Below are 56546 nucleotides of genomic sequence, written 5' to 3'. Positions count from 1 at the left end.
CGCTGACCGCCGGGTTGCCGGTCGCGATCATCCTGGTCTTCTGCTGTGTCAGCCTGATGCGCGCGCTCGGCCGCGAGTATCGCGTCGAGGGTGTGGACCCGCCCTGGCGCTGATCCACTGGGGGCGCCAAGCCCCTTGAAGGCTCGGCCGATTTAGCCCGTCGGCGTTGCGGCTCGCCTGAATAGATCGGCTACACTTCGCTCATCGTGCCCGCCTGGCCCGCAAGCAAAAAGGCTTGAGCGCTGGCGTGGGAATGAATCAGTGTCTCCCTAGCCAGAAAGGAGTTCGATGGACTGGATCTTTCCACTGATCCTGATTGGCGCCGGGTTGATCGTGGTCTCGGTGCTCACGTCGGTGTTGTCGTTCCGGCTGGGTGCGCCGCTGTTGCTCGTGTTTCTGGGGATCGGCCTGCTCGCCGGCGAGGACGGTCTCGGGCTCGAGTTCGACGATCCCAGTGCCGCCTTCCTGATCGGCAGCCTGGCGTTGGCCGTGATCCTGTTCGACTCGGGCTTCGGCACTCGGCTGCGCACCCTGCGCCGGGCAGCGGGCCCGGCCATCGTGCTGGCGACGGTCGGGGTGGCGCTGACCACGGTGCTGCTGGGGGTGGCCGCGTACTGGGTGCTGGATCTGTCCTGGGGCTATGCGCTGCTGCTGGGTGCCCTGATCAGTTCCACGGATGCCGCAGCCGTGTTTTTCCTGCTGCGTGTGGGCGGGGTGAAGATCAACCGCCGCGTGCGCTCTATCCTGGAGGTGGAGTCGGGTTCCAACGACCCGATGGCGATCTTCCTGACCGTGGTCTTCATCGAGTGGATCCTGTCCGGCACCACGACCGGTGGCCTGGCCACGCTGTTTGCCACCGAGTTCCTGTGGCAGATGGGCCTGGGCCTGCTGCTTGGCGCCGTGGGCGGTTATCTGTTGGTGGAGCTGGTCAACCGCCTGCCGCTGGACGAGGGGCTTTATCCGATCGCGGTGATGGCCGGTGCCGTCAGTCTGTTCGCGCTGACCGGCTTGCTCGGAGGCAGTGGTTTCCTGGCCGCCTACGTGGCCGGGATCGTGGCCGGCAACCGAAAGCTCCGGGGGTCGGCAAAGCTGCGCCGCCAGCAGCAGGGGCTGACCTGGCTGGCGCAGATCGGCATGTTCCTAATGCTGGGCCTGCTGGCGACGCCTTCGGAGTTTCCGTCGCTGGCGCTGCCGGCCCTGGCGCTGGGGCTGGTGCTGATCCTGGTGGCGCGCCCGCTGGCGGTCTGGCTGTGCCTGCTGCCGTTTCGCCAGGACTGGCGGAGCACGGCGTTTGTCTCCTGGGTGGGCCTGCGTGGGGCCGTGTCGATCCTGCTGGCGATCCTGCCGATGGTGGCGGGTGTCGAGGGCGGCGAGATGTTCTTCAACATCGTGTTCATGATGGTGCTGGTGTCGCTGCTGGTGCAGGGCTGGACGATTCGCCCGGTGGCCAAGTGGCTTGGGCTCGTGGTGCCGCCGGAGATCGGCCCGGTGGAACGCGTGCAGCTGGAGCTGCCCGGCAGTCCGCGCCACGAGCTGGCGGTTTACCGCGTGATCGAGGACAGCCCGGTGCTGCGCGGCGCCCGCCTGCCGCGCTGGGCGCGCCCGTCGCTAGTGGTGCGCGAGGGGCGCTCGGTGCGCTTTCAGCAGGCGGGGCACCTGACGCCGGGGGACTACGTCTACATCTTCGTGGTGCCGGAATACGTGCCGCTGCTGGATCGATTGTTCGCCAGTCCGCGTATCCCCGGGCATGACGACTCGGAATATTTCGGCGAGTTGCCGCTCAACCCCGAGAAGCGGCTGGCGGATCTGTGCGAGATGTACGGGGTGTCCTGCGAGGTGACGGATACACAGTTGACGATTGGCGAATACCTGGCGCGGGAGCTTCCGGGTGCCCCGGTCATGGGTGACCGGGTAAGTTTTGGTACCGCGGACCTGATCGTGCGCGAGGTGGATGAAGCCGGGCGGGTAACGCAGGCCGGTCTGGCGTTCATGCGCCACGGGGCCGGCGGCGACGGGCTGACCCTGCCCTGGTACGGCTGGAGGCGGGCCCTGCGCGGGCGGCGCAAACCGAATCGCTAAGAAGACCCTTGTTCCAGGGTCTTGCGCAGGTGCTCGATCTGCTCCGGCTTGATCCCGGCGATATCCTTGATCGGCAGGGTGAACGCAAAGCCGTTGCCGACCGTGCTGAGCTCCAGCTCCTCGTCCAGTCGCTTCAGCAGCCGTTCGGCCAGGCTGGCTTCCAGCACCATCAGCAGGACGTTGCGCGCCGCGGAGTCTTTCAGGTCCATGATCGGCGAGCGCCGCAGCTGGGCAATGCCCTGGCCTTCCAGCAGGGTCAGTCCGGCCGCGCCCTCGCGGCGGACGGTCTCGATGGCGCGCTCGGCCCGGTTGCGCGGGACCACGGCGGCGAGCAGTACGAATTGCATGGCGTTCCTCGCGTAGGGTTGGTCAGGGTTGGGCAAATCCGCCGACGAACTGCATGCCGGCCAGGGCCTGGGCGTCCAGCGTGAAGGCCAGGCCGTTGTACGGCTGCAGCAGGTCGAGTTCCAGGTTCAGGCGGCGCGAGATGCGCTCGGCGCGTTCCTCGTCCAGTTCCCAGATACATATCGATTCCTGGCCCTGGTAGGTCACGCCGAGAAAGGTCATGTGGTCGGGGAAGCCGAGCCCCGAGCCCTGCATCACCGTACCATCCGCGCCACCTTCCTCGGCCGCGATGGCCAGGGCCTGCTCCTCGCGGTCCTGGTCGATGATGGCCACCAGAAAAGTCTCCGCCATGCTGGTCCTTCCCGATCGGTTGTCTTGCGGCGTGGAATCGGCGCCCACCGCCGGATTCCGGTGCCTTCAGTATGGCAATCTTCCCCGGGAAGCGCACGGGCGGTCCCGGATGCAAAACCCCGGGTCCTGGCGCTTGCGCCCGTACCGGTTGTGGACTCCGTACGTCGCACCGGACTCATCGTGCCAAAGGAGGGTGCATGTACGACCCGTTTATCCAACCGGAATCGGTCGAGGCGGCCGTCCAGGCACCGCCGAGGGCGGTGGATGTCGGGCTCACCCTGGACTGGACGAGCCGTGATGCCCGTCACCGGGAGTGCCTGTTTCTGCCGTGGCTGGAGCCGGGGCGGGACCACTGGCCGGGCGGTCTGGGCACGGCCTTGGACGCGCTGGAAGCGGGCGTGATGCATGAGGCCTCCCGAGAGGCAGCCGCGGCCCTCGTCCCGCCACGGGAGGAGGGCCGCGTGGTCGATCTCCCGGCCACGGCCTTCAATTGCAGTCTGCTCAAGCATCGCCGGGTGGAGGCGCATGCCGGTCGTTTTTACCCCCGGGCGTTCATCGCTGGTCACGCCGGAATCGAGGCCGGGGATCGCGAGTTGTTCCGGGTCGGGGCGCTGGAGGGCGAGGCGCTGACGGCAGATCTGAACCATCCGCTGGCGGGATACGACCTGCAATTGCAGGCGCGGGTCGTGGCCCAACATGACCATGGGCGCGACGATGGGCAGACGGTGGACGTCGCCCGGCTGCTGACGGCCCGCGGGCCGGGGATGCAGGCGTGCTGGCGCGGGCGGCCAACCGACTTCTGGGTGGGCGGGGCGCTGGAACGCGAGGATCCGAACCCGGATGCCGTGTTCTATGCCGAACCGCGCTTGGTGCACCACCTGGACGCGACCGCGCGGGACCAGATCGCCGGGCTGTATGCCGCGTGCATCCCGCCCGGTGCACGGGTTCTGGACCTGATGGGCAGCTGGGAATCGCACCTGGACCGGGTGCAGACACCGGCCGAGGTGGTCGGGCTGGGCATGAACGCGCAGGAACTGGCGGCCAATCCGGTGCTGACGGCGGCCCAGGTGCAGGACCTCAACACGCACCCCGAGCTGCCGTATGCGTTCGGGAGCTTCGACGCCGTCGTGTGTACCGCGTCGGTCGAATATCTGATGTGTCCGGAGGCGGTGTTCCGCTCGATACGTCAGGTCCTGCGCCCGGGCGGGGTGTTCGTGGTGACCTGTTCGGATCGCTGTTTCCCGACCAAGGCGGTTGCGGTGTGGGAACGCCTGTATGACTTCGAGCGCATGGGACTGGTGCTGGATCTCTTCCTGCAGGCCGGATTTTCGGACCTTGCGACCTTCTCCCTGCGCGGGCTGCCGCGGCCGGCGGATGATCCGTATGCCGGGCGGCTGGAGCATGCGGATCCGGTGTTTGCGGTGTGGGGTTGTCGAGGGGAGTGAGCGGTGGCTCTTTGCCGGTGGCGGCGCGGGCGGGGGCTTCGCGGGCAAGCCCGCTCCCACAATGGCAGGACTCGCCGTGCGGGGGCAGCCTGTCGGAGGCAAGCCCGACCGGACGCGGTTCTCAGGCTGGGCAGACTTGGCCCCACGAAGAACGTTTTAACCGGTAAACTGCGACGTGATTCGAGATGCCCGCGCCGCGGGCCGGACCATTGGGGAACGCATGGCCGCAAGCAAGGCCAAAGCCGGGGGCAAGGGCAGCAAGACGGTAGAGCCGGCCGCACCGCCGAGCCTGAGCGGGCAACTCCTGCGCGGGCTGCGCGAGGGTGCGCTGCTGATCTTCGGCATGCTGGCGCTTTATCTGCTGGTGGCGCTGGCGAGCTATCACCCGGGTGATGCCGCCTGGTCGACCACCGGTGACGGCGAGGGCTTACGCAATCTGGGCGGCACCACCGGTGCCTGGTTTGCGGATATCGTCTTTCATCTACTCGGCTACCTGGCCTACCTGATCCCGCTGGCTGTGGGCGGCATTGGCTGGTGGCTGTTCCGGCATCGCCGCGAGGCGCAGATCGCCAGCCCCATGGAGCTCACCGTGCGCGGGCTGGCGCTGATCGTGGCGCTGATCGCCGGCTCGGCGTTGGCCGCGCTGCATTTGATGCCGGGCGGGATGCCGGTGCATGCCGGTGGCATCCTCGGCGACCTGTTCGGCGGCTGGGCGGTTGCCGGGCTGAGCCTGGTCGGCGGCACGCTGGTCCTGCTGGCGCTGTTCCTGGCGGGGGTGACCCTGTTTACCGGGCTGTCGTGGTTCCTGCTGATGGATCGTCTCGGTCAGCTGGCCGTGCGCGGCTGGGCGCGCGCCCGCGTGGCGATCGACTCGGCCCGTGACCGCCGCATCGGGGCGCGCGAGCGGGCCGAGCGCGAGACCCGGGTGGAGAAGGAGCGCAAGCGCACCGAGAAGCGGGTGCCCTCGCGGGTGGAGCCGCGCATCGAGACGCCAACGCCCAGCCCGCGGGTGCAGAAGGAAAAACAGGTCCCGCTGTTCACCGAGGGGACGGGTGCGGATCCGCACCCGCCGCTGGCGCTGCTGGACGAGCCGCCGCCGCCCCCCGATGGCTTTTCCGAGGAGGCGCTGCAGGCGCTCTCGCGTCTGGTCGAGTTGAAGCTGAAGGACTTCGGCGTCGAGGTCGAGGTGGTTGCGGTCCAGCCGGGGCCGGTCATCACCCGCTTCGAGCTGCAGCCGGCTGCCGGGGTGAAGGCCTCGCGCATCTCCGGGCTGTCCACCGATCTCGCGCGCTCGCTGTCGGTGATGGCAGTGCGCATCGTCGAGGTGATCCCGGGCAAGTCCACGGTAGGGCTGGAGATCCCCAACGAGAACCGCGAGATCGTGGCCCTCTCGGAGATCCTGCGCTCCGACCTGTTCGATTCGAACAAGTCGCCGTTGACCATGGCATTGGGCAAGGACATCGGCGGCGGGCCCGTGATGGCGGATCTGGCCAAGATGCCGCATCTGCTGGTCGCCGGGACGACCGGTTCCGGGAAATCGGTGGGCGTCAACGCGATGTTGCTGTCGCTGCTGTACAAGTCCACGCCGGAAGACGTGCGCCTGATCCTGATCGATCCGAAGATGCTGGAGCTTTCGGTGTACGAGGGCATCCCGCATCTGCTGTGCTCGGTCGTCACCGACATGAAGGATGCCTCCAACGCCCTGCGCTGGGCGGTGGCGGAGATGGAGCGGCGCTACAAGCTGATGTCGGCGATGGGCGTGCGCAATATCGGCGGCTTCAACAAGAAGGTGCGCGATGCCGAGACCGCCGGCGAGCCGCTGAAGGACCCGTTGTTCAAGCCGGAGGAGGCGATCACCGAGACCGAGGCGCCGGAGCTGGAGCCGTTGCCGTTCATCGTGGTTGTGGTCGACGAATTCGCCGACATGATCATGGTGGTGGGCAAAAAGGTGGAGGAGTTGATTGCCCGCCTGGCGCAGAAGGCTCGCGCCGCCGGCATCCACCTGATCCTGGCCACCCAGCGTCCGTCGGTGGACGTGATCACCGGGTTGATCAAGGCGAACATCCCCACCCGCATCGCCTTCCAGGTCTCCTCGCGCGTGGACTCGCGCACCATCCTCGACCAGATGGGTGCCGAGCACCTGCTGGGCCACGGCGACATGCTCTATCTGCCGCCGGGCAAGGCGATGCCCGAGCGCGTGCACGGGGCGTTCGTCAGCGACAACGAGGTGCATCAGGTGGTCGAATATCTGAAATCCACCGGCGAACCGGACTACAACGACGCGATCCTCGACGAGCCGGAGGCGGGTGCGGCCAGCATCCCGGGGCTGGAGTCGTCCGAGGGGAACGGCAGTGAGTCGGACCCGCTGTACGACCAGGCCGTGCAGGTGGTGATCGAGTCGCGCAAGGCCTCGATCTCGTTCGTCCAGCGCCGGCTCAAGATCGGCTACAACCGGGCCGCGCGCATGGTCGAAGACATGGAGGCCGCCGGCCTGGTCAGCCAGGTACAGTCGAACGGCAACCGCGAGGTCCTGGTTCCGGGGCCGAACGAATAGCCGGGAACAAGTTCCCGGTCTTCGGCGTCCGAAGGGCGTCAGGTTCACGCCGGGTTAAGTCTCGCGGCGCATCATGAATCGCATACTCATCCATCCTGGAGACTGCATGAACGCTCGTCCCCTTTCGTGTCCGGGCGCCCTCTGGCGGGCCCTGTCCCTTGGTCTGGTACTGGCCCTGACCGCCGTTCCGGCCCTGGCCGCCGACCGCGGTATGGAGGATGCCCGCGCCGCGCTGGATCGCTTTGTCGATGGTCTGGAGAGCTTCTCCGCCGAATTTACCCAGACCGTGCGCGACGACACCGGCTACGTGCTGCAGGAGTCCGACGGCCGCATGCAGTTGGGGCTGCCCAATCGCCTGCACTGGGAGGTGACCGAGCCGTTCCCGCAGACCATCGTCTCCGACGGTGAGGACCTGTGGATGTACGACCCGGACCTGTCGCAAGCCACGGTGCGCCCGCTGGGGGATGCCTTCGATGCCACGCCGATCGCCGCGATCACCCAGCCCGATCGCTTGGACGAGCACTTCCGCATGTCGCTGCGGCCGGTGCCGGGTGGCGACGCCCTGCGCCTGGTGCTGGTACCGCGCAACGAACAGGCCGACTTCACCAGCCTGGACCTGGACCTGACCGCGGATGGCGACCTCACCCGCATGGCCTTTCGCGACATCTTTGGCCAGGAGACCGTAATCCTCTTTCACGAAACCGAACGCAACGGCGATCTCGACCCGTCCGTGTTCACCTTCGCCCCTCCGGCCGGGACCGACATCTACCGGCCTTGAGTGAAACCCGGCCGCTGGTTATCTACCACAGAGCGCACAGAGGACACGGAGAAAATCAATGGGCTTTCAGGTGCGTAGGATGCGTTGAGCGCAGCGAAACGCATCGGTCGGAAGGCGGCGATATTCCGGGTGATCGATGTTGATGCGTTTCGCTTTGCTCAACGCATCCTACCCATGGGCTGCGACACCCCCTTGGGTTTTCTCCGTGTCCTCTGTGGTGCCATTCGCCCTTCTTCGTGCCTTCGTGTGCTTCATGGTGAACAAGGGTCTTCGGCCCGAGGGGTTACAATCCCTCCATGAGTGATTCCCCCGAAGGCGACCTGTTCGGCCCCGATCCGGACGTGGCCGCGCCCGAACCCGATCCCGAGCCGGCCCCGGTAACGCCGGATCCGACGGCGCCGCTGGCCGAACGCATGCGTCCGGCGTGGCTTGACGAGATGGTTGGCCAGGACCACCTGGTCGGCGCGGATGCCGCGCTGCGCCAGGCGATCGAGCAGGGCCAGACCCCGTCGATGATCCTCTGGGGGCCGCCTGGCTGCGGCAAGACAACGCTCGCGCGGCTGGTCGCGGCGGCTGGCGCCCAGCGCCTGGTCACGCTGTCCGCCGTGCTGGCGGGGGTCAAGGACGTCCGCGCGGTCGTCGAAGCCGCGAAGATGCGCCGCCGGAACGGCGTCGGGACGCTCCTGTTCATCGACGAGATCCACCGCTTCAACAAGGGGCAGCAGGATGCGCTGCTGCCGCACATCGAGGACGGCACGCTCACCTTCGTCGGCGCGACCACCGAGAACCCGTCGTTCGCGCTCAACAGCGCGCTGCTGTCGCGCGCGCGGGTCTACCGCATGGAGGCGGTCGGGGCGGAGGCTATCGAGGCCCTGATCGAGCGTGCCCTGACGGACTCCGAACGCGGACTGGGCGGGCGCGGCCTGACACTGGATCCGGAGGAGCGTCAGCGCCTGGCGCGGGCCGCGGACGGCGATGCCCGGCGTGCCCTGAACTGGCTGGAGACCGCCTCGGACCTGGCCCGCGATGGCGCCATCACCGGCGACGCCCTGCGCGCCGTAATGGGGGCGCAGTCGCTGGCCTTCGATCGCCAGGGTGATGCGTTCTACGACCAGATCTCCGCCCTGCACAAGTCGGTGCGCGGGTCCGATCCGAACGCGGCGGTGTACTGGCTCACCCGCATGCTGGATGCCGGCTGCGACCCGGACTATCTGGGCCGACGCCTGCTGCGTATGGCCTACGAGGACATTGGCCTGGCCGCGGTCGGGCTGGGGGCGCGGGTGCTGGCCGCCTGGCAGACCATGGAGCGCCTGGGCCGGCCGGAGGGCGATCTGGCGCTGGTGCAGGCGGTGATCGAACTGGCTTCCGCGCCCAAGAGCAACAGCGCCTATGCCGCGCTGAACGGCGCGCGGGCGGCCATCCGCGAAAGCGGCAGCGCGGGCGTGCCCCTGCATCTGCGCAATGCCCCGACTGAACTGATGCGCTCCGAGGGCTTCGGTGCCGGATATCGCTACGACCATGACGAACCGGACGGGTTTGCGCGCGGGCAGGTGTATCTGCCCGATGGGCTGGAGGAGGCGCGCTTCTACAGCCCGCGCCGGGATGGTACCGAGCGCGCGCTGGCGGAGCGTCTGGATCGCCTGCGCGGCAACAACGGCCAAGGCGCCGGTAATGAGGGCTGACGGGGTGACATGAGGATTCGACACCACAAGAGCTGGCTGACGGTCGCGGCGATCCTGTTCGGGGTCTCGCTGGCGTGGATCCTGTTGACCACCGAGTGGCCCAGCCTCGGCGTTCCGCTGGGCGAGCTGGAGGCCTGGCTGCTCAGCTGGGGCCCTGGGGCCTACCTGGTATTCGTGCTGGCGTTTGTCGTACTGGCCCTGTTCCCGCTGCCGAGCACCTTCTGGATTCTGCTGGGCGGGGCCTTGTTCGGCCCCTTCACCGGTGGCGCCCTTAGCCTGCTGGCGGCCACCGTGGCGGCGATCATCGCCTTCATGCTGGCCCGTACCTGGCTGCAGCCCTGGCTAGTCCCGCGCATGGGGCCGCGCAGTACCCGGCTGTGCGAGGATGTAGAGGCCGAGGGCTGGCGCGTGGTGGCCCTGACCCGGCTGGTGCCGGTGTTCCCGTTTGCGCCCACCAACTATGCCCTGGGGCTGGTGCGCCTGCCGCTGCGGGTGTTCGCGCTGACGACCGGATTGGCGCTGATCCCCAGTCTGTTTGCCTATGCCTGGCTGGGGCATGCCACCCGCGAGATGGCCAGCGGTGCTGACAGCGGGGTGCAACTGGGTCTGGCGCTGCTCGCGGTGCTGGCATTGCTGCTGTTGCTGCCGCGCCTGGTGCGACGCATCTGGCTGGGGCAGAAGATGCTGCACACGGACTCAGACCCAAGCCAGCAGTACCCCGAGGCCCAGGGCGAAGAACAGCAGGGCAGCGAGCGCGCGTAGCAGCCGCAGCGGCAGGTGACAGGCGAAACGCTGGCCCAGCCATACCACCGGGGCATTGGCCAGGACCATGCCGATGGTGGAGCCAATCACCACGAGCACCAGGCTGTCGAAGGTGGCGGCCAGCGCGGCAGTGGCCACCTGCGTCTTGTCACCCATCTCGACCAGGAAGAACAGCACCGTAGTGGTCCAGAACACGCCGTGCTTGGAGGCCGCAGGCAGTTCGTCCTCGCCATCCGGGATCAGCACCCAGGCGGCCATCACGATGAAGCCGATCCCCAGCCCCCAGCGCAACCAGTCATCCGGCACACTGGCGCCGATCCAAACCCCGGCCAGCGCGGCGAGGAAGTGGTTGGCCAGGGTCGCTACGACGATGCCCCAGATGATGGGCCAGGTTTGCTGGTAGCGGCAGATCAGGAGCAGCGCGAGGAGCTGGGTCTTGTCGCCCATCTCGGCGATGGCGACGATGACGGTGGCGACAAGCAGGGCTTCCATGACGTCCCTCCGGTCCGGGCGGCTAATGCAGACCGCGGTGAGGTCAGGGGTTTTCCTGGGCCCGCCGCCTCGAGACTCCCTAAAGGAGACGCTGATTGAATCGCGCGCTCGCGCTCGAGTCGCTTTTGCGTGCGAACAAGGCGCGGTGACTGCCGTGCAGTCATTCTGCACAAGGGAGCCGCAACGCCGTGCGCGCGCCCGTTTTCGTCAACAACGGGCGGCCGAGCCCGCTCTTTCAATCACTTGTCGGGTTGGTGCCCCCTGTTCCCCGATGCTGCGTGGCGCCGTTTGCGGGTAGAACCACTACCCGCTGCACGACGCGCCCTGTCTCGGAAAACAGGGGGCACCAACGCGAGCGCGCGATTCAATCAGCGTCTCCTTAAGCTGGCGAAAGTGTAGAAGGCGGCCCCTTTACCGGCAAGAACGGGCTGCGCCGTGGGCGGGCCTTGGGTAGGATGCGCGCGATGAAAGCCTTTGTACGCTGGGTCGATCGCGCACCGCTGTGGCTGTTTGCCCTGCTGGTGGCCACGCTGGGCCTGGCCCCCTGGATCCCCGAGCCGCATGTCGCGGAGAAGCTGCGCTGGCTGCTCGCTGGCGAGCTGACCCGGCTGTGGGACATCCTCGACCTGGTTATGCACGCCATCCCCTGGCTGCTGATGGCCTTCAAACTCTACCGGACCAGCGTTACGGCGAAAGGCATGCCCTGATCCGAGTGTTTCTCCGCGGCTTGTGGGAAATCGACGCCGGGCATGCCTACCGCTACGGTTGCAGCACGTTTCAAGCACTCAGGAGAACCCCATGCGCTTTATTGTTGCTGTCACCGCCGGTACCGACGACCCAACCCGCGCGACCCTCGGCATGATCGCCGCGAACGTCGCCAAGCAGCAGGGCCACGACGTGACCGTCTGGCTGCAGGGCGAGGCCGTGAACATCGCCAACCGCAATGTCTACGACAAGATCGTCGGCCACAACATGCCGGCAATGAAGGACATCGTCGATTCGCTGGTCGGGGAAGGCGTCCCGTTCTGGGCCTGCGAAGCCTGTGCCAAGGGCCGCGACGTCGGCGAACACAACTTCCTGCCGAACGCCGAAATGGCGGGCATGGGCCAGTACGTCCAGGCCGTCGCCGACTTCGACCGCTCCATGAGCTTCTGATCGACCTTGGTGATTCGCGGGCGGGGGTTCAAGCTTCCCGCCCGTTTTGCCTTTAGCCCTTTCGCCACTCTTTCGAACTGGCACATTGCATGCTTGTTTGTTCCGTGAGTCATCCACGGAACATGAGCATGAATCCGAGTATTCCCCCGAGCTTTCCGTTCGAAGAGGCCATTGGTGATTTTCTGGTCGCCTCGCGCAAGTGCGAGGTGGTGAGCCTGGAGCGCCTGCTGGAGGCGGTGCAGCTGGTCGGGCGCATCCGTGCGCTGGTGCACCAGCTGCAGCGCGAACGCGGCGCTTCCAGCCTCTGGATCGGCTCGGCTGGCCAGCGTTATGCCGAGGAGCTGGCGCAGTATCGAACCGAATCCGACACCACGGCGGCGGCCTTTCGCGAGCACCTTGATGGTTGGCTGCAGCCGGGGGCCTGTGCCCACGCGCGCAGCCGGTTGCTGGGGCGCATGGCGCTGGCCCTGCACGGGCTGTCCGGGCTGCCCAGCCTGCGCGAGGAGGTCAACGAGTGCACGCTTTCGCCGATGGAGGCGATGCGCGGATTCAGCGAACTGATCCGCTCGCTCCTGGCCGTGGTATTCGAGGCAGCGGATTCGGCTACCGACCCGGAGGTCTCCGGTGCGCTGGTGGCCCTTTTGAACTTCATGCAGGGCAAGGAACTCGCGGGTCAGGAGCGCGCGATCGGTGCCGCCGGCTTTGGCCAGGGCGTGTTTGACGGCGAGCTGCGTCAGGCCCTGTTGCATCGCATCGATGCCCAGGAACGTTCGTTTCGCATCTTCTCCGAGTTTGCGCCGGAGCCGGCCTGTGCGGCCTGGCGCGAACTGCAGGGCGCGGGCTTTGTGGCCGCGTTCGAGCGCCTGCGCCGCCAGGCCTGCACCCAGGCCGATGGCCAGCCGGACCCGGCCCGGGCCGAGGCGTGGTTTGCCTGCACCACCGCGCGTATCGACGCGATGAAGGAGATCGAGGACCTGCTGGAGATGCACCTGAACGAGTGCTGCTCGGCACGGATCGCGGCGGATCGCGCGGACCTGGGCGCGGTGCGCGACCGCATCGCGCAGTTGGCCGAGTCGGAACTGCGCGATAGCGTCCCGTACGCGGTGTTCTTCGGCGCGCCCGAGGGGCTGGATGGCGAAGGCGAGGGCGGCGATAACACGCTCAATGTGCCGATCGTCGGGCATTCGGTGATGGACCTGGTGCAACGCCAGGCCAGCCGCCTGCAGACGGTGGAGGACGAGCTGCACGCGGCGCGTCAGGCACTGGCCGAGCGCAAGACCATCGAGCGCGCCAAGGCACTGTTGATCCAGCACCGCGGTCTGACCGAAGACCAGGCCTACAAGCTCCTGCGCCAGACCGCGATGAATCAGAACCGGCGTCTGGCCGAGGTGGCCGAGGCGACCGTGGCGATGTCCGACCTCCTAGGCAAGGGCGCCTAGCAGGGGGCTTGGTGGGAGTGGGTTTTGTGGGAGCGGGCTCGCCCGCGAAGCCCCTGCCAAAGTTGGAGGTTGGCAAGGCCTTCGCCGCCAAGGCGGCTCCCACAGGATGGTGTGTGGCCGAGTCCGGCGCACCAACTCGGGTCATCTGCACCGGAAGCGCGCCCCAGGCTGGTGCCTCCCGCCGCATGAATCCCGGAATGAAGACCTGCAAACGTTCGATCGGATGATCGGATTCATCCGATTTTCCCGCGCCATGGCGTGATTCTTCCGCAAAGGGTCGATTAGCAACGGCTAATTGGCATGCCACCTGCAACACCCTGGGCAAGACGAGCCAATGGCGGTTCGTCGCCTGACAACAGGGAGACCCGGTGACCGGGCCTCCCATGGGACTGGACAAAGGCGTCCATCACCCGGCTGCACGAGCAGCCGGGCTGATGCGACGCCTTTTTTCGTTTTTGCACGGGAATTCTGACTAGGGGAGTGAGCCCGCAATGACTGATCACACAAACGACACGAAGAAGACCTCCGGCCTGTCGCGCCGGCGTTTCCTGGGCGGCGTGGCCGCCGGTATCGGCGCTACCGCGATGGGTATGTCGGGCGCCGCGCCCTGGGGGTATGCAAAGGCTGGCAACGGCAAGCCGGAGACCACCGAGGCGAAGCTCGGGTTTATTGCCCTGACCGACGCCGCGCCGCTGTTCATTGCGCTGGAGAAGGGCTTTTTCGCCGCGCATGGTATGCCCGATGTGCAGGTGCTGAAGCAGTCCTCATGGGGCACGGTGCGCGACAACCTGGATCTCGGTTCGCAGCGCGGCGGCATCGATGGCTCGCACATTCTCACGCCGATGCCCTACCTGATCCATCGCCGGGGTACGCCGATGACGATCCTCGCGCGGCTGAACCTGGCGGGGCAGTGCATCTCGGTTGGGGACGAGTACGCGGACCTGAAGGTCGGCACCGATACCACGGAGTTCAAGGGCGCTCTGGCCGAGAAGGCCGCCGGTGGTGATGACATCCGCGCGGCGATGACCTTCCCCGGCGGGACCCATGACCTGTGGATTCGCTACTGGATGGCCGCCGGCGGGATCGATCCGGACCGCGACATCGCCACCATCGTGGTCCCGCCGGCGCAGATGGTGGCCAACATGCGCGTCGGTTCCATGGACACTTTCTGTGTCTGCGAGCCGTGGAACATGCAGCTGATCAACCAGGGCATCGGCTACACCGCTAACACCACCGGCGAGCTCTGGCACAACCACCCGGAGAAGGCGCTGGGCATGCGTGCCGACTGGGTGGAGGCCCATCCGAACGCGGCGCGCGCCCTGACCATGGCGGTGATGGAGGCGCAGATGTACTGCGAGGACCCGGCGAACAAGGAGGAGGTCGCCGAGATCTGTTCGCGCCGGCGCTACATCCACGCCCCCTACGCCGACATCATCGATCGCATGCAGGGGAACTTCGACTACGGCACCGGCCGTGTGGTCGAGGACCATCCGGACCAGATGCGCTACTGGAAGGACCAAGCCTCCTACCCGTTCAAGAGCCACGATCTGTGGTTCCTCACCGAGGACATCCGCTGGGGCTACTTGCCGCCGGACCTGGACATGCAGGCCCTGGTGGACGAGGTGAACCGCGAGGACATCTGGCGCGAGGCGGCTGCCGAGCTGGGTATCGACTCCGCCGACATCCCCGAGTCGACCTCGCGCGGCAAGGAAGAATTCTTCGACGGCAAGGTCTTCGACCCGGAAGACCCGCAGGCCTACCTCGACAGCCTGGATATCAAGGCGATCGCGTCCTGACGCCGTAGCCCGACGACACCCGAACAAACAATTCAAGAGGATTTCGCGATGGGTGCCATTCTCGACCGCACCATGACCTTCGGCTCCGGGCGCGAGCGCCCGGCGGTCGCGGGTGCGACCCCCCAACCCGTGGCCAGGAAGGCCGCGACGACCGCGACCAAGCCGCGCAAGATCCCCGGGGCCGACCCCGGGGCCTGGGGCCGGCGCCTGCGCCACACCGCGGCGGTGGTGGTGCCGCCGGTGATTGTCACGGCGCTTTTTTTGCTCATCTGGGAGATGATGGCGTCATCCCAGGGAGCCGTGTTGCCCGCCCCGAGTCAGGTGATCACCGACACCTGGGACCTGATCGTCAATCCCTTCTATGACCACGGCGGCAACGACGTCGGCATGGCCTGGCAGTTGCTGGCCAGCCTTGAGCGCGTGGCCTACGGCTATGCGCTGGCGGTGGTCGCCGGCATCGGTCTGGGCGTGCTGGTGGGCCAGTCCACCTGGGCGATGCGCGGGCTGGACCCGCTGTTCCAGGTGCTGCGCACCGTGCCGCCGCTGGCCTGGCTGCCGATCTCGCTGGCCGCGTTCCAGGCCAGCAATCCGTCGGCGATCTTCGTGATCTTCATCACCGCGATCTGGCCGATCATCATCAACACCTCGGTCGGCATCCGGAACATCTCGCAGGACTACGTGAACGTGGCCCGCGTGCTGCGCCTGAACGGCTTCGAGTACTTCACCAAGATCATGCTCCCGGCCGCCGCGCCGTATGTCTTCTCCGGTCTGCGCATCGGGATCGGTCTCGCCTGGCTGGCGATCGTGGCCGCCGAGATGCTGATCGGCGGTGTCGGCATCGGGTTCTTCATCTGGGATGCCTGGAACGCCTCCATGCTCAGCGACATCGTGCTCGCACTCGTCTACGTCGGCCTGGTCGGGTTCTTCCTCGACCGTCTGGTTGCCATCGTCGGCAACTGGGTCACCCGCGGCACGCAGGCCGGCTGAGCCGGCCGGCATCAACAGGAGAATCATCATGACCAGCTATCTCTCCATCGAACATGTCCACAAGACCTTCGGCGTAGGACCGACCGCCAGCGAGGTACTGCGCGACGTCGACCTGCACGTGGACCGCAGCGAGTTCATCTCCATCATCGGCCACTCCGGCTGCGGCAAGTCGACGGTGCTCAACATCGTCGCCGGGCTGCTGGAGACCAGCACCGGCGCGGTGATCCTGGACGGGCGTGAAGTCAGCAAGCCGGGCCCGGATCGCAGCGTGGTGTTCCAGAACCATTCGCTGCTGCCCTGGCTGACGGTGCGCGACAACGTCGGCCTGGCGGTGGACAAGACCTTCCGCGGCAAGAAATCCCGCGCCGAACGCCGTGAGTGGGTGCTCGCGACGCTCGAAATGGTCGGCATGAGCCATGCCCTCGACAAGCGCCCGGACGAGATCTCCGGCGGCATGAAGCAGCGCGTGGGCATCGCCCGGGCGCTGGCCATGGAGCCGAAGGTGCTGCTGATGGACGAGCCGTTCGGCGCGCTGGACGCGCTGACCCGGGCCCACCTGCAGGACGAGGTGATGCGCATCCAGTCCGATCTGGGCAACACCGTGCTGATGGTCACCCACGACGTGGACGAGGCGGTGCTGCTATCCGACCGCATCGTGATGATGACCAACGGCCCGGCGGCGACCATCGGGCAGGTGCTGGACATCGATCTGGAGCGCCCGCGCGACCGTCTGGCGATGGCCGGCAACCCCGAATACAACCAATACCGGGCCGAGGTGCTGCGCTTCCTCCATGAGCGCCACAGGAACCCGGAATCGGAGGCCGCGTAATGCACAGCTCAAGCGACAAGCCGCGCCTGGTCCTGATCGGCAACGGCATGGCCGGGATGCGTACGGTCGAGGAGCTGTTGAAGCTCAAGCCCGACATGTACGACATCACCGTGTTCGGTGCCGAACCCTGGGGCAACTACAACCGCATCATGCTCTCGCCGGTGCTGGCCTCGGAGAAGACCGTCGACGAGATCATGTTGAACGACGATGCCTGGTACGCCGAGCACGGGATTACCCTGCACAAGGGCAAGCGTATCGAGCGGATCGACCGTGTCGGTCGTCGGGTGATCGCCGACGACGGCACCGAGGCGCCGTATGACCGGCTGCTGCTGGCGACCGGTTCGGATCCGGTGATGATCCCGGTGCCGGGCGCCGACCTCGACGGCGTGGTTGGCTTCCGCGATATCCACGATGTTGACGCGATGCTGGCCTCCAGCCGTGAGCACAAGCGCGCGGTGGTCATCGGCGGTGGGCTGCTGGGGCTGGAGGCCGCCAACGGCCTGATGCGTCAGGGCATGGACGTGACCGTGGTGCATCTGATGGACCACCTGATGGAACGCCAGCTGGACGCCGCGGCGTCCGGCATGCTGCGCGCCTCGCTGGAGGAACGCGGCATGCATTTTCGCATGGCGCACCAGACCCAGGCGATCCTCGGGGATGAGCGGGTCACGGGCGTGCGATTTGTCGATGGCAGCGAGATCGACACCGATCTGGTGGTGATGGCCGTCGGCATCCGCCCGAATACCGTGCTGGCCGAGTCCGCCGGGCTGCACTGCGAACGCGGCGTGGTGGTGAACGACACCATGCAGACCTATGACCCGGCGATCTACGCGGTCGGGGAGTGCGTGCAGCATCGTGGCACTACCTACGGTCTGGTCGCGCCGCTGTGGGAGCAGGCCAAGGTCTGCGCCAACCACCTCGCGGAGTACGGGATCGGGCGCTACGAGGGCTCGATCACCTCGACCAAGCTGAAGGTCACCGGGATCGACCTGTTCTCCGCCGGCGACTTCAGCGGTGACGAAACCACCGAGGATCTGGTGTTCCAGGACGCCGCGCGCGGCGTCTACAAGCGTCTGGTGCTGAAGGACAACCGCATTCAGGGGGCCGTGCTCTACGGCGATACCCTGGACGGCTCCTGGTACTTCCAGTTGATGCGCGACGGCACGCCGGTCGCCGACATCCGCGAGAACCTGCTGTTCGGCCAGGCGCATATCGGCGACTCCGGCCACGGCGACGAGGCCTCGCGGGTGGCGGCGATGCCGGACAGCGCCGAGATCTGCGGCTGCAACGGCGTGTGCAAGGGCGAGATCGTCCAGGCGATCAGCGAGCACAAGCTGTTCACGCTGGAGGACGTGCGCGCCCACACCAAGGCCTCGAACTCCTGCGGTTCCTGTACCGGGTTGGTGGAGTCGCTGCTGGCGACCGCGCTGGGCGGCGACTACTCCGACGCGCCAGCGAAGAAGCCCGTCTGCGCCTGCACCGACCACAGCCACGACGAGGTGCGCGCGGCGATCACGCGCGACGGCCTGAAGACCATGGACGCGGTATTCGCGGCCCTCGACTGGAAGACCCCGAACGGCTGTCACGTCTGCCGCCCTGCGCTCAACTACTACCTGCTGGCGGCCTGGCCGAAGGACTATCAGGACGACGCCCAGTCGCGCTTCATTAACGAGCGCGCCCACGGCAACATCCAGAAGGACGGGACCTACTCGGTGATCCCGCGCATCTGGGGCGGGGTGACCACGCCGGCCGAACTGCGCGCGATCGCCGAGGTGGCCGAGCGCTACCAGGTGCCCACGGTCAAGTTCACCGGCGGCCAGCGCATCGATCTGCTGGGTGTGGAAAAGAGCGACCTGCCGGCCATGTGGCGCGACCTCGGCCAGGCCGGGTTCGTCTCCGGCCATGCCTACGGCAAGGCCCTGCGTACGGTGAAGACCTGTGTCGGCTCCGAGTGGTGCCGCTTCGGCACCCAGGATTCCACCGGCCTCGGCATCCAGCTGGAGCGGATGAGCTGGGGATCGTGGACCCCGCACAAGTTCAAGATGGCCGTCTCCGGCTGCCCACGTAACTGCGCCGAGGCGACCATCAAGGACCTGGGCGTGGTCTGCGTGGACTCCGGCTACGAGCTGCATGTCGGCGGCAACGGCGGGGTGAAGGTCCGTGCGACCGATTTCCTCTGCAAGGTGGAGACCGAGGCCGAGGTGCTCGAGTACGCCGGGGCCTTCATGCAGCTCTACCGCGAGGAGGCGCGTTACCTGGAACGTACCGCGCCATGGATCGAACGCGTTGGCCTGACCCGAGTGAAGGAACGCCTGGTGGAGGACGCCGAGAATCGCGCCGTGCTGTATGCGCGCTTCCTCGAGTCGCAGGAGGTGGCGCAGGTGGACCCCTGGGCCGATCGGGCCGCCGGGCACGCGGCACACGAGTTCATTCCCATCCGCCCGGTGGACGGCGCGCCGGGGACCCCGCGTCCGGAGGTGTCGGCATGAGCTGGACCGCGATCTGCCATCTCGCCGACATCCCGCCGCTGGGCGCGCGGGTCGTTGCTGGCCCCAACGGCGATATCGCCGTGTTCCGCACGGCGGACGACCACGTCTTCGCGCTGCGCGACCAGTGTCCGCACAAGGGTGGGCCGCTGTCGCAGGGCATCGTGCATGGCGAACGCGTGACCTGCCCGCTGCACAACTGGGTGATCGACCTGCAATCCGGCGCGGCCACCGGTGCGGATTCGGGCTGCACACGTGCCTTCCCGATCCGCGTGACCGAGGGCCAGGTGTGGCTGGACCTGGCCGTCTCCGCCGCCGATTCGGACGCGGCGCCGGTGGTTGATTGCCGCGAGGCGGGCTGAGATGGCCACGTCTGACGCCGTGACGCGTACCACCTGCCCCTATTGTGGGGTCGGCTGTGGCGTGGAGGTGACCGCGACGCCCGATGGCGAGTTTCCGGTCGCGGTGCGTGGCGACGCCACCCATCCGGCGAACGCCGGGCGCCTGTGTTCCAAGGGAGCGGCGCTGGCCGAGACCCTGGGGGACGAGGGGCGCCTGTTGCACCCGGAGATCGAGGGCACGCGCGTCGACTGGGACACGGCGCTGGATCATGTCGCGGGTGGCTTTCGCGAGGTGATCGACCGCCACGGGCCGGACGCGGTGGCGCTGTATGTCTCGGGGCAGATCCTGACCGAAGACTACTATGTGGCCAACAAGCTGATGAAGGGCTTCGTCGGCTCGGCCAACATCGACACCAACTCGCGGCTTTGCATGTCCACGGCCGTGGCCGCACACACCCGGGCCTTCGGTGTGGACGGCGTACCGGGGAGCTACACCGACTTCGAACAGGCCGACCTGGTCGTGGTGGTTGGGTCCAATATGGCCTGGGCGCACCCGGTCCTGTTCCAGCGCCTGCAGGCGGCCCGCGCGGCGCGCCCCGAGATGAAGCTGGTGGTGATCGATCCGCGGCGCACGGCCACCGCCCAGGCGGCCGACCTGCACCTGCCGCTGGCGCCGGGCACGGATGCATGGCTGTTCAACGGGCTGCTGGATCACCTGCGCCGCGAGGATGCCCTGGCCCCGGCATTCCTGGAACGCCACGTCGATGGCTTTGCCGACGCCCTGGCGGCGGCCCGCGCCTCCAGCCCGTCGATTGCCGTGACCGCCGAGGCCTGCGAACTGGACCCCGAGGCGGTGGCCACCTTCTTTCAGTGGTTCGCCCGAACGGAGCGGTCCGTTACCGCGTTCTGCCAGGGCATCAACCAGTCCGACAGCGGCGTGGACAAGGCCGGGACGATCCTCAACGTGCACCTGGCCACCGGCCGCATCGGGCGCCCGGGCATGGGCCCGTTCTCGTTGACCGGGCAGCCGAATGCGATGGGCGGGCGCGAGGTCGGCGGGTTGGCCAGCCAGTTGGCTGCGCACATGGGCTTCGACGACGAGGCCCTGGATCGGGTAGGCCGCTTCTGGGGCGCGTCGAACCTGGCGCGCAAGCCGGGGCTGAAGGCGGTGGATCTGTTCCGCGCGGTCGAATCGGGGCAGATCAAGGCGATCTGGATCATCGGCACCAACCCCCTGTTCAGCCTGCCCGAGGCCGAGCGCTTCGAGCGGGCCCTGCGCGATTGCCCGTTGGTCGTGGTTTCGGACTGTGTGCGCGACACCGAGACGACCCGCGTGGCCGACGTGCTGTTGCCGGCGACCACCTGGGGCGAGAAGGACGGCACGGTCACCAACTCCGAGCGCCGTATCTCGCGCCAGCGCCCGTTCCGGGAACCCCCGGGCGAGGCGCGCCACGACTGGTGGGCGCTGGCCGAGGTCGCCCGCCGCCTGGGCTTTGCCGAGACCTTTCCCTATTCGCACCCGGTGGAGATCTTCCGCGAGCACGCGGCGCTGTCCGCGTTCGAGAACAATGGAACGCGCGACTTCGACATCGGCGCACTGGCCGCGCTCGACGCGGATGCCTTTGAGGTCCTCGAACCGGTGCAGTGGCCGCTGCCCGCCGGCAGCAAGACGGGTGCTGCGCATCTTTACGCCGACGGCCGCTTCTTTACGGCCAACGGCCGGGCACGGCTCGCCGCCGTGACCCCGCAAACCCCGACCGACTCGATCGATGCCGAGTACCCGCTGCGCCTGAACACCGGCCGCATCCGCGACCAGTGGCACAGCATGACCCGCACTGCGAGTACCCCGCGCCTGAGCGCCCACCAGCCGGAGCCGTTCGTCGAGATCCATCCGGTGGACGCCGGCCTGTTCCGTGTGCAGGCGGGCGATCTGGCCGAGGTGACCAGCCGTCATGGGCGTCTGCTGGCGCGGGTGCAGGTGAGTCGCGAGCAACGCCCCGGCAGCGTGTTCGTGCCGATGCACTGGAGTCGGCCGATCGCGCGCCTCGCGCGGGTGGATGCCCTGGTGCCCGCGCATGTCGATCCCGTCTCCGGGCAGCCGGCGTTCAAGCACACCGCCGTGTCCGTGCGCCCAGCGGCGATGGACTGGCACGGCTTCGTGCTGAGCCGCGAGCCGGTGAGCCTCCCGGAGGCCGACTACGCGGTGACCGCGCGCGGCCCGCGGCATCTGCGCTTCGAACTGGCCGGACGCGGCGCGCCACTCGAGATCGCCGACTGGCGGGTGCGCCTGGATGGTCCCGGCGAGTGGCTGGAGTTCGCCGACCCAGCGGGTGGTCGCTACCGCGCCGCACGCATTCAGGAGGGGCGCTTGGCCTGCGTGTTCTTCGCGGGACCCGACCGGGGCCTGCCCGAGCGCGAATGGCTGGGCGGTCTGTTCGCGGCCGAGTCGATTACCGATGACGAACGCATGGCGCTGCTCACGGGCCGTCCGCCGAACGGACAAGCCGCGCGCGGGCGCATGGTCTGCGCCTGTTTCGGAGTGGACGCGACCCGCATCCGCACGGCGATCCGCGAGCAGGGGCTGGCGACCTGCGAGGCCGTGGGTGCCTGTCTCGAGGCCGGCACCAACTGTGGCTCCTGCCGCCCCGAGATCCAGACCCTGTTGAATGAACAAGCCGAGGCGCCCACGGACCCCGTGGCGCGGGAGGGATGAGCATGGAACACCTGCCGATCTATATGCAGTTGCACGGCCGCGAGGCCCTGGTGGTCGGGGCCGGGCCGGTGGCCACGCGCAAGGCAGCGCTGCTGCTGGAGGCCGGGGCGCGGGTGCGTCTGCGGTCCCCTGAGTACAGTGATGCCGCCGAGCGCTTGTTGCGCGAGCACCCGGAGCAGATCACCCGCGAGCCGGGTGCCTACCGAACCGAGTGCCTGGGACCGGTGGCGATCGTGATCGCCGCGACCGATGACGCGGCCGCAAACCGTCAGGTCTCGGAGGACTGTGTCGCGCGTTCTATCCCGGTGAATGTGGCGGACCAGCCCCACCTTTGCAGCTTCATCCTGCCGGCCATCGTCGAGCGCGGCCCGCTGACCATCGCAATCGGCTCCGGTGGCCGCGCCCCGGTCCTGGTGCGTCTGCTGCGCGCGAAGATCGAGAGCCTGATCCCGTCCGGCTACGGGCGCCTGGCGGAGCTGGCCGGTCGCCTGCGTGACCGGGTGCGCGCCCACTTCGACAGCGTGAACGCGCGGCGCGCCTTCTGGGAGCGGGCGTTTGCCGGGCCGGCCACCGAGCTGGCCCTAGCCGGGCGCATGGACGCGGCGGCAGAGCGCTTGGAGCAGGAATTGAACGAGGCGGATGCCGCCACGCCGGGCGAGGTCTATCTGATTGGCGCCGGGCCGGGCGATCCCGACCTGCTGACCTTCCGCGCGCTGCGCCTGTTGCAGCAGGCGGACGTGGTCGTCTATGACCGGCTGGTGTCCTCCGAGGTGGTCAACCTGGCCCGGCGCGAGGCGGAGCGTTTCTATGTCGGCAAGGAGCGCGATCACCACTGCGTGCCGCAGGCGGAGATCAGCGCACTGCTCTCGCGGTTGGCGCGCGAGGGCAAGCGCGTGGCGCGGCTGAAGGGCGGCGACCCGTTCGTGTTCGGCCGCGGTGGCGAGGAACTGGACGTGCTGGCCCGTGATGGCGTGGCCTATCAGGTGGTACCCGGCATTACCGCGGCCAGTGGCTGTGCCGCCTATTCGGGCATCCCGCTGACCCACCGTGACCATGCCCAGTCGGTGCGCTTCATCACCGGCCATACCCGCGAGGGGCGGCTGGATGTGGACTGGTCGCAGCTGACGAACACCCGCGAGACGCTGGTGTTCTACATGGGCCGCAAGGGCGTGGGCGAGATCTGCCAGGGCCTGAAGGGTGCGGGCCGCGCCGGGCGGACCCCGGCCGCGATTATCGAGAACGGCACGACCGCGCGCCAGCGCGTGGTCACCGGCACCCTGGATACCCTGGCCGCTCGCGCCGAGCGCGAACAGGTGGGCTCGCCCAGCCTGATCGTGATCGGCGAGGTCGCCGCCTGCCACTCGCGCCTGGCCTGGTTCCAGCCGGATGCCGGAGCGGCCACGGTGTTCCCGCAGCCGATGCCGGGCCCTCAAGCTGCGGCGGCGAGCGCAGCGTGAATGCCGCGTCCGCCATGCCGGATGCGACCGCCGACGCGCTTGCGGGCTGTCGCGTCGCGCTCCCGGAGAGCCGGGCGCTGGAGATCTTCGCGGGTCTGCTGGAGCGGCGCGGGGCCGAGGTTTGGCGCTGCCCGCTGGTCGCGATCCACGACAGTCCCGATCAGGTGGCCATCGAGGCCTGGCTGGACACGGTCATCGAGGCGCCGTTCGATCGGCTGATCGTCCTGACCGGCGAGGGTTTTACCCGCTTGACCGGGTTTGCCCTTCGCGCCGGGCGCGAGGACGACTGGCTGGCGGCCGTGGCCCGGACGCCGACGCTGGTACGCGGCCCTAAACCCGGGCGCGCGATGAAGCCCTTTGGGGTCCGGCCGGATGCCGTTGCCGCCGCACCGACCACCGAGGGGATCATCGAAACCCTGTCCGGGCAGGACCTGGGCGGACAGCGCATCGGCGTGCAACTCTACGGCGCGGAGCCCAACCGCCGCCTGCTGGATTTCCTGGGGCAGGCCGGCGCGGAGGCATTCCCGGTCTGGCCCTACCGCTACGCGGATGCCGCCGAAACCGGGCGTGTGAGCGAGCTCATCGAGGCCCTGATCGCAGGGGAGGTGGATGCCATCGCCTTCACCAGCCAGGCCCAGGTCCGGCGTCTGGTCCGCGTCGCCCATGCCGATGCGCGGGAAGACGTGCTGCTCGCGGCGCTGGCCCGGACCGTGGTCGCGGCGATTGGCCCCGTGGTAGCCGACGAACTGCGCGCCCACGGCATCACCCCCACGGTGGTCCCCGAGGGCCAGTACTTCATGAAACCCCTGGTCTCGGCCCTGTCCCGGCATCTAGGGAGACGCTGATTGAATCGCACGCTCGCGTTGGTGCCCCAGGTTTTCCGAGACAAGGCGCGGTGCGCGGCCGGTAGTGGTTCTACCGGCAAGGGCCGCAACGCAGGATCGGGGAACCTGGGGTACCAACCCCACAAGCCATTGAACGTAGGGGCTCGGCCGCCCGTTGTTGACGAAAACGGGCGCGCGCCCGGCGTTGCGGCTCCCTTGTGCAGAGTGACTGCACGGCGGTCGCCGCGCCTTGTTCGCACGCAAAAGCGACTCGAGCGCGAGCGCGCGATTCAATCAGCGTCTCCCTAAGAACGGCGCTGTAGGGAACTTGTGCAGCGGTTGGATGGCCCACGGTGCTGGGTTTCCTTTCCATGGTCCGGACCATGAATCAACGTTTCTCGCGGCGTTCGCGTCGTTCCTTCCTGCGCTGGATGGCCGGTTCTGCAGTGGCGGCCGGCGCAGGGTGGCCCCTTGTCGGGGGCGCCTCTACGGGGCGTGAGCCCCAGCGCAAGCCGATCCCGTCGTCCGGAGAGAAGATCCCGGTGATCGGGATGGGGACCTGGATTACCTTCAACGTGCCGCAGGAGCCGGATGCGCTGGCGGTGCGTACCCGGATTCTGGAGGCCTTCTTCCGCCGCGGCGGCGGGATGATCGATTCGTCGCCGATGTACGGGCGTGCGGAGGCGGTGGTGGGGCATGGCCTGCGCGAACTGGAGTATCCGGAGGGTGTGTTTTCGGCGACCAAGATCTGGACGCGTAGCACCGCCACCGGTCGCGACCAGCATGCGGAGTCGCGGGACCTGTGGGGTGTCGACACCCTGGACCTGCAACAGGTGCATAACCTGCAGAACTGGGAGGCGCATCTGGACACCCTGCGCGAGCGCCGCGCGGCGGGGGAGCTTCGCTATATCGGCGTGACCACCTCGCACGGGCGGCGGCACGACGAGCTGGAGCGCATCCTGCGGCGCGAGGACTTGGACTTCGTGCAGCTCACCTACAACATCCAGGACCGCGAGGTGGAAGAGCGTCTGCTCCCGCTGGCGCGGGAGCGCGGGGTCGCGGTGATCGCGAACCGGCCGTTCCGGCGCAAGGCGCTGATCAATCAGCTTGAGGGGTATCCGCTGCCGAAGTGGGCGGCGACGATCGAATGCGAGAACTGGCCGCAGTTCCTGCTGAAATTTATCGTCTCGCACCCGGGCGTGACCTGTGCGATCCCGGCCACCTCGGTGGTCGAGCATATGGAAGAGAACATGGGGGCCCTGTACGGGCCGATGCCGGACGCCGGGATGCGCAGCCGCATGGTCGCGTACGTGCAGGACCTGTAGGGTTCGGCGACCATACAAGTACGCCCAAGGAGGCGAGGCGACATGCTGCCGTTTGAGGCACCGACCTGGCTGGCGATCCTGGGCCAGTACAACACCGCGATCTGGCCGCTGCACGGGGTGGCTGCGCTGTTCGCGCTTGTCGCCCTGGCACTGGTGTTCCATCGCTCGCGCGCAGCTGGGCGCGTGACAGGCCTGTTGCTGGGGGTGCTGTGGGTCTGGACCGGGATCGTGTTCTTCGGCGGTTCGCTGGCGCCGTTTCACTTCGCCGCCGAGTGGCTGGCCGGGGTGTTCGTGGCCCAGGGCCTGATGCTGGTGTTCGCGCTGACCCTGATGGGCCAGGTCCGGTTCGGCTGGCCCGGCGGACTGGCGGGTGGTGGAGCGATGGTGCTGATCGCCTATGCCGTCGTGGCGTATCCACTTCTGGATACCGCGCTGGCCGACACGCCGTGGATGCAGCTGCAATATGTCGGTGTGGCCCCGGGACCGGTGATGCTGCTGACCCTGGGTCTGCTGTTGCTGGTGCCGTCGCGCCCGCCGCTGGTGCTTGCGATCATCCCGCTCCTGTGGGCGCTGGTCACCGGCTACATGGCCTGGGGCCTTGGCCTGTGGCTGGAGTACCTGCCGGCCGTCCTCGGCGTGGGCGCGTTCGTGCTCCTGCTGATGCGGCGCTTTGGAGGCGCGGAGCGGGCTGGCCTGCGCCCGGGGGGGCTGACCGGGGTCACCACCGGTTGGCCCTCGGGCGGGTTCGGTTTAGGCTCGCGTCCTCGCGATATAGAGGAGGCTGTCATGTCCATCGAAGTGATTCACCGTCCCGATCACGACCACCTGGAGCGCCTGGGAGTGCTCGACTGGCCGGTATGGGAGAAGGAGGTCTCGACCTTCCCCTGGCACTACGACGAGCGCGAGGTCTGCTACATCCTGGAAGGCCAGGTCACGGTCACCCCCGACGGGGGTGGCGAGCCGGTTACGGTTGGCGAGGGCGACCTGGTGACCTTCCCCGAAGGCATGGACTGCACCTGGGAGATCCACCGCGACATCCGCAAGCACTACCGCTTCGGCTGATCTTTCGCGAAAGGCGTGGTGACGTTTGACTAGCGCTGGGTTTGACCACTGTAACGTTACGCATTGCATTGGAGTTGTCGCTGCCAGGGAAGGCCGATGATCAGTAAGATCCGCCACAAGGGACTCAAACGGCTATACGCGAAGGGTGACCGCCGTGGGTTGCCGGCGGACCATGTGGAAGACCTGGAAGATATTCTCGCGCTGCTGGATGCGGCGACCCATCCGGGACAGATGGACCTCCCGGGCTGGATTTCCATCCGCTATGTGGGGATCGCGCGGGCTTTTACTCGGTGCATGTGAACGGCAACTGAGTCGTCACCTTCACGTTCAGTGGCGACGATGCGGATCAGGTGGATTATGAAGACTACCATTGACCTTCAGGAAGACACGGCGATGCGGAACCCGCCCCATCCCGGGCGGATCCTGCGCCGGCGTGTGCTGCCGGGGCTGGGTCTTTCGGTCACCGAGTTTGCCGCGCATTTGGGGATGTCCCGCAACGCGGTCTCGCGTGTTCTCAACGAACACGCCGCCATTTCGCCGGACTTTGCGGTGCGTCTGGAGAGTGGAGGGATTGGCGAGGCACGCCACTGGCTCACCATGCAGACCAACTACGATCTGGCCCGGGCCGCGTCGCGGGACGAGAATCATATCCAGCGCTTTGCGGCCGCGTGATCCCCGATGCCGCAGGTGCGTTTGAAGCGAAATCCTGTTCACTCGCCGTAGGGTGCGGTTGAGCGTAGCGAAACGCACCATGTCCCACGCCCTGTGTGACCCCCTGATGCGTTTCGCTGCGCTCAACGCATCCTACGAGCTGGGAGATCCACCGCGACATCCGCAAGCACTACCGCTTTGGGTGAAATGACTCTGGCCTGCGCTTGGGCCGGGGTCCCTGCGAGATCGCCACGTCGCTGCGCTCCTCGCGATGGCGACGAGTCTGAGTGCTGTGGATGAGGGACGCGGGGCATGGCCCGTTGAAGGGTTGTCGCCAACAGGTCAGCGGGCGAGCCAGTGGGTGTTGAGGGAGGTGTTGAAGGTCTCCTCGACGCGGCGGAGGTAGTAGAGCATGTCGACTGGCAGGTTGATGCCGTCGTGCATCTGCAGCGGGTAGAGGTCGGCGGCGATCACGCAGTCGGCGATCGACGGCTGGCCGAGGTAGAAGCGGTTGGCGGCCAGGTGCTTGGCCAGTTCCGGCAGGTGGCTCAGCTTGGCGAGCTGGTTGTAGCCGTCGTAGCGGTCGTTGGCGAGCTCCTCCAGCGACAGGCCGAAGCGGTGCTGCACGTGGGCCTTGTAGTCGGCCAGGGCCTCGGCGCTCTCGCCGATGCTGTGAAAGCCCGGTGCCAGCGGGGCGTAGAGCCGATCCAGCACGATTTCCACCTTGGCGCGCCAGTCCACGAGGGCCTGCCAGGCGTCCTCGGCGATCACGCCATCGGATAGCGGCTTGCCGGTCGGGAACAGGTGGTCGATATCGCGCAGTGCGGTGACGGTGTCGGTGTGCAGAGTACCGTCGTCGGTTTGCAGGATCGGTGACTGGCGGGCCACGCCCAGTTCGAAGAACGTCTCGTCGTCGAACCAGTCCAGCGCACGGCTCTCGAGCGCGACGCCCTTGTAGCCGCAGGCCAGCCGCAGCCGGTCGGCCTTCGCGTCGTGCGGGAAGTGGTAGAGCGTGGCCACGCGGTTATTGTCCTCGAGGGCTTTGGCCGCGCTGGGCGTGACTCAGGATGAAGTCCCACTGGTCCTGGGCGATCGGCATCACTGACAGGCGGTTGCCGCGGCGCACCAGCGGGCAGTCCTCGAGCTGCGGCTGCTGCTTCAGCCAGTCCAGGGTGATGAGGTCGCCAAACTTCTCCTCGAAGGCGACATCCACGCGCAGCCAGCGCGGATTGTCCGGGTCGCTCTTCGGGTCAAAGTGCGGATCCTCGGGGTCGAAGGCGCAGGTGTCCGGATAGGCCTCTTTCTCGATGCGCAGGATGCCGACGATGCCCGGAGGCTTGGCGTTGGAGTGGTAGAAGAAGGCGAGATCACCCTTCTTCATCTCGTCGCGCATCATGTTGCGTACCTGGTAGTTGCGGATGCCGTCCCAGGGCTCCACGCCGACGCGCTCCAGGTCGTCGATGCTGAACTCGTCGGGTTCGGACTTCATCAGCCAGTAGGCCATGCGTCTTCCTTGGGCGTGTACGTTGGGTTAGGGAAACGCTGATTACTGTACACGTTCGCGCTTGAGTCGCTTTTGCGTGCGAACAAGGCGCGGTGACTGCCGTGCAGTCATTCTGCACAAGGGAGCCGCAACGCCGTGCGCGCGCAAAAGCGGCCGAGCCCCTTCGGGGTTGGTGCCCCCTGTTCCCCGATCCTTCGTTGCGCCGCTTGCGGGTAGAATCACTACCCGCTGCACGACGCGCCTTGTCTCGGAAAACCTGGGGCACCAACGCGAACGTGTACATTAATCAGCGTTTCCCTGGGTGGGCGTATTGTGCCGCGCGCGCTCCGGCAGCGCATGCCAGCCCTGCTCGGTGACGACGCCATCCAGCGGGACGTCCCAGGGCTGGGTCGGCAGCACCGGAACACCCTGCAGCGAGTGGGCCACGCCGATCAGTTTCGGCCGGCGGATGCCGAAGCGGCGCCGGGCAAAGTAGCGGTCGTAGTAGCCGGCGCCCATGCCCATGCGGTTGCCGGCGGCGTCGAAGGCGACCAGTGGCATCAGCACTACTTGGAGCTCGCGGCGCCAGATGCGCGGGGCGTCAAAGCAGGGCTCGGCGATGCCGAAGCCGTTGTGGCACAGCGCATCATCCGGGGCCCAGGCGTGGAAGTGCATGCGCCCCGGGCGCTTGTCGTCCATCACCGGCAGGGCGATGCGCGTGCCGCGCCGGGCCAGGGCGACGGTCAGCGGGGTCAGGTCGACCTCGCCGCGCAGGCCGCGATAGGCGCCGACACAACGCGGCTGCCAGCGCTCGAACCAGCGCAGCAGGTGTCCGCAAATGGCGGCGGAGTGGTGGTCGAGCTGGGCGTCCGACAAAGCCGCTCGCGCACGCCGCAGGCGCAGGCGCAGGGAACGAAGATCGTCGGGCGATAGCGAATCTTGAACGGAGTCGGTTTCCGCAGGCATAAGGAAATCGGGATCAAAAAGAAGTGGACGCGCCCCGCAGGCGCCGGCGTGGCCCTTGACCTTGAACCTAGGGCTCAGGTGGGAGAAGTCTCCGGATCTTTAGGCTTTCCGCTCGAAGACGGACCTGCACAGCGAAACGGAAGTACTCGGTCCCGTGGTGAAAAATTAAGGCTCAAGGGTACCACCGGGCCACAATCGAACGCCGCAGTGACGCGTCCAAGTTCATTATGAACCAAACCCCCCGGGGTGCGCGCAACCCCCGAAGCTGTAGGGGATCCGTCGCGAGCCTCAGCACTGTTCCCAGGGCAGGCCGTGGTAGCGCCAGCCGCTGCGGGTGGAGCGCTGGTGGTTCTCGTCCAGTGGTCCTTCGAAGCCCTCGTCCACCGAGAAGACATGCTCGATGCCGGCGTCCACCAGGGCCTGCCCGGCGTCCAGCGTGCGCTTGCCGCTGCGGCAGATCAGGTACAGGGCCGGGGCCTCTTCGCTGTGATCGCTGACGCCGCCCAGTAGCAGCTTGCGCACCTGGGGCACGAACTGTGGGTTCACGGTCCAGTCGGGTTCGTCGATCCACGGGATATGGATGGAGCCGGTCGGATGGCCGACGAACAGATACTCCATGGTCGAGCGGACGTCGATCAGCAGGTCGCGCGGGCGTGCCTGCAGTCGCTCAAAGGTCTCGACCGGCGAGATGCGTGCGGGGGGCGGGTGCGGACTGTCGGAGGTCATGGCGTTTCCGGTTTGGGTGGGGCGCCGATCCTTGGCCCCCGGATTTCTACATGGCGAAGTCGAGGCGTTCCTGGACCCGGTCGATCCCGGCCTGGGCGCATTCCTCGTCGAGGTCGCCGCCGGGCGCACCGGACACGCCGACCGCACCGAGCATGCTGCCGGCCGCTTCGATCGGCAGGCCGCCGGCGAGCATGATGATGCCATCCACGTGGTTCATCTCCATGCGGATGTCTTCGCGGTTGTCGCGGAAGTTGGCAGAGCTGGTGCCGGACATGGTGACGGCGCGCGCCTTGTCGCCGGCGATCTGGATGGTCTGTACGCCGGCCATGCGGTCGCGCAGGACCACCTGGTCGTTGCCGGCGCGGTCGACCACGACGACTGCGGTCTGGTGGCCCATCTCGCGGCAGGCCTCGACGGCGCCCATGGCGATGTCGTTGGCCAGTTCCAGCGTCATGAAACGCTGGCTATAGACGTCGGCCTGGGCGCTGCTGGCGAGGCCGAGGCACAGGGCCGCGGCGGTGCCGGTCACCAGGCGGGTCAGGGAGTTCGGCATGGGTTTCCTCCTGTTGGTTTCTTGTTCTGCATGTCGATCATGGCAGATAGGGGACGTGGTTGCCGAGCGTGCCATTCCGGGGGTTGCCGACCGGCTCTGCGGTGGGGGAACAGGCGACAGCCGGGCATGGCGCGGCTACACTACGCGCATGTCGGGAAACAGCTTTGGGCGACTGTTCGTCGTCAGTACTTTTGGTGAGAGTCACGGGCCGGCCCTGGGCGCGGTGGTGGACGGTTGTCCGCCCGGTCTGGAGCTCAGCGAGGCGGATCTGCAGTTCGATCTCGATCGCCGCCGGCCGGGGCAATCGCGCCACACCACGCAACGCCGCGAGCCGGACCAGGTGCGCATCCTTTCGGGCGTGTTCGAGGGGCGCACCACGGGTACGCCGATCGGACTGCTGATCGAGAACGTGGATCAGCGCTCCAAGGACTATGGCGAGATCCAGGACCGCTTCCGCCCGGGGCATGCGGACTACACCTATCACCAGAAATACGGCGTGCGCGATTATCGCGGCGGCGGGCGCAGCTCCGCGCGCGAGACCGCGTTGCGGGTGGCGGCCGGCGGCATCGCCCGGCGCTATCTCGAGCAGCGCTACGGGATCACCATCCGCGGCTGGCTGTCGCAGCTCGGTCCGATCGAGCTGGAGCCGAAGCAGCCGGAGATCGCGAACGACAACCCGTTCTTCTCCCCCGACCCGGACAAGGTCGCGGAGCTGGAGGAGTACATGGACGCCCTGCGCAAATCGGGCGACTCCATCGGGGCGCGGGTGACGGTCGAGGCGACCGGCGTTCCCGCCGGCTGGGGCGAGCCGGTATTCGATCGCCTGGATGCCGATCTGGCGCATGCGCTGATGAGCATCAACGCGGTGAAGGGCGTGGAGATCGGCGCGGGTTTCGAATCCGTGACCCAGCGCGGCACCGAGCACCGCGACGAGATGACCCCCGAGGGCTTCCTGTCCAACCACGCCGGCGGCGTGCTGGGCGGGATCAGCACCGGCCAGGCGGTGCAGGCCAGTATCGCCATGAAGCCGACCTCCAGCATTCGTCTGCCCGGGCGCAGCATCAACACCGCCGGAGAGCCGGTGGAGGTGGTCACCAAGGGGCGGCACGACCCCTGCGTGGGCATCCGCGCGACCCCGATCGCCGAGGCGATGATGGCGCTGGTGCTGATGGACCACGCCCTGCGTCACCGCGCACAGAATGCCGATGTCCCGGACTCGGGGCTGGAGCTGCGCGACCTTCCCGGCGAATGACGCGGCCTTCGGCCGTGTCGTCCTGATCGTGTAGCGGTCCCGTCATGGCAGTGACGCAGAACGCGCGCCTGTCCGCGGTCTACTTTTTCTATTTCGCCAGCCTCGGCGCGTTCATGCCGTTCTGGGGGCCCTATCTCTCCGAGGAGGGGTTCAGTGGCGCCCAGATCGGCGAATTGATGGCGATCGTGCTGGCGACCAAGATCATTGCGCCCAACGTCTGGGGCTGGCTGGCGGATCGCGCTGGCGCGCACATGCCGGTGGCCCGTTGGGGCGCGCTGGCTGGGGCGGTCGCCTTCACCGGCGTGCTGCTGTACACCGGTTACTGGTGGCTGGCCGTGGTGATGGCCGCCTACAGCTTCTTCTGGAACGCGATCCTGCCGCAGTTCGAGGCGACCACCATGCGCTCGCTGGGCCGGGATGCGCATCGGTATGCGCTGGTGCGGCTGTGGGGTTCGGTCGGTTTCATCGTGGCGGTTGCCGTGCTTGGGTGGGCCTTCGACCGGATCGCGGTGGCCTGGTTGCCGTGGATCGTGCTGGCGGTCCTGATTGCGGTCGTGGTGGCGACGCAGTTTGTGCGCGAGCCGACGCGCAACTTGGACGAGGACAACAACGCCCCGCCGCTGTTGGCCGTACTGCGTCGGCCCGAGGTGATTGCGCTGTTCGTGGCCTGCTTCTTCATGCAGGCGAGCCACGGGCCGTACTACGCCTTCTTTACCCTGTATCTGGAACAGGCCGGCTACTCGCGCTCTGTGGCGGGGCAGCTGTGGGCGCTGGGTGTGGCGGCCGAGGTGGTGCTGTTCCTGTTGATGCCGCGGCTGATCCTGCGCTTCGGCGCCTGGTTGCTGGTGTCGGCGGCGCTGGTGTTGACCACGCTGCGCTGGGGGTTGCTGGCGGCGGTGCCGGATTCTCTGCCGATGCTGCTGTTTATTCAGATCCTGCATGCGGCCAGCTACGGGGTGTACCACGCGGCGGCGATCTCGTTGATCCACTATTTCTTCCCCGGGCGGTTGCAGGGGCGCGGGCAGGCCTTGTATTCGTCGCTGGCCTTCGGGCTGGGCGGGGCTTCCGGGTCGCTGGTGGCTGGCTATCTGTGGGACGGCATCAGCCCCGCCTCGGTGTATGTGTTCGCTGCGTTCCTGGCCGCCGCTGGCGTGATCGCCTCGGTGTACGGGGAATGGCGCTTCCGCACGCCGGTGCGCACCCTCTGAATCGACCGAGTGAGGGTGGCGCCACTGGCGCGGACGGTCGAAGCTTCGTAGGGTGCGCGTAACCCGATGGATCGATAGCACTGGATGGAACAACGATGATTCGAATTGCGATTGCAGGCGCCGGTGGGCGCATGGGCCAGAACCTGGTGCAGGCGGTGGACGAACACCCCGATGCCCAGCTGGGGGCGGCCAGTGAGCGGCCCGGTAGCGAGACCATCGGTCAGGCGGTGGGCGCGGAGGGCCGGGTGCGCCTGGTCGAGGATCTGGCGACCGTCACCGACGACTTCGACGTGCTGATCGACTTCACCTCGCCGCAGGCGACCATGCAGCATCTTGAACTGTGCGCGCGCGCCGGCAAGGCGCTGGTGATTGGCACCACCGGGCTGGATGCAGAGCAGGAGCAGCGCCTGCGTACCGCCGCGGACGATCTGCCGATCGTTTATGCGCCGAACATGAGCGTTGGGGTCAACCTGACCTTCAAGCTGGTGGAGCTGGCCGCGCGGGCGCTGGGCGACAGCGTGGACGTGGAGATCCTGGAGGCCCATCACCGGCACAAGGTGGACGCGCCTTCGGGTACGGCGCTGAAGCTGGGGCGCATCGTGGCGGAGACCCTTGGGCGGGATCTGGAGCAGGATGCGGTATACGGCCGCGAGGGGCAGACGGGTGCCCGCGACCGGCGCACGATCGGGTTTGCAACCGTGCGCGGTGGCGACATCGTCGGTGAGCACACCACCTTGTTCGCCGGGGATGGCGAGCGTGTGGAGATTACCCACAAGGCCTCCAGCCGCACGGTGTTTGCTTCCGGTGCGGCGCGTGCGGCGGTCTGGCTGGCCGGCGCCGGCAATGGGCTGTTCGACATGCAGGATGTGCTGGGGCTGCGCGACCTCTAGCCGGCTGGCTCTCCGTTTGGCGAAGGCTGGGCCTGGTTCGTCCTCTGGTGTTTACGGTGGCTCCGGTCCGCTGCCTGCCATGCGCTGACTCGCGAGCGCGCCGCGCCCGTTATTGATCAACAACTGGCTTTCTTGCTTGCCCAAGAACGTGCCCAAAGAAGGGCACCCGGATTTCGCCCGGGAACCTCGCTCCGGACGCGCTGGGCCGGCGGCGCTGACCTCGCTACGCCTGCGGCTTCGCTCAGACATCCAGCGCCCCGTGTCTATTGTTAACTGGCCGGCCCATCACGCCCTCCGCGAGGGGCTCCATACGGGGGGCGAAGGTCAAAACAGACGCTACCCCAACATTCCTGCCAAGCCGTGCCCCGTAGGGTGCGGTTGAGCGCAGCGAAACGCACCGTGCCCCACGCCGTGCGAACCCCTGATGCGATTCGCTTCGCTCATCCGCATCCTACCCCCGGCGCCCGCCACGCCATGGCCGCAGGCCGAGCGTGCCCCAGGATGACCGAAGGCCTAGCCTCCATCCATGAGCACAAGCGCCGGAATAGCCGTTGTTTGGACTTTCCCCCCGTTGTCGTCGCGCCGAGCGGAGAGGATTTTCGCGGGATTCAAGGTGCTGGATGTCTAAGCGGAGCCGAAGGCGTAGCGAGTTCAGCGCCGCCCGCGAAAAGCCTCGGAGCGAGGGAAACCCCGGGCCGCGCAGCGGGCCGGGGTCGCGGCAGTCGGGCGTGTTTCCGAGGTACTTCTTTGCTCGTGCAAAGAAGTACCTCGCGGTGCGCTGGCGAGTCAGCGCCTGGCAGGCGGCGGACCGAAGCCACCGTAAACACCAGGCGATGAACCAGGGCCAGCCTCAGAGACTAGGATTAGCCACGGAGCATCGGCCCCATATCTGGGCCGGGTAGGGAATGTTCGGGCCCGGAAAGCGCACAACGAGCGGCGGGCGGAGACGCCGGAAATGGGGATCTCGTTGGACGCCGCGCGCGGCGCTCGCGTACACTTGAGGGCGTAATCGTATCCGTCCTCCGAGCACCGAATTGTTGCCGAAAACGGGGTTTATACCCCGGTGAAACGGTGCGGACGAGGTCGGGTCGCAGATCCCGAACGAATCGCAGTACCGCCGCCGGCGAATCGCCTGGCGGCCCCGACCCAGACCACCCGGAGGTCCCCCTGTGTCCGCGCCCGCTCTGCTCGTCCTGGAAGATGGCACTGTGTTTCATGGTCAGGCGATTGGTGCCCTGGGCCAGACGGTTGGCGAGGTGGTGTTCAACACCGCGATGACCGGGTATCAGGAGATCCTCACCGATCCGTCCTATCACCGGCAGATGGTCACGCTGACCTACCCGCATATCGGCAACACCGGGACCAACCCGGAGGACGACGAATCCTCGCGGGCTCATGCCGCGGGGCTGATCATCCGTGATCTGCCGCCGCTGGTGTCCAACTGGCGCTCGCGCGAGTCGCTGCCCGACTATCTGCTGCGCCACGGCATTGTGGCGATCAGCGGGATCGATACCCGCAAGCTGACCCGCATCCTGCGCGAGAAGGGCGCGCTGAGCGGCTGCATCCAGGCTGGTGATGTGGACGAGGCTGCGGCCCTGGCGGCTGCGCGCGAATTCCCCGGGATCAAGGGTATGGATCTGGCGCGCGAGGTGACCACGCGGGAACGTTACGAGTGGCTGGAAGGGACCTGGCAGCTGGGCGAAGAGCCGGCGCGGGTCGATGCGAAAGCCGCCGACTACCACGTGGTGGCCTACGACTTCGGCATGAAGCAGAACATCCTGCGCATGCTGGCGGATCGCGGCTGCCGCGTGACCGTGGTCCCGGCCGAGACGCCGGTGGACGAGGTGATGGAGCTCAAGCCCGATGGGGTGTTCCTGTCCAACGGCCCGGGCGATCCCGAGCCCTGCACCTACGCGATCGATGCGATTCGCACGTTCTGCGAGCGCAAGCTGCCGCTGTTCGGGATTTGCCTGGGGCACCAGTTGCTGGGGATCGCCAGTGGCGGCAAGAGCGTGAAGATGAAGTTCGGCCACCACGGGGCGAACCACCCGATCCGGCACGAGGCCAGCGGGCGAGTGATGATCTCGTCGCAGAACCACGGCTTCGCGATCGACGAGGACAACCTGCCGGAGACGTTGACGCCGACGTACCGGTCGCTGTTCGACGGCACGCTGCAGGGGGTTGCCCGCACTGATTGCCCGGCGTTCAGCCTTCAAGGCCATCCCGAGGCGAGCCCGGGGCCGCATGACGTGTCCCCGGCGTTCGACGACTTCGTCGAGATGATGCGCACCGCGCGCAGCTAACGTCGCCCCCCGAATTTCCGACCGAATTTCCGATTTCGACAGCCTGCGAGAGCCGTCACATGCCCAAGCGTACCGACATCCAGAGCATCCTGATCCTCGGGGCCGGCCCGATCGTGATCGGTCAGGCCTGCGAGTTCGACTACTCCGGCGCCCAGGCCTGCAAGGCCCTGCGCGAGGAGGGCTACCGGGTGATCCTGGTGAACTCCAACCCGGCGACCATCATGACCGACCCGGAGATGGCGGATGCCACCTACATCGAGCCGGTGGATTGGCAGACGGTCGCCCAGATCATCGAGAAGGAACGCCCGGATGCGGTGTTGCCGACCATGGGCGGGCAGACGGCGTTGAACTGCGCGCTGGACCTGTCCCGGGAAGGCGTGCTCGAAAAGTTCGGGGTGGAGATGATCGGTGCCAACGAGGCGGCGATCGACATGGCCGAGGACCGCGATCACTTCAAGGCGGCGATGGCTGATATCGGTCTGGATACCCCGACCGCGATGCTCGCGCACTCGTGGGAGGAGGCGCAGGAGATCCAGCCGAAGATTGGCTTCCCGGTGATCATCCGGCCGTCGTTCACCCTTGGTGGCTCGGGCGGCGGCATCGCCTACAACCGCGAGGAGTTCGAATACATCGTCAAGAACGGAATCGACCTCTCGCCGGTCAACCAGGTGCTGCTGGAGGAGTCCGCGCTCGGCTGGAAGGAGTTCGAGATGGAGGTGGTCCGCGACAAGGCGGACAACTGCATCATTATCTGCTCGATCGAGAACCTCGATCCGATGGGCATCCACACCGGTGACTCGATCACCGTGGCCCCGGCTCAGACCCTGACCGACAAGGAATACCAGATCATGCGCGACGCCTCGCTGGCGGTGCTGCGCAAGATCGGCGTGGAGACTGGTGGCTCCAACGTGCAGTTCGCGATCAACCCGGAGAACGGGCGCATGATCGTGATCGAGATGAACCCGCGGGTGTCACGTTCCTCCGCGCTGGCCTCCAAGGCGACCGGCTTCCCGATCGCCAAGGTCGCGGCCAAACTGGCGGTGGGCTACACCCTCGACGAGCTGAAGAACGATATTACCGGCGGCCTGACCCCGGCGTCGTTCGAGCCGTCCATCGACTACGTGGTCACCAAGATCCCGCGCTTCACCTTCGAAAAATTCCCGCAGGCGGATGCGCGCCTGACCACCCAGATGAAGGCGGTGGGCGAGGCCATGGCCATCGGCCGCACCTTCCAGGAGTCGTTCCAGAAGGCGCTGCGCTCGATGGAGACTGGGATGGACGGCCTCGACGAGCGCATCGATCTGACGGCCGACGACGTGACCGATCAGCTGCGCACGAAGCTCGCCAACCCCAGCCCCGAGCAGGTGCTGTACGTGGCCGATGCCTTCCGTGCCGGCTTCTCGATCCAGGATATCTTCGACCTGACCGCGATCGACCCCTGGTTCCTGGCCCAGATCCAGGAGCTGGTGGACGTCGAGAAGGGCGTGAAGGACCGCATCCTGGGCGAGATCAGCGCCGAGGAGATGTACCGTCTGAAACAGCGCGGCTTCTCCGACCTGCGCCTGGCGAAACTGGTAAACGATACCGAGAAGGCGGTGCGCAAGCACCGCCATGGCCTGGGCGTGCGCCCGGTGTACAAGCGGGTGGATACCTGCGCCGCCGAGTTTGCGACCACCACGGCCTACATGTACTCCTCGTACGAAGAGGAGAACGAGGCGGATCCCACCGACAAGCAGAAGATCATGGTGCTGGGTGGCGGGCCCAACCGGATCGGTCAGGGCATCGAGTTCGACTACTGCTGCGTGCATGCCGCACTCGCGATGCGCGAGGACGGGTACGAGACCATCATGGTCAACTGCAACCCGGAGACGGTCTCCACCGATTACGACACCTCTGACCGGCTGTATTTCGAGCCGCTGACGCTGGAGGACGTGCTGGAGGTCGTGGCGACCGAAAAGCCGGCCGGCGTGATCGTGCAGTACGGTGGCCAGACGCCGCTGAAGCTCGCGCGGGACCTGGAGGCTGCCGGCGTGCCGATCATCGGCACCAGCCCGGACTCCATCGACCTGGCCGAGGACCGCGAGCGCTTCCAGGCCCTGCTGAACAAGCTGGGGCTCAAGCAGCCGCCGAACCGCACCGCGCGCAGCGAGGAGGAGGCGGAGAAGCTGGCCGAGGAGATCGGCTACCCGCTGGTCGTACGTCCGTCCTACGTGCTCGGTGGGCGCGCGATGGAGATCGTGCGCGACCGCGAGGACCTGCGCAGCTACATGAAGAACGCGGTGTCCGTCTCCAATGATGCCCCGGTACTGCTGGACCGCTTCCTGGATGACGCCATCGAGGTCGATGTCGACGCGATCTCGGATGGCGAGAACGTGATCATCGGCGGGATCATGGAGCACATCGAGCAGGCCGGCGTGCACTCGGGCGACTCCGCCTGTTCCCTGCCGCCGTTTTCGTTGTCCATGGAGCTCCAGGACGAGATGGTCGAGCAGGTGCGCAAGATGGCACTGGGCCTGAAGGTCGTCGGCCTGATGAACACCCAGTTCGCGATCAAGGGCGACGATATCTACGTGCTGGAGGTGAACCCACGGGCCTCGCGCACCGTGCCGTACGTCTCCAAGAGCGTCGGACGGCCGCTGGCCAAGATTGCCGCGCGCTGCATGGTCGGGCAGACCTTGCCCGAGCAGGGCGTGGGTGACGCGGTCTATCCGGACTATTATTCGGTAAAGGAATCGGTCTTCCCGTTCGCGAAGTTCCAGGGCGTGGACCCGATCCTGGGGCCGGAGATGAAATCCACCGGCGAGGTGATGGGCGTCGGGCGCAGCTTTGCCGAGGCGTTCGCCAAGAGCCAGCGGGGAGCGGGCGTGCTGTTGCCGTCCACCGGCAAGGCCTTCGTATCGGTGCGCGAGATCGACAAGCCGCACGTGGCCGAGGTGGCCCGACGCATGGTGGAGTTGGGCTTCGAGGTCCTGGCGACGCGTGGCACGGCGAACGTGCTGGAGGAAGCCGGCATTGAGGTGACTCGCGTGAACAAGGTCACCGAGGGCCGCCCGCATATCGTGGACATGATCAAGAACGACGAGATCAGCTTCATCATCAATACCGTGGAGGGCAAGCAGTCGACCTCCGACTCCTACACCATTCGCCGCGAGGCGCTGATGCACAAGGTGGGCTATACCACCACCATCGCCGGGGCCAAGGCCACCGTGCAGGCCCTGGATCACCTGGGGGCGAATGACGTCTTCCGGCTGCAGGACCTCCACCAGGAAAATCTCGGAGGGAAAAGCGCATGAACAAGACGCCTTTGACCGTGACTGGCGCGGAAAAGATGAAGGAAGAGCTGAAGAAGCTGAAGGGCGAGGATCGCCCGCGCGTGGTCAACGCGATCTCCGATGCGCGCGAGCATGGCGACCTCAAGGAGAATGCCGAGTACCACGCGGCGCGCGAGCAGCAAAGCTTTGTCGAGGGCCGCATCCGCGAGCTGGAGTCGAAGCTCTCCAACGCCCAGATCATCGACGTGGCCACCCTGCCGCAGACCGGCAAAGTGGTCTTCGGGACCACCGTGGTGCTGGAGGCGACCGCGGACGGGCGCCAGGTCACCTACAAGATCGTTGGTGACGATGAGGCCGATATCAAGAACAACATGATCTCGGTGTCCTCGCCGATTGCGCGGGCGCTGATCGGCAAGGAAGAAGGCGACGTCGTGACCGTGCAGGCCCCGGGTGGGGAGACGGAATACGAGATCCTGGAGGTTCGCTACGTCAACTGACGTGGCGGGGCCCGGTCGCGCTCAGGGGCGCAACCGGGCGGTGGGGTCAGGCCGGGTCCAGGGAGACCTTCGGGTCATCCGGGTTGCGGCGGAACAGGGTGGCGACATAGCCGACGCGTTGTACTCGCGCGGCGCCGGTGCGTTCACAGAGCTCTTCCACGGTGCCGTTGCGGACATCGCGGTCGCCGATGTTCACCTTGATCTTGACCAGTTCGTGGTGGGTCAGCGCCAGCTCCAGCTCCGCCAGTACGGCATCAGTCAGCCCATTGCGGCCAATGGTCACGATGGGCTTGCGCGGATGGGCGAGGCTGCGCAGATGGCGGCGTTGCGCGTCGGTCAGATTCACAGGAGGCCATTTTTAGTGTTTAAACGTCAAAATTGTAGCACGCCGTCCGCAGGTGCGAGGCCGCTCAATGCCCAAGCGTAGCCGCTCCAGTCAGCGCTGGCTGAAGGAGCATTTCGACGATCCCTACGTCCAGCGGGCCCAGCAGGAGGGTTACCGCGGGCGGGCGGTGTACAAGCTGCAGGAGATCGATGAGCGCGACCGGTTGCTGAAACCCGGCATGCGCGTGGTGGACCTCGGTGCGGCCCCGGGTGGCTGGACGCAGTACGCTGCCCGGAAGATTGGGCGCAAGGGCGTGCTGATTGCCACCGATATCCTGCCGATGGACCCGGTGCCGGGCGCGGAGATTGTTACCGGCGACTTTCGCGAGGATGCCGTGCTGGACGCGATCCTTGCCCTGGTGGGTGACGAGCGCGCCGACCTGGTGCTCTCCGACATGGCCCCCAACCTGACCGGTACGGGTGCCGTGGATCTGCCGCGTTCGATCCATCTTTGTGAACTGGCGCTGGAGTTGGCGACACGGATTCTGAACCCCGGGGGCGCATTTCTGGTCAAGCTGTTTCAGGGTGAAGGCTCGGATGCCTATCTGGCCGAGGTGCGCCGGCGGTTCGGCTCGGTGAAGGTGCGCAAGCCGAAGGCGTCGCGGCCACGGTCACGCGAAGTGTACGTATTGGCGCGCGAGCCCCGGGATGTGTAAAGCTGCCAAAAGCTAACGATTAATGTTCTTCGAGGTGTCGTTTTGAACGGTCTGGCCAAGAATCTGATCATCTGGGCGGTAATTGCCGTCGTCCTGATGTCCGTCTTCAACAACTTCGGCCCGCAGCAGCCGACGCAGGATGTTCGGAGTATTACCTACTCCGAGTTCATTCGCGACGTGCAGGGCGGTCGCGTGGACAACGTGACCATCAAGGGCGAGAAGATCGAGGGTACGACGATCGAGGGCCAGGCGTTCACCACGGTGAACCCGAACGACCCCGGTCTGATCGGCGACCTGCTGCAGAACAACGTGGAGCTCAATGTCCACGAGGAGGCCGAGCGCTCCCTGCTGATGAGCATCCTGATCAGCTGGTTCCCGATCCTGTTGCTGATCGCCGTGTGGATCTACTTCATGCGCCAGATGCAGGGCGGTGGTGCCGGTGGCAAGGGCGCGATGTCCTTCGGCAAGTCCAAGGCCAAGCTGATGTCCGAGGACCAGATCAAGGTCAGCTTCAACGACGTGGCCGGCTGCGACGAGGCCAAGGAGGAGGTGACCGAGCTGGTCGACTTCCTGCGCGACCCGTCCAAGTTCCAGAAACTGGGTGGCCAGATTCCGCGTGGCGTGCTGATGGTCGGCTCTCCGGGTACCGGCAAGACGCTGCTGGCCAAGGCGATCGCCGGCGAGGCCAAGGTGCCGTTCTTCAGCATTTCCGGTTCCGACTTCGTCGAGATGTTCGTTGGCGTGGGCGCCTCGCGCGTGCGCGACATGTTCGCCGAGGCCAAGAAACACGCCCCCTGCATCATCTTCATCGACGAGATCGACGCAGTCGGCCGCCAGCGTGGCGCCGGCATGGGCGGCGGTCATGATGAACGCGAGCAGACCCTGAACCAGTTGCTGGTCGAGATGGACGGCTTCGAGGGCACCGAGGGGGTCATCGTGATTGCTGCGACCAACCGTCCGGACGTGCTCGACCCGGCGCTGCTGCGCCCGGGTCGCTTCGACCGCCAGGTGGTGGTGCCGCCGCCGGACGTGCGCGGTCGCGAGCAGATCCTCAAGGTTCACATGAAGAAAACGCCGATCTCCGACGACGTGCGTCCGGACCTGATCGCGCGCGGTACGCCGGGTTTCTCCGGCGCGGATCTGGCCAACCTGGTCAACGAGGCGGCGTTGTTCGCGGCGCGCTCCAACAAGCGCCTGGTGGACATGTCCGACTTCGAGCGCGCCAAGGACAAGATCATGATGGGCGCCGAGCGCAAGTCCATGGTCATGTCCGAGGACGAGAAGAAGCTGACCGCCTACCACGAGGCCGGGCATGCGATTGTGGGCCTGACCGTGCCGGAGCACGACCCCGTCTACAAGGTCAGCATCATCCCGCGTGGCCGGGCCCTGGGCGTGACCATGTTCCTGCCCGAAGAGGATCGTTACAGCCACTCGAAGACGCGCCTGGAGAGCCAGCTGGCGAGCCTGTTCGGCGGACGCCTCGCGGAGGAGATCATCTTCGGCAACGACAAGGTGACCACCGGGGCTTCGAACGATATCGAGCGCGCCACTCAGATCGCCCGCAACATGGTTACCAAGTGGGGCCTGTCCGACAAGCTCGGCCCGCTGGATTACGGCGAGGAAGAAGGGCATCCATTCCTGGGCGGGCAGATGGGCAAGTCGAAGCCGATGTCCGACGACACCGCGCGTCAGATCGATGCCGAGGTCCGTCACATCATCGATGCGAACTACCAGCATGCGAAGCAGATCCTGGTCGACAATGTCGACACGCTGCACGCGATGGCACGGGCGCTGATGAAATACGAGACCATCGACGACAAGCAGATCGCGGACATCATGGCCGGGCGCGAGCCGCGCGAGCCGGCGGATTGGGATAGTGGAGGCGGTTCCGGTGGTTCGGCGCAGGCCAGCGACGAGGCCGAGGGTGGTGTCCCGGATGCCGAGGGCGACGCCAAGGACGGCTCCGATGGCCGGGATGACGATGATAAGGGCGTTGTCGGCGGTCCTGCGCCGCAGTCCTGATCCGTCCACTTTGTGACCGGGCTTGGGTCTGGTCGCTGCCACAGGCCGCCAGGCCCTCTTCCTGGCGGCCTTTTTCGTTGGGTACTAACAGGAGAACGCCGACCGTGCCGACTGACGCACCGGTACTGCAATGCGGGGACCACGCTCTGGACCTTGGGCAGCCGCGCATCATGGGGATTCTGAACGTCACCCCGGACTCGTTCTCCGACGGTGGCCAGTACGCGCAGGTGGAGGATGCGCTGACGCGCGCCCGCGCCATGGTCGCGGAGGGGGCAGCGATCCTTGACGTGGGCGGCGAATCCACTCGCCCCGGTGCGGCGCCGGTGGCGCTGGAGGAGGAGCGTCAGCGGGTGCTCCCGGTCATCGAGGCCCTGCGCGCGGAATTGGGCGTTCCGCTGTCCGTGGACACCATGAAGCCGGAGATGATGCGCGAGGCGGTTGCCGTCGGTGCCGGGCTGCTGAATGACGTGAACGGCTTTCGCGCCGAAGGGGCGTTGGCGGTCGCGATGGAGGCGGCGCGCGAGCATGGGGTAGCGCTTTGCGCGATGCACATGCAGGGTGATCCGCAGTCGATGCAGCGGGCACCGCATTACGATGATGTGGTGGACGAGGTGCGTGCCTTCCTCGACCAACGGGTGGCGGAGCTGTTGCGTGGCGGCGTGCCGCGCGGCCAGATCCTGCTGGATCCGGGCTTCGGCTTCGGCAAGACCCTGGAGCACAACGTCGCGCTGTTTCGCGGCCTGCCGCGCCTGGCGGCCTCCGGCTTGCCGCTGCTGGTGGGCGTCTCGCGCAAGTCGATGATCGGTCAGCTGCTGGATGACCGTCCGGTCGCTGGGCGGGATCCCGGCAGTGCCGTGGCGGCCCTGTTGGCGGTACAGGCCGGTGCGCGTGTCCTGCGTGTGCACGATGTCTCGGCGACCCGTGATGCCCTGGCGCTATACTCAGCGTTGCGACCGGATGGTGGCGACGGACAGGACAATCGAGGGAACTGATGGGCAAGTATTTCGGAACCGACGGCATCCGTGGGCGCACCGGCGACTGGCCGATGACGCCGGAGTTTGCGCTGCGCCTCGGGTATGCCGTGGGCGAGGTGCTGGGCGAGAACGGCCACCGCCAGGGGCCGGTCCTGGTGGGCAAGGACACGCGCGTGTCCGGCTACATGTTCGAGTCGGCGCTGGAGGCCGGGCTGTCCGCCGCCGGGCTGGACGTCGCGTTGCTGGGACCGATGCCGACCCCGGCCATCGCCTACTTGACGCATACCTTCCGTGCCACCGCGGGCGTCGTGATCAGTGCCTCGCACAACCCGTTCCACGACAACGGGTTCAAGTTCTTCACCCCCGAGGGCGACAAGCTGCCGGATGCGACCGAGGCCGCCATCGAGGCGCGTCTGGACCAGCCAGCACAGCCAATCAACAGTGCGCGTCTGGGCAAGGCCGTGCGCATCCAGGATGCCGCCGGACGCTATGTCGAGTTCTGCAAGAGCGCGATCCCGGCGCGTTCCGAGCTGCGTGGGATGAAGATCGTCATCGATTGTGCCCATGGTGCGACCTACAACGTGTCCCCGCACGTGTTCGAGGAGCTGGGGGCACAGGTCGAGATCCTCGGGGCCAGTCCGGACGGCTACAACATCAACGACGGGGTCGGCGCCCTGCATCCGGGGAACGTCGCCGAACAGGTACGGGCGACCGGGGCAGATCTCGGGATCGCGCTCGACGGCGACGGCGACCGGGTGATCCTGGCCGATGCCGACGGCACCGTGGTGGACGGGGACCAGATCCTCGGGATCCTGGCGCTGGCGCGGCAACAGGCCGGGGGCTTCGACGGCGGTGTGGTCGGGACCCTGATGACCAACCTGGGGCTGGAGCAGGCCCTGGGGGCCGCCGGCATCCCGTTTGTGCGTGCGAAGGTCGGGGATCGCTATGTGCTGGAGGAGCTCCGCCGTCGCGATTGGACCCTGGGCGGCGAGGGATCGGGGCATATTGTCTGCCTGGAGCACACCACGACCGGCGACGGCACCGTGGCGGCGTTGCAGGTTGCGCACCTGATGCACCGCACCGGCCAGCCGCTCTCGGCGCTCGCAGCGGCCATTCCCAAGCTGCCGCAGTGCCTGATCAACGTGCCCGTCAGCGGTGCCGCGGCCGGCTGCCTGGAGGCCGAGCCGGTGCGCGCCGAGGTCGCCGCGGTGGAGGATCAGCTCGGCCAGCGTGGTCGGGTCCTGCTGCGTCCCTCCGGTACCGAGCCCCTGGTGCGGGTGATGGTCGAGGGCGAAGATGCCGACGAGACCCGCTCGGCGGCCGAGCGCATCGCGGACAGCATCCGGGCGGCGATCTGATCGTCGCCACGAAGCCTCGCCTGCGCGCCCCGCGACAGCTTGGTTGATTTGCTACCGGTGCGCCGGTAACATCCCGCCGCTCTAATCATCATGATCGGACCCCGTATATCTGCGGGGTTCGGCCGATCGCAGGAGGAAGATCCGCATGCGTACGCCGCTGGTCGCCGGAAACTGGAAGATGAACGGTTCGCGGGACGCGAACCGCGCGCTCCTGTCCGCCCTTAAGGGCAGCCTGGGTGACATCCGTGGCGTGGACGTGGCGGTCTGTCCGCCGGCGGTCTACCTCGCCGAGATCGCGAACGACCTATCGGGTGGTCCTATCGCCGTCGGCGCCCAGGATTGTTCCGATCAGGAAAAGGGCGCCTACACCGGCGAACTGGCCGGCTCCATGCTGGCCGAGGCGGGTTGCCGCTATGTGATCGTCGGGCATTCCGAGCGCCGCGAACGCCAGAACGAGGACAGCGCCTGGGTGGCCGCCAAGTTCGTTGCGGCGCAGGCCGCGGGGCTGATCCCCATCCTGTGCGTGGGCGAGCAGAAGGCCGACCGTGAAGGCGGACGCACCGAAAGCGTGGTAACCGAGCAGCTGGACGCCGTCCTGGACGCGGCCGGGGTCGAGGCCTTCGACCGCGCTGTGATCGCCTACGAGCCGGTCTGGGCGATCGGGACCGGTCTGACCGCCACGCCGGAACAAGCCCAGGAAGTGCATGCGTTCATCCGCAACCGCGTTGCGGGACGCGACCCGCGGGTCGCAGCCGATCTGCGTATCCTCTACGGCGGCAGCATGAAGGCCGACAATGCGGCCGGCCTCCTGGCGCTCGATGACATCGACGGCGGTTTGATCGGCGGTGCCTCGCTGGATGCTGACGCCTTTTCCGCCATTGCCCGCGCCGCGGGCGAGCAGGTCGCGGCATGATTTATGGCCTGCTCCTGGTGGTCCAGGTCGCGGTATCGCTCGGCCTGATCGCGCTGATCCTGATGCAGCACGGCAAGGGCGCCGATGCTGGCGCGGCCTTCGGCAGCGGCGCTTCGGCGACGGTGTTCGGGGCGGCCGGGTCGGCCAACTTCCTGAGCCGCTCGACCGCCGTGCTGGCGGTGCTCTTCTTCCTCAACAGCCTGACGCTTGCGTATCTGGCTGCATCCAGCCCGGAGGCCGAGAGCCTGCTGGACCAGATGGAGGCGATGGAAGAAGAGGGCGATGGTCCGCCGGACCTCCCGGCCGAAGTGCTCCCGGGGCAGGAGCCCCCGGGTGGCAGCAGCCCACAATCCGGTCGGCCGGCCGACGTGCCCGATTGAGGCCCAGTACCTGTACGAATTGGCAGATGTGGTGGAATTGGTAGACACGCTATCTTGAGGGGGTAGTGGCGCAAGCCGTGTGGGTTCGAGTCCCACCATCTGCACCAAATTCTCGTTGGCCCGGGCCGCTGAGCATCCGTTCTCGCCCGGGGTAAATAACAATAAAAACAGCATCTTATAAAATTACGACTACTTGACACCGTTTTTGGGCATCACCTAGACTCCGTGCCCGGTGTACGGCTCTGCCGCGTCTCTGCGTGACCGAGTCGTACCCGCGCTTTCAACCAGCAACGCTGAACGGCTCGCCGGCGCGCTCGATCCACGCGACGCCCCGCGAACCTGCCCGCCAGAGGCGGCGTACGGGAGAGAGAAATGCTGGAAGGTTATTTACCCATCCTGCTGTTCATCGCAGTAGGCATCGTGATCGGCGTCGTGCCGCTGGTGGTCGGTATGGCCGTGGGTCCGCACAAGCCGGACGCGGCGAAGAATTCGCCCTACGAGTGCGGTTTCGAGGCCTTCGAGGATTCGCGGCTGAAATTCGATGTCCGCTTCTACCTGGTCGCGATCTTGTTCATCATCTTTGATCTCGAGATCGCGTTTCTCTTCCCGTGGGCCGTGTCGCTAGACACCATTGGCCTGTTCGGGCTTCTTGCGATGGCCCTGTTTCTTGTCATTCTGGTCGTCGGTTTCATCTACGAGTGGAAGAAGGGGGCGCTGGAATGGGAATAGAAGGCGTTCTTGAGAAGGGCTTCGTCACCACCTCGGCGGACAAGCTCATCAACTGGGCCCGCACCGGGTCTCTCTGGCCGATGACCTTTGGTCTCGCCTGCTGCGCGGTGGAGATGATGCATGCCGGTGCCGCGCGCTATGACCTCGACCGCTTCGGGATTATCTTCCGGCCGAGCCCGCGCCAGTCGGACGTGATGATCGTCGCCGGCACGCTGGTCAACAAGATGGCGCCGGCCCTGCGCAAGGTCTACGACCAGATGCCGGAGCCGCGTTGGGTGATCTCCATGGGGTCCTGTGCCAACGGCGGCGGGTATTACCACTACTCCTACGCGGTGGTGCGCGGTTGCGACCGCATCGTGCCGGTGGATGTCTACGTGCCGGGGTGCCCGCCGACGGCGGAGGCACTGCTCTACGGCATTATCCAGCTGCAGAACAAGATCCGGCGCACGAACACGATCGCGCGCTGACGCACCCGGGGTAGCAGATGGCTGAACAAGACAACTGGACCGACGCCTTGCGGGCGGAACTGGGCGATGCCCTGGAGAGCCTGCACGAGGCGAACGACGAGATCACCGTCGATATCGTGCCGGGCTCCTGGCGCGAGGCGGGCGTGAAGCTGCGTGATGCCCTGGGCTTCGAGATCCTGATCGACCTGTGCGGGGTGGACTACCTCGAATACGGGCAGGACGAATGGGGCACCGACTCCGCCACCAATACGGGTTTCTCCCGCGGTGTCGAAGCGGCCACCTCCGGGCGTTTCACCTTCGATGATGCTCCGGAAGATTCCAACTGGGATGGCCCGCGGTTCACCGTGGTGGCCCACCTGCTGTCGCTCGAACATAACCGCCGCGTGCGCATGCGTGCCTGGCTGAGCGACGAGGAATTCCCCGAGGTCGAATCGCTGGTGGAGGTCTGGGCCTCCGCCAACTGGTTCGAGCGCGAGGCCTTCGACCTGTTCGGCATCCTGTTCTCCGGACACCCGGACCTGCGACGCATCCTCACCGACTACGGCTTTGTGGGGCATCCGTTCCGCAAGGACTTCCCGCTGATCGGGCATGTCGAGATGCGCTACGACGCCGAGCAGGCACGTGTGGTGTACCAGCCGGTGACGATCGAGCCGCGCGTGCTGGTGCCCAAGGTGATCCGCGACGACCATCGCTACAGCGAGGGCCAGAAGCCGGGCGAAGGAGCCGAGAATGCCTGAGATTCGCAACTTCACCCTGAACTTCGGGCCGCAGCATCCCTCCGCCCACGGCGTGTTGCGCCTGGTGCTGGAGATGGACGGCGAGGTGGTGCAGCGCGCCGACCCGCATATCGGCCTGCTGCACCGCGGCACCGAGAAGCTCGCGGAGAGCAAGCCGTACAACCAGTCGATCGGCTACATGGACCGCCTGGACTACGTGTCCATGATGGCCAACGAGCACGGCTATGTGCTCGCGATGGAGAAGCTGCTCGGCATCGAGGCCCCGCTGCGCGCCCAGTACATCCGGGTGATGTTCGACGAGATCACCCGCATCCTGAACCACCTGATGTGGCTGGGAGCCCATGCGCTGGATATCGGCGCGATGGCGGTGTTCCTGTACGCCTTCCGCGAGCGCGAAGACCTGATGGACTGCTACGAGGCGGTCTCGGGTGCGCGGATGCACGCGACCTATTACCGCCCCGGCGGGGTCGCCCGTGACCTGCCGGGCAGCATGCCCAAGTACCAGCCGTCCTCCTGGAAGTCCCAGGACGTGGTGGATGACCTGAACAAGATCCGTCAGGGCTCGCTGCTGGACTTCATCGAGGCGTTTACCGAGCGCTTCCCGGGTTGCGTGGACGAGTACGAGACCCTGCTGACCGACAACCGCATCTGGAAGCAGCGCACCGTCGGGATCGGCGTGGTCGATCCGGATCGTGCGAAGCAGCTGGGCTTCACCGGTCCGATGCTGCGCGGCTCGGGAATCGAGTGGGACCTGCGCAAGAAGCAGCCCTACGAGGTCTACGACCGTCTCGACTTCGACATCCCGGTGGGCACGAACGGCGATTGTTACGACCGCTACCTGGTGCGCATCGAGGAGATGCGCCAGTCCAATCGCATCGTTCGCCAGTGCGTGGACTGGCTGCGCCAGAATCCGGGCCCGGTGCTCCTCGAGGATCACAAGATCACCCCGCCAAAGCGCGAGGAGATGAAGGCCGACATGGAGGCCCTGATCCACCACTTCAAGCTGTTCACCGAGGGCATGTGCCTGCCGGAAGGCGAGGCCTACGCCGCGATCGAGCATCCGAAGGGCGAGTTCGGGGTCTACCTGGTCTCGGATGGTTCCAATAAACCGTATCGTCTGAAGGTCCGTCCGCCGGGCTTTGTGCACCTGTCCGCGCTGGACGAGATGGCGCGCGGCCACATGCTGGCCGACGTGGTCGCCATTATCGGGACGCAGGACATCGTATTCGGGGAGATCGACCGCTGATGGCTGCCGAACAGAAAACTGTTGCCTTCCACAAGCACGCCGCGAAGAAGGTCGAGCTGAGCGCTCACGAGCGCGAAGAGATCGACGCCTGGCTGGCGCGCTATCCCGAGGATCAGAAGCGCTCGGCCGTGCTGGGCGCGCTGCGTGCGGTGCAGCACGAGGACGGCTACCTCTCCACTGCGAAGATGGACGCAGTGGCCGACTATCTCGGGCTTCCGGCGATCGCGGTATACGAGGTGGGCTCGTTCTACTCCATGTACGAACTGGAGCCGGTGGGCAAGCACACCATCATGGTGTGCGACAACATCTCCTGCATGCTGCGCGGCGCCGAGCCGATCATCGAGCACCTCGAGAAACGTCTGGGCATCAAGCGCGGCGAGAGCACACCGGACGGCAAGTTCTACCTGAAGCTGGAAGAGGAGTGCCTCGCAGCCTGCTGCGGCGCCCCGATGATGCAGGTGGACCACAAGTACTACGAGAATCTCACCCCCGAGCGGGTCGACGAGATCCTCGACGGTCTGGAGAAGTAGCATGGCCAACCAGATCTGCTTTGCCACGCGTTACCTGGACGACGCCGCCGCGCTCGAGACCTACAAGAGCGTCGGTGGCTATCAGGCGCTGGAAAAGGTCTACAAGGGCAAGATGGCCCCCGAGGACGTGATCGAGGAGGTCAAGACCTCCAACCTCCGCGGCCGCGGTGGCGCGGGCTTCCCGACCGGTCTCAAGTGGTCGTTTATGCCGCGCAACAGCCCCGGGCAGAAGTACATCGTCTGCAACTCGGACGAATCCGAGCCGGGTACCTGCAAGGATCGCGAGATCCTCATGTACAACCCGCATGCGCTGATCGAGGGCATGGCGATCGCCGGCTATGCGATCGGCGCGACGGTGGGCTACAACTACATGCGCGGCGAGTTCATGGACGAGGTGAACACCCGCTTCACGTCCGCGCTGCAGGAGGCCTACGAGGCCGGCTACCTCGGCAAGGACATCTTCGGCTCGGGGGTGGACTTCGATCTGCATCCGTCGCTGGGCGCCGGTGCCTATATCTGTGGCGAGGAGACTGCGCTGCTGGAGTCGCTGGAAGGCAAGAAGGGCCAGCCGCGCTTCAAGCCCCCGTTCCCGGCCAACTACGGCCTGTACGGCAAGCCGACCACGATCAATAACACCGAGTCGCTCGCCTCGATCCCGTCGATCATCCGCAACGGTGGCCAGTGGTTCGCGGATCTGGGTGTGCCCAAGTCCGGGGGCGAGAAGCTGTTCTCGGTGTCCGGGCAGGTGAACAAGCCGGGCAACTTCGAGATCCCGCTGGGCACTCCGTTCAAGGATCTGCTGGAGATGGCCGGCGGCGTGCTTAACGGACGCAAGCTGAAGGCGGTGATCCCGGGCGGCTCGTCCGTTCCCGTGGTACCCGGCGACGTGATGATGAAGGCCAACATGGACTTCGATTCCATCGCCCATGCCGGCTCCATGCTGGGTTCCGGGGCGGTGATCGTGATGGACGAGACCGCCGACATGGTGAAGTCCCTGCAGCGTATCTCGCGGTTCTATTTCTCCGAGTCCTGCGGACAGTGCACGCCGTGCCGCGAGGGTACGGGCTGGCTCTACCGCATGCTCACTCGCATCGTCGAGGGGCAGGGGCGTCCCGAGGACCTGGAACGCCTGGACGATGTGGCCAGCAAGATCGAGGGCCATACCATCTGCGCCCTGGGCGACGCCGCCGCCATGCCGGTGCGCAGCTTCGTCAAGCACTTCCGCCACGAATTCGAATACTACATCCAGCACGGCCGGAGCCCGGTGGCAGACGCCGCCTGACGCTCTACCGCGCCATCGCATCAGGAATCGAGCATGAGTCAGGATCAGAAACAAGATCTGGTCAGCATCGAGATTGACGGCCGTACGGTGGAGGCGCCCAAGGGCGCCATGCTCATCGATGTCGCCGATGATGCCGATATCCGCATTCCGCGGTTCTGCTACCACAAGAAGCTGTCGGTGGCGGCCAACTGCCGTATGTGTCTGGTTGAGGTGGAAAAGGCGCCCAAGCCGCTGCCGGCCTGCGCCACGCCGGTGATGGACGGTATGAAGGTGTACACCCAGTCCCCTCTGGCGCTGCGCGCGCAGAAGGGGACCATGGAGTTCCTGCTGATCAACCACCCGCTGGATTGCCCGATCTGCGATCAGGGCGGCGAGTGCGAGCTGCAGGATGTGGCCATGGGCTACGGCGAGAGCGTGTCCACCTACACCGAAGCCAAGCGCGTGGTGAAGGACAAGGATATCGGTCCGCTGATTGAGACCGAGATGACCCGTTGCATTCATTGCACCCGTTGCGTGCGCTTCGGCGAGGAAATCGCCGGGGTGCGCGAGCTGGGTGCGACCGGACGCGGCGAGCACCTGCGCATCGGCACCTACGTCGAAAAGACCGTGGCCCACGAGCTCTCCGGCAACGTGATCGACCTGTGTCCGGTGGGTGCGCTGACCGCCAAGCCGTCGCGCTACAGCGCGCGTGCCTGGGAATACTCGCAGGCGGCGACGATTGCCCCGCATGACGCGGTCGGCTCCAACCTGTTCCTGCATACCGACGACGGCCGCGCGATGCGCGTGGTCCCGCGCGAGAACGACGCGGTCAACGAGACCTGGATCTCCGACCGGGATCGCTTCAGCTACACCGGTCTGTACGCCGAAGATCGCCTGACCCGCCCGCGGATCAAGGTCGACGGCCAGTGGCAGGAGGTCTCCTGGGAGACCGCGCTGAGCTACGTCGTCGAGGGCCTGAAGGAAGTTGCCCCGGCGCGCGTAGGCGGGTTGCTCTCGCCCGCGCTCTCGCTGGAAGAACACTACCTGGCGCAGAAAGTGTTGCGCGGCATGGGTGTGACCGACATCGATCACCGCGTCAATCAGCGCGATTTCCGCGACGAGGCAGCAGCCCCGCTGTTCCCCTATCTGGGCGCCGCGATCGGCGAGTTGGAAAACGCGGACGCCGTGCTGCTGGTCGGCAGCAACCCGCGCCGCGAGCAGCCGCTGATCGCGCACCGCCTGCGCAAGGCGGCCTCGCGCGGGGCGCAGGTCAGCCTGATCAACGACATGCTGCTGGAGCTGACCTATCCGGTGCAGGCCCAGCTGGTCGGTGACGAGCACGACCAGGTCCTGGCGCTAGCCGGGATCGCCGGGCAACTCGCCGCGGCCGGCAAGTCGCTACCGAAGAAGCTGGAGAAGATCGTCAAGGCGGCCGGGACGGACGACGGCGAGACGCGGGAAGCCTTCGAGCTTGCCGCCCGTGCGCTGCTGGACGCGAAGCAGGGCCATGTGCTGCTGGGCGCTGCAGCAATCAACGGGCCGGCCTTCGCCACGTTGCGGGCCCTTGCGGGCTGGATCGCCAAACATACCGGTGCCAGCCTGGGGTACCTGCCGCAGGGCGCGAATGCCGCGGGCGCCTGGCTGGCCGGGGTCCTGCCGCATCGCGGTCCGGGTGGCGCGGAGCTGGATGTCGCCGGTGCGAATGCCGCCGAGATGCTCGAGCAGGGGCGCGATGCATTCGTGATCGCCGGGCTCGAGCCGGGCCGCGATGGGGCCGATCCGGCGGCCTTCCAGGCAGCTCTGGAGCGTGCCGGTCTGGTGGTCGCCCTGAACAGCTTCGCCACACCTGAACTGGAGGCCGTGGCGGACGTGCTGCTGCCGATCACCACGAGCTTTGAGCAATCCGGGACCTTCGTGAACGCCGAGGGGCGCTGGCAGAGCTTCCGCGCAGCCTCGCGTGCCCCGGACGACGCCCGTCCGGGCTGGAAGGTCTGGCGCGTGCTGGGCAATCTGCTCGACCAAAGCGGCTTCGATTACCTGGATTCGCCCGCGGTGCGCGATGAGCTGAAGGGCCAACTGGCCAACGCCAGCTTCGATACCGGGGTGAACCTGAACAAGGTCATTGTGGAGCTTCCCGAGGCCGGTACCGGCGATGGGCTGTACCGCGTGCAGGCGGCCGCGCTCTACAGCGGTGATCCGCTGGTGCGCCGGGCCGAGCCGCTGCAGTCCAGCCCCGAGGGGCTGCTGGCCGAGAGCGTGCTGGTGCACCCCGAGTCTGCCGGCGGGCACGCCCATGGCACTCGCGTGCGGCTGCACCAGGGCAAGGCCGAGACGGAGGTGACCCTGCTGCTGGACGATTCGGTGCCGCCGGGCCTGGCCGTGACCTTTGCGGGTTCCGCGGCCATGGGGGCCCTCGGCCTGCCGAACACCACGGTCACGCTGGCGCGGGCCTGAGGGACTTAAGACATGTTCGACTGGATGATGAACCTCTTCTACAGCCTGCCGACGGTCATGCAGATCCTGATCGGCATTCAGCTGATCGTGATTCCGCTGATGCTGGCCGTGGCCTACACGACCTTCGCCGAGCGCAAGGTGATCGGCTACGCCCACGTGCGGATCGGCCCGAACCGGGTGGGCCCGCGCGGCTGGTTGCAGCCGATCGCGGACGCCCTGAAGCTGTTGACCAAGGAGGTCATCCTCCCGACCAACGCCAACCGCTTCCTGTTCCTCAGTGCCCCGGTGCTCACGATTGCGCCGGCCCTTGCCGCCTGGGCAGTGATCCCGTTCTTCGACGGCGGGGCCCTGGCGGACGTGAACGCCGGCCTGCTGTATCTGCTGGCCCTGACCTCGCTTGGCGTGTACGGCATCATCATCGCCGGGTGGGCCTCAAACTCGAAGTATGCGCTGCTGGGCTCGCTGCGCTCGGCTGCGCAACTGGTCTCCTACGAGATCGCGATGGGCTTTGCCCTGGTGGGCGTGCTGATGGCCGCCGGCACCTTGAACGTGGGCGGCATTATCGAGGCGCAGTCGGGGAGCATGTACCACTGGTTCCTGCTGCCGCTGCTGCCAATGTTCTTCGTGTACTTCATCTCCGGTATCGCGGAGACCAACCGAGCCCCGTTCGACGTGGCGGAAGGCGAGTCCGAGATCGTGGCCGGCTTCCACGTGGAGTACTCGGGCATGGCGTTCGCGGTGTTCTTCCTGGCCGAATACGCAAACATGATCCTGATTTCGGCCCTGACCGCGATCCTGTTCCTGGGTGGCTGGCTGTCGCCGTTCCAGGGCATCCTGCCGGCCGCCGTATTCGACTGGCCGGTGATCGGGGCACTGCTGGATCACGGGATTCACTGGTTCCTGTTCAAGACGGCCGTGTTCCTGTTTGCCTTTTTGTGGTTCCGCGCCACCTTCCCGCGCTATCGCTATGACCAGATCATGCGGCTGGGCTGGAAGGTGCTGATCCCGGTGACCATCGTATGGCTGTTCGTTGAAGGCGTGCTGGTTGCCTTCAACGTCGGCCCGTGGTTCGCATGAGGAGTTCGTGATGAAAGCGATGCGCCGTTTCTTCAAGAGTTTCCTGTTCTTCGAGCTGCTGCTCGGGCTGCGCCTGACCGGGCGTTACCTGCTGAGCCGCAAGTTCACGGTGCAGTATCCGGACGAGAAGACCCCAATGTCGCCGCGCTTCCGCGGTCTGCACGCCCTGCGTCGCTACCCGAACGGCGAGGAGCGCTGTATCGCCTGCAAGCTGTGCGAGGCGGTCTGCCCGGCGCTGGCGATCACCATCGATACCGAGGAACGCGATGACGGCACGCGACGCACCACGCGCTACGACATCGATTTGTTCAAGTGCATCTTCTGCGGCTTTTGCGAGGAGGCCTGTCCGGTGGATTCCATCGTCGAGACGCACCTGTTCGAGTACCACTTCGAGAATCGCGGTGAGCAGATCATGACCAAGGACAAGCTCCTGGCCATCGGTGACCGCTTCGAGAAAGAGATCGCGCAGGCCCGCGCGGTCGACGCCCCCTACCGGTAACGCAGGGAACGCCTCATGACCTTCGAGCTCGTCCTTTTCTACCTGTTCGGCGCGATCCTGCTGGGAGGCGCGCTGGCGATGATCAGCGTGCGCAACCCGGTACATGCGGCGCTGTTCCTGGTGCTTTGCTTCGTTGCCGCCGCCGCGTTGTGGCTC

Annotated in this window: 53 protein-coding genes, 1 tRNA gene, 1 other RNA gene and 1 pseudogene (2 of these 56 only partly in view); 46 read left to right on the top strand and 10 right to left on the bottom strand. The window is 66.7% G+C overall.

Translation table 11 applies throughout. The features are described 5' to 3' along the window. A protein-coding gene (locus D578_RS0104785; RefSeq protein WP_018948835.1) for a BCCT family transporter crosses the window boundary here: on the top strand, positions 1–113 show its 3' portion. Its footprint begins 1432 nt before the window's first position; the window shows 113 of its 1545 coding nt (coding positions 1433–1545); its start codon lies beyond the left edge, outside the window; its stop codon occupies positions 111–113. Between the two features lie 175 nt (positions 114–288). Beyond that, entirely contained in the window at positions 289–2079 is a 1791-nt protein-coding gene (locus tag D578_RS0104780; protein WP_018948834.1) for a potassium/proton antiporter, read from the top strand. Here D578_RS0104780 and D578_RS0104775 read toward each other — a convergent pair. Beyond that, the gene (locus tag D578_RS0104775; RefSeq protein WP_018948833.1) at positions 2076–2426 is read right to left on the bottom strand and encodes a hypothetical protein; all 351 of its coding nucleotides are present in this window, start codon (positions 2424–2426) and stop codon (positions 2076–2078) included. The genes D578_RS0104780 and D578_RS0104775 overlap by 4 nt on opposite strands. A 22-nt stretch (positions 2427–2448) precedes the next feature. Beyond that, positions 2449–2775: a hypothetical protein gene (locus D578_RS0104770; RefSeq protein ID WP_018948832.1), complete on the bottom strand. Its 327-nt coding sequence runs from the start codon at positions 2773–2775 to the stop codon at positions 2449–2451. 197 nt (positions 2776–2972) lie between these two features. On the opposite strand from D578_RS0104770, the gene D578_RS0104765 reads away from it, so the two are divergent. The 5 genes from D578_RS0104765 (at position 2973) to D578_RS0104745 (ending at position 9996) form a co-directional block, all read left to right on the top strand. After that, positions 2973–4220, top strand: coding sequence for a methyltransferase domain-containing protein (locus tag D578_RS0104765; protein ID WP_018948831.1), 1248 nt, complete (start codon positions 2973–2975; stop codon positions 4218–4220). 220 nt (positions 4221–4440) lie between these two features. Further along, entirely contained in the window at positions 4441–6774 is a 2334-nt protein-coding gene (locus tag D578_RS0104760) for a DNA translocase FtsK (protein WP_042798357.1), read from the top strand. 106 nt (positions 6775–6880) lie between these two features. Continuing rightward, positions 6881–7552: an outer membrane lipoprotein chaperone LolA gene (gene lolA, locus D578_RS0104755; RefSeq protein WP_018948829.1), complete on the top strand. Its 672-nt coding sequence runs from the start codon at positions 6881–6883 to the stop codon at positions 7550–7552. Between the two features lie 296 nt (positions 7553–7848). After that, positions 7849–9234 carry a replication-associated recombination protein A gene (locus tag D578_RS0104750; protein ID WP_018948828.1) on the top strand — a complete coding sequence of 462 codons (1386 nt, stop codon included), beginning with the start codon at positions 7849–7851 and terminating at the stop codon, positions 9232–9234. A gap of 9 nt (positions 9235–9243) precedes the next feature. Beyond that, positions 9244–9996, top strand: a complete 753-nt coding sequence (locus D578_RS0104745) for a TVP38/TMEM64 family protein (protein WP_018948827.1) — start codon at positions 9244–9246, stop codon at positions 9994–9996. Here the strand turns inward: D578_RS0104745 and D578_RS0104740 are convergent. Beyond that, complete coding sequence (locus D578_RS0104740) at positions 9931–10488, bottom strand: TMEM165/GDT1 family protein (protein ID WP_018948826.1); 558 nt, start codon at positions 10486–10488, stop codon at positions 9931–9933. The two genes, D578_RS0104745 and D578_RS0104740, sit on opposite strands and share 66 nt — an antisense overlap. 464 nt (positions 10489–10952) lie before the next feature. On the opposite strand from D578_RS0104740, the gene D578_RS0104735 reads away from it, so the two are divergent. From D578_RS0104735 to D578_RS0104660, 16 genes and pseudogenes are all read left to right on the top strand, one after another. Next, positions 10953–11195 carry a hypothetical protein gene (locus D578_RS0104735; RefSeq protein WP_018948825.1) on the top strand — a complete coding sequence of 81 codons (243 nt, stop codon included), beginning with the start codon at positions 10953–10955 and terminating at the stop codon, positions 11193–11195. 91 nt (positions 11196–11286) lie between these two features. Continuing rightward, positions 11287–11643, top strand: coding sequence for a DsrE family protein (locus D578_RS0104730; protein ID WP_018948824.1), 357 nt, complete (start codon positions 11287–11289; stop codon positions 11641–11643). A 128-nt stretch (positions 11644–11771) separates the two neighbouring features. Next, positions 11772–13082: a nitrate regulatory protein gene (locus D578_RS0104725; RefSeq protein WP_018948823.1), complete on the top strand. Its 1311-nt coding sequence runs from the start codon at positions 11772–11774 to the stop codon at positions 13080–13082. Positions 13083–13573: 491 nt separating this feature from the next. Next, the gene (locus D578_RS0104720) at positions 13574–14878 is read left to right on the top strand and encodes a CmpA/NrtA family ABC transporter substrate-binding protein (RefSeq protein WP_018948822.1); all 1305 of its coding nucleotides are present in this window, start codon (positions 13574–13576) and stop codon (positions 14876–14878) included. A gap of 48 nt (positions 14879–14926) precedes the next feature. Next, complete coding sequence (gene ntrB, locus D578_RS0104715) at positions 14927–15865, top strand: nitrate ABC transporter permease (protein WP_018948821.1); 939 nt, start codon at positions 14927–14929, stop codon at positions 15863–15865. 28 nt (positions 15866–15893) lie between these two features. Further along, entirely contained in the window at positions 15894–16694 is an 801-nt protein-coding gene (locus D578_RS0104710) for an ABC transporter ATP-binding protein (protein ID WP_018948820.1), read from the top strand. Then, on the top strand, positions 16694–19183 hold the full coding sequence (gene nirB, locus D578_RS0104705) for a nitrite reductase large subunit NirB (RefSeq protein WP_018948819.1): 2490 nt from the start codon (positions 16694–16696) through the stop codon (positions 19181–19183). Before D578_RS0104710 ends, nirB begins: the two co-directional genes overlap by 1 nt. Then, positions 19180–19542, top strand: a complete 363-nt coding sequence (gene nirD, locus D578_RS0104700; RefSeq protein WP_018948818.1) for a nitrite reductase small subunit NirD — start codon at positions 19180–19182, stop codon at positions 19540–19542. The genes nirB and nirD overlap by 4 nt, the downstream gene beginning before the upstream one ends. A 1-nt stretch (position 19543) precedes the next feature. Continuing rightward, the gene (locus D578_RS0104695) at positions 19544–22234 is read left to right on the top strand and encodes a nitrate reductase (RefSeq protein ID WP_018948817.1); all 2691 of its coding nucleotides are present in this window, start codon (positions 19544–19546) and stop codon (positions 22232–22234) included. A 2-nt stretch (positions 22235–22236) separates the two neighbouring features. Beyond that, positions 22237–23691, top strand: coding sequence for a siroheme synthase CysG (gene cysG, locus D578_RS0104690; RefSeq protein ID WP_018948816.1), 1455 nt, complete (start codon positions 22237–22239; stop codon positions 23689–23691). Beyond that, positions 23688–24536: a uroporphyrinogen-III synthase gene (locus tag D578_RS0104685; RefSeq protein ID WP_018948815.1), complete on the top strand. Its 849-nt coding sequence runs from the start codon at positions 23688–23690 to the stop codon at positions 24534–24536. Before cysG ends, D578_RS0104685 begins: the two co-directional genes overlap by 4 nt. Before the next feature lie 362 nt (positions 24537–24898). After that, the gene (locus tag D578_RS0104680) at positions 24899–25840 is read left to right on the top strand and encodes an aldo/keto reductase (RefSeq protein WP_026289175.1); all 942 of its coding nucleotides are present in this window, start codon (positions 24899–24901) and stop codon (positions 25838–25840) included. A 42-nt stretch (positions 25841–25882) separates the two neighbouring features. Beyond that, a pseudogene (locus tag D578_RS14790) lies at positions 25883–26545 on the top strand (DUF6064 family protein); the annotation flags it as partial. A gap of 81 nt (positions 26546–26626) precedes the next feature. Next, positions 26627–26902 carry a cupin domain-containing protein gene (locus D578_RS15330; RefSeq protein ID WP_026289186.1) on the top strand — a complete coding sequence of 92 codons (276 nt, stop codon included), beginning with the start codon at positions 26627–26629 and terminating at the stop codon, positions 26900–26902. Positions 26903–26998: 96 nt separating this feature from the next. Beyond that, positions 26999–27202, top strand: coding sequence for a type II toxin-antitoxin system RelE/ParE family toxin (locus D578_RS14785; protein WP_231364059.1), 204 nt, complete (start codon positions 26999–27001; stop codon positions 27200–27202). Positions 27203–27295: 93 nt separating this feature from the next. Beyond that, complete coding sequence (locus D578_RS0104660; protein WP_018948812.1) at positions 27296–27574, top strand: HigA family addiction module antitoxin; 279 nt, start codon at positions 27296–27298, stop codon at positions 27572–27574. A gap of 321 nt (positions 27575–27895) precedes the next feature. On the opposite strand, the gene D578_RS0104655 is transcribed toward D578_RS0104660, so the two are convergent. From D578_RS0104655 to D578_RS0104635, 6 genes are all read right to left on the bottom strand, one after another. Then, positions 27896–28573: a glutathione S-transferase family protein gene (locus tag D578_RS0104655; protein ID WP_018948811.1), complete on the bottom strand. Its 678-nt coding sequence runs from the start codon at positions 28571–28573 to the stop codon at positions 27896–27898. 4 nt (positions 28574–28577) lie between these two features. Beyond that, entirely contained in the window at positions 28578–29057 is a 480-nt protein-coding gene (locus D578_RS0104650) for an EVE domain-containing protein (protein WP_018948810.1), read from the bottom strand. 282 nt (positions 29058–29339) lie between these two features. Continuing rightward, positions 29340–30002: a 5-formyltetrahydrofolate cyclo-ligase gene (locus tag D578_RS0104645; protein ID WP_018948809.1), complete on the bottom strand. Its 663-nt coding sequence runs from the start codon at positions 30000–30002 to the stop codon at positions 29340–29342. A gap of 28 nt (positions 30003–30030) precedes the next feature. Next, positions 30031–30216: non-coding RNA, 6S RNA (ssrS, locus tag D578_RS15320), on the bottom strand. A 74-nt stretch (positions 30217–30290) separates the two neighbouring features. Further along, a complete protein-coding gene (locus D578_RS0104640; RefSeq protein WP_018948808.1) occupies positions 30291–30728 on the bottom strand; it encodes a rhodanese-like domain-containing protein in 438 nt (145 codons plus the stop codon). 46 nt (positions 30729–30774) lie between these two features. Next, positions 30775–31281 (bottom strand): heme-binding protein, encoded by a 507-nt coding sequence (locus tag D578_RS0104635; protein WP_018948807.1) that lies wholly within the window; start codon positions 31279–31281, stop codon positions 30775–30777. 148 nt (positions 31282–31429) lie between these two features. On the opposite strand from D578_RS0104635, the gene aroC reads away from it, so the two are divergent. The 6 genes from aroC to greA all read left to right on the top strand — a co-directional run bounded on the left by aroC (position 31430) and on the right by greA (position 40703). Then, complete coding sequence (gene aroC, locus D578_RS0104630) at positions 31430–32533, top strand: chorismate synthase (RefSeq protein ID WP_018948806.1); 1104 nt, start codon at positions 31430–31432, stop codon at positions 32531–32533. 44 nt (positions 32534–32577) lie between these two features. Continuing rightward, on the top strand, positions 32578–33741 hold the full coding sequence (locus D578_RS0104625) for an MFS transporter (protein WP_018948805.1): 1164 nt from the start codon (positions 32578–32580) through the stop codon (positions 33739–33741). 95 nt (positions 33742–33836) lie between these two features. Then, entirely contained in the window at positions 33837–34631 is a 795-nt protein-coding gene (gene dapB / locus D578_RS0104620) for a 4-hydroxy-tetrahydrodipicolinate reductase (protein WP_018948804.1), read from the top strand. A 1169-nt stretch (positions 34632–35800) separates the two neighbouring features. Further along, positions 35801–36934: a glutamine-hydrolyzing carbamoyl-phosphate synthase small subunit gene (gene carA, locus D578_RS0104615; protein ID WP_018948803.1), complete on the top strand. Its 1134-nt coding sequence runs from the start codon at positions 35801–35803 to the stop codon at positions 36932–36934. 59 nt (positions 36935–36993) lie between these two features. Then, positions 36994–40227 (top strand): carbamoyl-phosphate synthase large subunit, encoded by a 3234-nt coding sequence (gene carB, locus D578_RS0104610; protein ID WP_018948802.1) that lies wholly within the window; start codon positions 36994–36996, stop codon positions 40225–40227. Further along, positions 40224–40703, top strand: coding sequence for a transcription elongation factor GreA (gene greA / locus D578_RS0104605; protein ID WP_018948801.1), 480 nt, complete (start codon positions 40224–40226; stop codon positions 40701–40703). Before carB ends, greA begins: the two co-directional genes overlap by 4 nt. Positions 40704–40749: 46 nt before the next feature. Here greA and yhbY read toward each other — a convergent pair whose 3' ends face one another. Further along, positions 40750–41049 carry a ribosome assembly RNA-binding protein YhbY gene (gene yhbY / locus D578_RS0104600; RefSeq protein WP_018948800.1) on the bottom strand — a complete coding sequence of 100 codons (300 nt, stop codon included), beginning with the start codon at positions 41047–41049 and terminating at the stop codon, positions 40750–40752. A 67-nt stretch (positions 41050–41116) separates the two neighbouring features. Here yhbY and rlmE point away from each other — a divergent pair, with 67 nt between their 5' ends. The 17 genes from rlmE to D578_RS0104515 form a co-directional block, all read left to right on the top strand. Then, positions 41117–41743 carry a 23S rRNA (uridine(2552)-2'-O)-methyltransferase RlmE gene (gene rlmE, locus D578_RS0104595; RefSeq protein WP_018948799.1) on the top strand — a complete coding sequence of 209 codons (627 nt, stop codon included), beginning with the start codon at positions 41117–41119 and terminating at the stop codon, positions 41741–41743. A gap of 42 nt (positions 41744–41785) precedes the next feature. Next, positions 41786–43765 carry an ATP-dependent zinc metalloprotease FtsH gene (gene ftsH / locus D578_RS0104590; RefSeq protein WP_018948798.1) on the top strand — a complete coding sequence of 660 codons (1980 nt, stop codon included), beginning with the start codon at positions 41786–41788 and terminating at the stop codon, positions 43763–43765. Between the two features lie 104 nt (positions 43766–43869). Further along, positions 43870–44757 (top strand): dihydropteroate synthase, encoded by an 888-nt coding sequence (gene folP / locus D578_RS0104585; RefSeq protein WP_018948797.1) that lies wholly within the window; start codon positions 43870–43872, stop codon positions 44755–44757. Further along, entirely contained in the window at positions 44757–46097 is a 1341-nt protein-coding gene (glmM, locus tag D578_RS0104580) for a phosphoglucosamine mutase (protein ID WP_018948796.1), read from the top strand. Before folP ends, glmM begins: the two co-directional genes overlap by 1 nt. Before the next feature lie 145 nt (positions 46098–46242). After that, positions 46243–47010 (top strand): triose-phosphate isomerase, encoded by a 768-nt coding sequence (gene tpiA / locus D578_RS0104575; RefSeq protein WP_018948795.1) that lies wholly within the window; start codon positions 46243–46245, stop codon positions 47008–47010. Then, on the top strand, positions 47007–47390 hold the full coding sequence (gene secG / locus D578_RS0104570) for a preprotein translocase subunit SecG (protein ID WP_018948794.1): 384 nt from the start codon (positions 47007–47009) through the stop codon (positions 47388–47390). The genes tpiA and secG overlap by 4 nt, the downstream gene beginning before the upstream one ends. Before the next feature lie 22 nt (positions 47391–47412). Next, a tRNA-Leu gene (locus tag D578_RS0104565) sits at positions 47413–47497 on the top strand. A 265-nt stretch (positions 47498–47762) separates the two neighbouring features. Continuing rightward, positions 47763–48119 (top strand): NADH-quinone oxidoreductase subunit A, encoded by a 357-nt coding sequence (locus tag D578_RS0104560; RefSeq protein ID WP_018146236.1) that lies wholly within the window; start codon positions 47763–47765, stop codon positions 48117–48119. Beyond that, positions 48110–48586: an NADH-quinone oxidoreductase subunit B family protein gene (locus tag D578_RS0104555; RefSeq protein WP_012982122.1), complete on the top strand. Its 477-nt coding sequence runs from the start codon at positions 48110–48112 to the stop codon at positions 48584–48586. Before D578_RS0104560 ends, D578_RS0104555 begins: the two co-directional genes overlap by 10 nt. 17 nt (positions 48587–48603) lie before the next feature. Then, complete coding sequence (locus D578_RS0104550) at positions 48604–49323, top strand: NADH-quinone oxidoreductase subunit C (RefSeq protein WP_018948793.1); 720 nt, start codon at positions 48604–48606, stop codon at positions 49321–49323. After that, complete coding sequence (locus D578_RS0104545) at positions 49316–50569, top strand: NADH-quinone oxidoreductase subunit D (RefSeq protein WP_018948792.1); 1254 nt, start codon at positions 49316–49318, stop codon at positions 50567–50569. The genes D578_RS0104550 and D578_RS0104545 overlap by 8 nt, the downstream gene beginning before the upstream one ends. Further along, positions 50569–51099, top strand: a complete 531-nt coding sequence (gene nuoE, locus D578_RS0104540) for an NAD(P)H-dependent oxidoreductase subunit E (RefSeq protein ID WP_018167902.1) — start codon at positions 50569–50571, stop codon at positions 51097–51099. Before D578_RS0104545 ends, nuoE begins: the two co-directional genes overlap by 1 nt. A gap of 1 nt (position 51100) precedes the next feature. Further along, entirely contained in the window at positions 51101–52381 is a 1281-nt protein-coding gene (nuoF, locus tag D578_RS0104535) for an NADH-quinone oxidoreductase subunit NuoF (protein ID WP_018948791.1), read from the top strand. 33 nt (positions 52382–52414) lie between these two features. Continuing rightward, entirely contained in the window at positions 52415–54814 is a 2400-nt protein-coding gene (gene nuoG / locus D578_RS0104530) for an NADH-quinone oxidoreductase subunit NuoG (protein ID WP_018948790.1), read from the top strand. 12 nt (positions 54815–54826) lie between these two features. Continuing rightward, complete coding sequence (gene nuoH, locus D578_RS0104525; RefSeq protein WP_018948789.1) at positions 54827–55891, top strand: NADH-quinone oxidoreductase subunit NuoH; 1065 nt, start codon at positions 54827–54829, stop codon at positions 55889–55891. 10 nt (positions 55892–55901) lie between these two features. Further along, positions 55902–56390 carry an NADH-quinone oxidoreductase subunit NuoI gene (nuoI, locus tag D578_RS0104520; RefSeq protein WP_018948788.1) on the top strand — a complete coding sequence of 163 codons (489 nt, stop codon included), beginning with the start codon at positions 55902–55904 and terminating at the stop codon, positions 56388–56390. Between the two features lie 15 nt (positions 56391–56405). After that, positions 56406–56546: the 5' end (the start) of an NADH-quinone oxidoreductase subunit J gene (locus D578_RS0104515; protein ID WP_018948787.1), read on the top strand. Its footprint extends 516 nt past the window's final position; 141 of the gene's 657 nt are visible here — the first part of the coding sequence; it begins with the start codon at positions 56406–56408; the stop codon falls past the right edge of the window.

It is taken from the genome of Thioalkalivibrio sp. ALMg11 (assembly GCF_000377905.1).
Lineage (GTDB): Bacteria > Pseudomonadota > Gammaproteobacteria > Ectothiorhodospirales > Ectothiorhodospiraceae > Thioalkalivibrio.
The sequence above is the reverse complement of the archived record's forward strand: the minus strand, read 5'-3'. Positions and strand labels throughout refer to the sequence as shown.

Coding starts and splice junctions, on each gene's coding strand:
- D578_RS0104735 (WP_018948825.1), top strand. CDS start 10,953: ATGAAAGCCTTTGTACGCTGGGTCGATCGCGCACCGCTGTGGCTGTTT.
- cysG (WP_018948816.1), top strand. CDS start 22,237: ATGGAACACCTGCCGATCTATATGCAGTTGCACGGCCGCGAGGCCCTG.
- D578_RS0104555 (WP_012982122.1), top strand. CDS start 48,110: ATGGGAATAGAAGGCGTTCTTGAGAAGGGCTTCGTCACCACCTCGGCG.
- nuoH (WP_018948789.1), top strand. CDS start 54,827: ATGTTCGACTGGATGATGAACCTCTTCTACAGCCTGCCGACGGTCATG.
- D578_RS0104545 (WP_018948792.1), top strand. CDS start 49,316: ATGCCTGAGATTCGCAACTTCACCCTGAACTTCGGGCCGCAGCATCCC.
- D578_RS0104780 (WP_018948834.1), top strand. CDS start 289: ATGGACTGGATCTTTCCACTGATCCTGATTGGCGCCGGGTTGATCGTG.
- D578_RS0104720 (WP_018948822.1), top strand. CDS start 13,574: ATGACTGATCACACAAACGACACGAAGAAGACCTCCGGCCTGTCGCGC.
- D578_RS0104765 (WP_018948831.1), top strand. CDS start 2,973: ATGTACGACCCGTTTATCCAACCGGAATCGGTCGAGGCGGCCGTCCAG.
- nuoF (WP_018948791.1), top strand. CDS start 51,101: ATGGCCAACCAGATCTGCTTTGCCACGCGTTACCTGGACGACGCCGCC.
- nirD (WP_018948818.1), top strand. CDS start 19,180: ATGAGCTGGACCGCGATCTGCCATCTCGCCGACATCCCGCCGCTGGGC.
- rlmE (WP_018948799.1), top strand. CDS start 41,117: ATGCCCAAGCGTAGCCGCTCCAGTCAGCGCTGGCTGAAGGAGCATTTC.
- D578_RS0104775 (WP_018948833.1), bottom strand. CDS start 2,426: ATGCAATTCGTACTGCTCGCCGCCGTGGTCCCGCGCAACCGGGCCGAG.
- D578_RS0104745 (WP_018948827.1), top strand. CDS start 9,244: ATGAGGATTCGACACCACAAGAGCTGGCTGACGGTCGCGGCGATCCTG.
- carB (WP_018948802.1), top strand. CDS start 36,994: ATGCCCAAGCGTACCGACATCCAGAGCATCCTGATCCTCGGGGCCGGC.
- aroC (WP_018948806.1), top strand. CDS start 31,430: ATGTCGGGAAACAGCTTTGGGCGACTGTTCGTCGTCAGTACTTTTGGT.
- nuoE (WP_018167902.1), top strand. CDS start 50,569: ATGGCTGCCGAACAGAAAACTGTTGCCTTCCACAAGCACGCCGCGAAG.
- D578_RS0104640 (WP_018948808.1), bottom strand. CDS start 30,728: ATGACCTCCGACAGTCCGCACCCGCCCCCCGCACGCATCTCGCCGGTC.
- D578_RS0104770 (WP_018948832.1), bottom strand. CDS start 2,775: ATGGCGGAGACTTTTCTGGTGGCCATCATCGACCAGGACCGCGAGGAG.
- D578_RS0104560 (WP_018146236.1), top strand. CDS start 47,763: ATGCTGGAAGGTTATTTACCCATCCTGCTGTTCATCGCAGTAGGCATC.
- tpiA (WP_018948795.1), top strand. CDS start 46,243: ATGCGTACGCCGCTGGTCGCCGGAAACTGGAAGATGAACGGTTCGCGG.
- D578_RS15330 (WP_026289186.1), top strand. CDS start 26,627: ATGTCCATCGAAGTGATTCACCGTCCCGATCACGACCACCTGGAGCGC.
- D578_RS0104635 (WP_018948807.1), bottom strand. CDS start 31,281: ATGCCGAACTCCCTGACCCGCCTGGTGACCGGCACCGCCGCGGCCCTG.
- nuoG (WP_018948790.1), top strand. CDS start 52,415: ATGAGTCAGGATCAGAAACAAGATCTGGTCAGCATCGAGATTGACGGC.
- D578_RS0104650 (WP_018948810.1), bottom strand. CDS start 29,057: ATGGCCTACTGGCTGATGAAGTCCGAACCCGACGAGTTCAGCATCGAC.
- D578_RS0104760 (WP_042798357.1), top strand. CDS start 4,441: ATGGCCGCAAGCAAGGCCAAAGCCGGGGGCAAGGGCAGCAAGACGGTA.
- D578_RS0104725 (WP_018948823.1), top strand. CDS start 11,772: ATGAATCCGAGTATTCCCCCGAGCTTTCCGTTCGAAGAGGCCATTGGT.
- D578_RS0104680 (WP_026289175.1), top strand. CDS start 24,899: ATGAATCAACGTTTCTCGCGGCGTTCGCGTCGTTCCTTCCTGCGCTGG.
- lolA (WP_018948829.1), top strand. CDS start 6,881: ATGAACGCTCGTCCCCTTTCGTGTCCGGGCGCCCTCTGGCGGGCCCTG.
- D578_RS0104550 (WP_018948793.1), top strand. CDS start 48,604: ATGGCTGAACAAGACAACTGGACCGACGCCTTGCGGGCGGAACTGGGC.
- D578_RS0104660 (WP_018948812.1), top strand. CDS start 27,296: ATGCGGAACCCGCCCCATCCCGGGCGGATCCTGCGCCGGCGTGTGCTG.
- secG (WP_018948794.1), top strand. CDS start 47,007: ATGATTTATGGCCTGCTCCTGGTGGTCCAGGTCGCGGTATCGCTCGGC.
- nirB (WP_018948819.1), top strand. CDS start 16,694: ATGCACAGCTCAAGCGACAAGCCGCGCCTGGTCCTGATCGGCAACGGC.
- D578_RS0104730 (WP_018948824.1), top strand. CDS start 11,287: ATGCGCTTTATTGTTGCTGTCACCGCCGGTACCGACGACCCAACCCGC.
- greA (WP_018948801.1), top strand. CDS start 40,224: ATGAACAAGACGCCTTTGACCGTGACTGGCGCGGAAAAGATGAAGGAA.
- nuoI (WP_018948788.1), top strand. CDS start 55,902: ATGAAAGCGATGCGCCGTTTCTTCAAGAGTTTCCTGTTCTTCGAGCTG.
- D578_RS14785 (WP_231364059.1), top strand. CDS start 26,999: ATGATCAGTAAGATCCGCCACAAGGGACTCAAACGGCTATACGCGAAG.
- D578_RS0104710 (WP_018948820.1), top strand. CDS start 15,894: ATGACCAGCTATCTCTCCATCGAACATGTCCACAAGACCTTCGGCGTA.
- glmM (WP_018948796.1), top strand. CDS start 44,757: ATGGGCAAGTATTTCGGAACCGACGGCATCCGTGGGCGCACCGGCGAC.
- D578_RS0104625 (WP_018948805.1), top strand. CDS start 32,578: ATGGCAGTGACGCAGAACGCGCGCCTGTCCGCGGTCTACTTTTTCTAT.
- dapB (WP_018948804.1), top strand. CDS start 33,837: ATGATTCGAATTGCGATTGCAGGCGCCGGTGGGCGCATGGGCCAGAAC.
- D578_RS0104645 (WP_018948809.1), bottom strand. CDS start 30,002: ATGCCTGCGGAAACCGACTCCGTTCAAGATTCGCTATCGCCCGACGAT.
- D578_RS0104750 (WP_018948828.1), top strand. CDS start 7,849: ATGAGTGATTCCCCCGAAGGCGACCTGTTCGGCCCCGATCCGGACGTG.
- ntrB (WP_018948821.1), top strand. CDS start 14,927: ATGGGTGCCATTCTCGACCGCACCATGACCTTCGGCTCCGGGCGCGAG.
- D578_RS0104740 (WP_018948826.1), bottom strand. CDS start 10,488: ATGGAAGCCCTGCTTGTCGCCACCGTCATCGTCGCCATCGCCGAGATG.
- D578_RS0104695 (WP_018948817.1), top strand. CDS start 19,544: ATGGCCACGTCTGACGCCGTGACGCGTACCACCTGCCCCTATTGTGGG.